Origin of the sequence: Dyadobacter sp. CY326 (assembly GCF_021390515.1) — a bacterium.
Taxonomy (GTDB): Bacteria; Bacteroidota; Bacteroidia; order Cytophagales; family Spirosomataceae; genus Dyadobacter.
The window spans coordinates 461372-517549 of sequence record NZ_JAJUXI010000003.1 but is presented as its reverse complement, the minus strand read 5'-3'; the positions used below and the strand labels follow the sequence as shown (position 1 = coordinate 517549).

Genomic DNA, 56178 nt, shown 5'->3' with positions numbered 1-56178 from the left:
GCACGGAATGTGCGGATGCAGCGTTTTACCTGGACTGCCGCAGGATTGCCCAGTTTTGGCGAGCCGGTTTCGACCGGACAAGCGTTGCCTGTGCCGTCGGGAGAATGAATTGATTTAACTAAAATTTGAGAAATGAGATTTGTATTGCTGGTTATTTTTACGATTGTTATCAACCTGGCCTCCGCGCAGCAGGCCGTTATCCCTGGCGATTTCCCTGATCCGTCAGTCATCAAATTCAAAGGTGCATATTATGCAACGGCAACCAGTTCCAACTGGGCGCCCTCATTCCCCATATTGAAATCCACAGATTTGAAAAAGTGGGAACAAGTGGGATATATTTTTCCAAAACTCACTTCCTGGGCGGATTATTATTATTGGGCGCCCGAGCTCAATGTGGAGAACGGGAAAGTTTACGTGTATTACACCGCGCATAAGAAAGACGGAAATCTATGCGTAGGCGTTGCCAGCGCTGATTCGCCCGAAGGCCCTTACAAAGATCACGGACCATTGGTTTGCGAGGCCGATGGTTCCATCGACGGATTTCCCATGCGTGATGAAAACAATAAGCTGCATTTGATTTGGAAGGAAGACGGCAACAGCATTGGTCAGCCAACGCCCATCTGGATTCAGCCATTGAACGAGGAACGCACAGCGCTCATCGGAGAAAAAAAAGAGCTTTTTAGGAATGACACCAAATGGGAGGGAAATCTTGTGGAAGGCGTTTCCATCGTCAAAAACAATGGTTATTTCTATGCAATATATGCAGCAGCGGGATGTTGTGGCAGTGGCTGCACTTACGCCACCGGCGTGGCCCGTTCGAAGAAGCTGGCCGGTCCCTGGGAAAAATATGAGAACAATCCGATTTTAAATAATCAGGAAAAGTGGGTTTGCCCAGGTCACGGGACAGCCTTGAAATACAATGGGAAAAACTATTTCATGTATCACGCTTACGACAAGGAATCCAATAAATATACTGGTCGTCAAGGACTTATACAGGAGTTTGAATTCACCAAAGACAATTGGATCAAGTTTTCTGATAAATATCTGAGTGCAGACAATATGGCGCCGGTAATTTCTAGCAGCGATGATTTTGAAACCAAGATGCCAAGTCTGCAATGGAACTGGTCCGTGTATCGCAAGCCAGCATTGAAGCAGCAAAACGGGAAATTAAACATTACATTAAGCGATAGCAATGAAATTTATTTAGGAAAAAAAGTGCTTAATGCCGATTATGAAGCCATTGTGGAAGTCATTCCGGCGGCGAATGCAGCGGCAGGCGTGGCATTGATAGGGGACGATAGAAACATGATCTACGCAGCGGCCAGTAAAGACAGCTTATCGATCACGGCGTTGAAAGACGGCATAACAAGCTCCATTGCAAATATTCCATTAAATGGTCAGCAAAAAAATATCAGTGTTAGACTTTCTGTCAAGCATAACACTGACTTGCAATTCGCTTATAGTCTGGATGGTGGCTACACGTATATAGATATGCGTGCAAGCATTCCGGACGTTTCCTATCTGCCTCCCTGGGACCGCGCATTGCGTATAGGGATTGTGGCAAAAGGAACGCCCGGCACGAATGTTGCTATTGAGAGGTTTGATTTAAAATAACTCAAAAAACGGCATTGGTTATTGGATTTACGGAAGGCGCTAATTGATTGTTAATGTTTGTAAATCAATTGATAGTGAAGATAATTTTAATAAATCATTAGCGTTTTCTACAAAAACTTCCGATATTTTATCGTGCTGTTAAACTTCGTTTATTTATGGAGACAAATCTAGACCAAAAGCGGCGTGAACTTTTCGAACTTCATAAGGCCAAGCTAGGCGCCGACGCCCCGCTGATGCGAAAGCCCATCGTTACACCTGTTCTCGAAAGGAGGGTTGCCGAGCCTAAAAAGGCAAAAGGACCCATGTCGAAACGGGACAAAATTAAGTACGGAATTATTGCCATCACTAGTGTCGTGGTTCTCGTTGAGCTAGTATTTTTGGCGAAGGAAGCCGGTTGGTTGGGTTAAGCTTGCCAATCGTGACTTCACTTTTCAAAGAGGGGACTTCCTCTTTGGTTTTTTGATCAAACTGCCTGTGGCATAATAATTTGAGGCCCGCCGAACTCAAATATTTATATCCAAATGGCAACCTTTCACAAATTTTTTTTGCTCATGCTGCCCGCAATTTTGTCTTCCTGCGGAGGCAGCAACACTTCCTCTAATGTGGCCGCGCCCGGCGACGAGAAAACGCCTAAGGAAAAAACCCTTAATGCAGGCGCGGACGTCATGCAGGACAAAACGCCGCTGAAAGGATTCAGCGCTTATCTGGACGGTTTTCATTTTTACAACGGCAACATCAATGCGCAAATGGAGGCGCATCATTATGTAAATCAGTTGAATGAAGATGTATATCAGGCGATCATTTTTGACGGAAACGAAAAAGATGCGAAGATCATGGGCATTGAATACATCATCAGCGAAAAGCTATTCAAAGGGCTTTCAACCGAGGAGAAAAAGTTGTGGCACAGCCATGCACATGAGGTAAGTTCAGGTTCGCTGATTGCGCCGGGAATTCCGCAGGTTGCCGAGCACGAGCTGATGGAAAAACTGATCTCGACTTATGGGAAAACGATTCACACCTGGCATACGGACCAGAAACGGACCTTGCCGCTCGGCTCGCCCATGATCATGATGGGATTTACAAAAGACGGGCAGCTCCATCCCGAACTGCTGGCCGACCGCGACAAACGATTCAAAATCTCAACCAAAGAAAAGAGGGAAAACAGGCGTGACATTCCTATTCCTACGCCCGTTCCGGGTGCTAATGCCTGGGAAAAGGGCGAAATACGTCAGTTCACTATTTCCAGCAAACCAGACTCCGCGACGCAGAAACACCAGCATGAACCTTGATTATGGCTGGAACGGTTTTTATAAGTGGCTAGCGATTTGTCACTTAAACTTATAAAGCAATGATCGATGAACTAGATGATATTAACCCGGAACAAAACGAGGGCAAAGTTGCAAAAGCAATTGAAAACCAAACTGCAAAAATTCCTTCTGACGTATTTTTATGGTCGGCCATCACTGTAATGGGTGTTTCGCTGACGCTGAAAATTCTTAACAGAAAGCATACGGCATTGTTTGTTGGCCAATGGGCAGCGCCGATTTTGCTATTGGGCGTTTATAACAAAATTGTTAAGACGCAGGGTAACGACTAAGGAGTCGGTTTACGAAAAAGGACAGCCTGAATGCAAATTCAGGCTGTCCTTTTTTTGTTTCAATTGTTATTTTATTCCTTCACTTCCTTGACCGCATTCATCACCTCATCCAGTGTTCCGGTCATTTTCATTGCCATTTTGCTATTACTGAGCATTTTGTTTTCCGAGTCAATGTTTCCGCTGAAGAGCGCTTTAAATTGGGTGTCTTTTTTATCGGTGAGCAATTTCCAGCCGCTTTTCAAAACGCTCCCGTCCGTGACTTTGGCGTGCATGGAAACATTCTGCCTGCCTTTTGCTGGAATTGAAATTACTTTTTCCAAAACTCCTTTCATCTGCATTGCATCCTCCAAATCGAATGAAAACGCCGAATTGCTAATTTTTAAAGGAAACTGGTTGGGATTATAGACCTCCACATCAACATCCATTCCTTTGCTTTTCAGCGCCAGCGCATTCAGGTCCACCTGCGTAATCTTTACTTTCGGTAGGCGCAAGGCAGGCAACTTTTTAGCAATATCCATTTTGAACTTCCGCTCTCCCGCAATCGGCACATCTGTTTCAAACGTTGCGGTCATGGCGTAATTGGCGCTGTCGATGTTCTCGTCGTCGAAATGTTTAAGCACTTGCGTCATGGGTTTCAGGAGCAACGCCATCGGCAGTTCAATCGTAACACTGTCAGACGATGGAATGCTTAGCGGCTTTTCATAAGCATCCTCGATCACCTTAATTGAGTCAATGTAAATGACATAATTCAGTTTTCTGGTATTAATGTCAACCGGAAGGGGATTGCTTATAGTGACTTTGCTTGTCATTTTAATCCTGTCCGCATCAATGTTGGTGATGTTCAGGGACGCAACGCTAACCGTGGGCGTTACTTTATCGACTGCCTTTTGCTTCGCCACGTCGGAAGTTGGCGATTTCCACCACCAGATCCCGATTCCCACCAGCACGGCAACCACCAGCAAAACGATCAACCATCTATTGGAACGCATATTTTTTTGATTAAAATGCTTGAAATGATACGGTTAAATTTTTTTGTCTGGCGCTGTAATTTTCGTGCCACTCAGCGGAACGCTTTTTGCTTACGGCCCATCTCTTCGGGAAATGTTCCCGTATAATCAACAAATCTTAATCGACAAATCAATGAAAGCGATCTATTTATTGGCAACGTGCGTGCTCCTTTCGGTTTGCCTGGCCTTTTCAAGCCGGTTTACTGCGGATTCTCCTGACAAAGCATTCATTCTCGCAGCGGCAGCCGGGGGCATGCTTGAAGTAAAACTCGGTGAGCTGGCGCAAAAACAAGCGTCATCGCCAAAGTTCAAGGATTTTTGCAAACAAATGATCACTGATCACACCAAAGTGAACGGAGAACTGAAAGCTTTGGCACAAAAGAAGCAGGTTCAGATTCCGACAGCGCTGCCGGCTGCGAAGCAACAGAAATATGACAGCCTAGCATCGCAAAAAGGGGAGAAATTTGACATGCTTTACATGAACATGATGATCGCTTCCCACGAGGAAACGGTTGGCCTGTTCCAAAGCGAATCCAACAAAGGGAAAGATGCGGACGTTAAAAAATGGGCAGACGCAAAAATTCCGGCATTGAAACACCATCTTGAAATGGCAAAAGGCCTTTTTAAGGGCACACAACACAGCGGAGAGGCACATTGATCCGTTATTCGCAAAGATAAAAATCCCGCTGGTGCGCTATATTTGCACCGGCGGGATTTTTATTTTGTTCTAGTGCCAGATTCAAAACAAAAGCGTTTATGTCAATTACAAGTGAGTTGGAACTCAGCGGAATAAAAAAAGCAAGTGAAGTGGTCGCATTAACATTAAAACAAATGCGGGATTATGCGAAACCAGGCATGACAACCAAAGCGCTGGACGAATATGGCGGTCAGATCCTCGCCGACTATGGAGCACGGTCAGCGCCTAATGCAACATACGGTTTTCCCGGCTGGACTTGCATCAGTGTTAATAACGAATTTTGTCACGGAATGCCGTCAGATAAAAGGGTTTTGCAGGAAGGTGATTTGGTAAATATCGATGTTTCCGCCGAACTGGAAGGTTTTTTCTCTGACAACGGAAGTTCATTCGTGCTGGGAGAAGATATTGGTCAGCATCAAAAACTGATTGATGCATCAAAAGAAATTTTGCTCAAAGCGATTTTTAAGATCAGAAGCGGCGTGCGCATATCGGACGTCGGATTCATCATGGAATCGGAGGCAAAGCGCCGCGGTTACAAGGTGATCAAAAATCTTGCAGGACATGGCATAGGCCGCGCATTGCACGAAGAGCCGAGCGAAATCATGAATTTTCGGGACAGCTCTAATTTCAAGCGCTTTCGGAAAAACTCGGTCGTGGCTATTGAAACATTCATTTCCACAACCTCAAATTTTGCCGTAACCGCCAGCGATGGATGGACAATGGTCGGAAACAAAGGCGGCTTTATGGCGCAGCACGAGCACACCATTATGGTAACCGATGGGGCGCCCCTCATTTTAACAGCTGGCAACGGCGTTTGGAATTAATGCATTCAAAGCTCAGACTGGGGCATACCAAGTTTCTCTTGAATGGCTTGTTTTGTCCCAGCCACAAAATGTTTCTCTTCGTTTTTTAACACAATAAGACAAAATCTGAAATCGGCATCCGGGACGATCTCCGCAACGTCCCGGGCCTGGATTTCAATCTCCTGTGAATCGTCTTCTTTCAATGTAAATGTTGCTGAAACGGCCATTTTGAGTGGTTAATGTGGTTTTTTCTTTTTGTCAGGAAAGCAAGAATCACGCCAGATATCAATAAGCGCCAATGCTGCCTGTTAGGTTTTCACTATTGCAATATTTAATTATAAAACGAAATAAAACCAAGTAATTGACCGGTTACATTTATTGAATTGCGTTTTCACTTGTGATTCCGCGCATCCGGCTCTACATTTAAGTTGTGAAAAGTTTTATCCGAAATATCATTCTGACCATCGTCATACTCGACACCACGTCGCTGTATCAGGTGATGAAAGCGCCCACGCTGGTCAGGCATTTTTTGGAGCATAAATCTTTGGATCAGAAGGTTAGCTTTGTAGATTTCCTTTCTATGCATTATTGGGGAGAAGATCTGGACGATGATGATGATGAAAAGGACATGCAGCTGCCTTTTAAAAAAATCGAGATCCATCACGCCAATTTTCTTTTCTTTTCCCATACTGAAACATTCACCTTCACAGCCCGCACCCAGCCGGAAATCAAGTCACATTACGGACCAGATCAGCCACAGATCGCTTACAGCACCATATTAGGTTCGCTGTTCCGCCCGCCGCGCGTATAAGTATATTGCAAGGATCTCATCCTGAACACCATGCGCGTGCTAAATGCACATGCGTGGCCTCATTTGCTATGTATTTATTTTGATTAATCATGCTGAATAAAATTATCCAGTTCTCTGTGAAGAACAAACTGGTAATTGGGATATTCATGCTGCTGTGGGTGGTCTACGGCGTGTATGAAGTTACCCGGTTGCCCATAGACGCAGTTCCCGATATTACAAATAATCAGGTGCAGGTGATCACAACCGCTCCATCGCTCGGTGCCGAAGATGTTGAACGACTGATCACATTCCCCATCGAGCAGGCGATCAGCAACATTCCTGGCCTCAAAGAAAGCCGCAGCATGTCACGTTTCGGCCTTTCGCTCATCACCATTGTTTTTGACGACGATTCCGATGTTTATTGGGCGCGCCAGCAAGTGACCGAGCGCTTGTCGCAGGTGGATATTACAGCGGACGCCAACACACCGCAGCTCGCACCAGCCACGACCGGCCTGGGTGAAATTTACCAATATGTGCTCAAACCAAAAGACGGTTACGAGAAGCAATTTTCACTGGCCGATTTGCGCACAACGCAGGACTGGATTGTCAGGCGGCAGCTCCTGGGCACACCCGGCGTGGCGGACGTTTCGACTTTTGGCGGTGACCTCAAACAATATGAAGTCGCTGTAATTCCCGCTAATCTAAAAGCGCTCAATCTGTCCATAAGTGACGTTTTTACTGCATTAAGTAGGAATAATCAAAACACCGGCGGCGCTTACATCGAGAAAGGACCCGCAGTGCTGTACATCCGGAGTGTCGGGCTGGCTGGCTCCATGGACGACATTCGCAAGATTGTTGTGAAGAGCAACACCAACGGCACACCCGTGCTGATCAGCCACATTGCGGATGTGCGGCTTGGCTCCGCGATCCGTTATGGCGCATTAACGATGGCCGGAAAAGGGGAGCTGGCGGGAGGAATTGTGATGATGCTGAAAGGCGGGAATTCCTCAGAAGTGATTAAAAATGTCAAAACGCGCGTCGCCGAAGTTCAGAAAACCCTTCCTGAAGGACTTGAAATAGAGCCGTTTCTGGACCGGACCAAGATGGTTAACAATGCCATTGGAACCGTTGAAAAAAACCTGCTCGAAGGCGCGCTCATCGTTGTGCTGATATTGGTGCTGTTCCTGGGCAACCTGCGAGCAGGGCTCATCGTCGCGTCCGTGATTCCGTTGTCCATGCTTTTTGCCATCGCGATGATGAACATTTTTGGCGTCAGCGGCAATTTGATGAGCCTGGGTGCATTGGATTTCGGGTTGATTGTTGATGGTGCGGTGATCATTGTCGAAGCGATTTTACACCACATGCATTTTTCTAAAAGATATGCGGGAGTCGAACGCATTTCGCAGGCAGAAATGGATGAGGAAGTCGCAGGATCAGCCTCGCGCATGATGAATGCGGCCGTTTTCGGGCAGATCATCATTCTGATCGTTTACTTGCCAATTCTTTCCTTATCCGGCATTGAAGGCAAAATGTTCAAGCCTATGGCACAGACGGTTGCGTTTGCCGTTATGGGCGCTTTCATCTTGTCGCTGACTTACATTCCCATGATCAGCTCAATGCTGATCAGCAAGAAAATTGTTCACAAACCCAATTTGTCGGACCGGATCATGGCGCGGTTGGAGAATGGTTATGCGCGCTTGCTGACAAGCGCATTAAGGATCAAGAAAACGCTTGTGGTTGCTGCATTTGCACTTTTTGGCGTTGCATTGGTGCTGTTCATGCGCATGGGCGGCGAGTTTATTCCGCAGCTCGAAGAAGGTGATTTCGCGACCGAGACGCGGCTGCTCGTCGGCACAAACCTGAGCACAACCATCGATGCATTCAACCGCATTTCCGAGAAATTGAAAACCGATTATCCCGAGGTGGAAAAGATCGTTTCCCGCATTGGAAGCGCAGAAATCCCGACTGATCCCATGCCCATTGAGGGTGGTGATATGATCATTGTTTTGAAAGATAAATCAGAATGGACCAGTGCTGCGAACTTCCCTGACCTGGCCAGCAAGATGGCCGCAACAGCCCAGGAAGTGATGCCTGGCGTCACAACGGGCTTTCAATATCCCGTACAAATGCGCTTCAACGAGCTGATGACAGGGGCCAAGCAGGATGTGGTTTGCAAAATTTTCGGTGAAGATCTGGACAAACTTGCCGCTTATGCCGAGCAACTCGGCGCAATTTCCAAAACAGTTGACGGAACAGCCGATTGGTATGTCGAAAAGGTTACGGGGATGCCGCAGGTTGTCATTGATTTCAACCGCGATGAGATTGCCAAATACGGCATGAACATCGACGAGGTCAATCGGACTATTAATGCTGCATTTGCCGGAGCCTCAGCGGGACAAATTTATGAAGGAGAAAAGAAATTTGATCTCGTTGTACGCGTCGGAAGTGAGGGAAGAAGGAGCATTAATGATGTTCAAAACCTGCTTATCGCAACGCCAGGCGGCATTCAGATCCCTTTGTATCAAGTGGCCAACATTCGGGAAGTAGAAGGCCCGAACCAGATCCAGCGCGAAAATACGCGGCGGAGGATCATTGTCGGATTCAATGTGCGCGGACGCGATGTGCAGTCCATTGTGGAGGAACTGCAATCCAAAGTGGACGCGAAAATCAAGTTTGAACCGGGTTACACCATCACTTACGGCGGAGCTTTTGAGAATTTGCAGCAGGCCAAAGCACGGCTTGTCATTGCAGTTCCGGTTGCGCTGTTACTAATTTTTATCATGTTATATTTTGCTTTTTCTTCAATCAAGGATGGCGCGCTGATTTACACAGCCATCCCGCTTTCCGCCATCGGAGGCGTTTTTGGACTTGCTTTACGCGGCATGCCATTCAGCATTTCGGCTGGCGTTGGCTTCATTGCATTGTTCGGCGTGGCCGTTTTAAATGGCATTGTGCTGCTGTCGGAGTTCAATCGCATCAGGAAGGAAGGCCTTATTACGGACGCGCTTCAACTGGTGATGACGGGCACACGCAACCGGCTTCGTCCGGTGTTAATGACCGCAGCAGTTGCCTCTCTTGGATTTTTACCAATGGCATTAAGCAATGGGGCAGGAGCCGAAGTGCAACGCCCGCTGGCGACCGTGGTCATTGGTGGATTAATTAGTGCTACATTGCTCACACTCTTTGTGTTACCTGCGCTTTATCTGCTGTTCGACAAGCGTAATAATGCTGCCGGATTGAAGGCTGCTCTTATCATTTTCGGCTTTCTGGCGACGCATGCCGCTTCTGCGCAGTCACAGCCAACGAACATTCATCTGGACGAAGCATTAAAGATTGCAGTTGACAAAAATTTGCAGATTCAAAGCAACAGAATAACTGAAAAAGCCTCCGAACGCCTGCAATCCAGCTCTTTGGACATTGGCAAAACGGCAATCAGCGCCGATTATGGGAAGGTTAACAGCATCAACAACGACACGAGGATTGGGATCAGCCAGACATTCAGTTTTCCAAGCGTTTATGCCAACCAGCGTAAAGTGCTTGAAGCAAATTTCCTTGCATCCCGGGCAAATACGAAGCGCACTGAACAGGAAGTGCGCGCGAATGTGCGTCAGCTATTTTATGAATACAATTCCCTGATCGAACGGCGCAAGCTGCTGGCATATGCCGACAGCGTTTACAGACTTTTTGAAACAAAATCCAACCTGCGTTTTGAAAAAGGTTCTGCCAATATTTTGGAAAAGACGGCCGCATCGTCGCGCCGTCAGCAAATTACCAATCAACTTAACCTGATCGACAACGATTTGCAAATAGCCGTTAGGCAGTTTAATTTTCTTTTGCAGGATGACAAAGTCTACATTCCGCAGGTTGATCAGCCCAAGATCATGCTGGCTGCATTCGACTCTGTCAGCATTGAGGAACTTCCATTGATTGAGCTTGCAAAGCATCAGCAGGATGCGGCTCAATTTCGCTGGCAAACCGAAAAATCACGTCTGCTGCCCGATTTTACCATTGGTTACAGCAATCAGAGTCTGATTGGGCCGCAGTCTGTGGGTGGGCAGGAAATGGTTTACAATGCAGGCAAGCGCTTCCATTATGTGAGCGCTGGCATCGGAATTCCGATATTTTTCAAAGCGCATAAGGCCCGGATCGCAGCTGCGGAGCTGGATTGGCAAAGCAACAAAAAGCAGACAGCATTGATCGGCTTACAAATGCAGCAGGAATTAGAGAATGCAACGCAACAAGTGCAAAAATTCCAGCAAAGCCTGACTCATTACGAAAATGAAGGCTTAAAAAACGCTGATCTGATCATCGAAACCGCCGATCAGCAATTCCAGGGCGGCGACATTGATTTTCTGCAATGGGCTATTGTGGTGGATCAGGCCATTGCCATCAAAACCGACTACATCCACGTGTTAAGCAGCTATAACCAGGCTGTGATCCAATTACTTAAACTGAATAACCTGTAACAAAATATGAAAAATTACATCATCACTTGCCTGAGCCTGTTGCTCATTGCGTCGTGCGCGCAAGCTCCTGAGGAGAAAACTGCCGAGCTCGAGAGTGCTCAGCCGGACACACACGTGACCGAACAAATGGTCTCCGTAAGCAATGCGCAGCAGCAAAGTGTGGGCATTGAAGTGGGAACGCCGCAAATGGAAAACATTAGTGCGGTGCTGTCATTACAAGGAAAAATCGACGTTCCACCACAGAGCACGATCAGTTTGAGCTTTCCGCTGGGCGGTTATTTGAAGTCGACAAACATGCTTCCCGGCATGCATGTTCGCAAGGGCCAGATTTTGGCAGAATTGGAAGATATGCAGTTTATTCAGCTGCAACAGGATTATCTAACAGCGAAAGAAAAGTTGCTTTTGGCAGAATCAGAGTTTAATCGCCAGAAAGATCTGAATGCGAGCAAGGCTAGCAGCGACCGGGTGTTTCAGCAAGCACGTGCGGAATTGGAGACGCAGCGCATCCTCGCCAGCGCATTGAGTCAGAAGCTTGAAGTGATCGGCATTGATCCCAATAAGTTGAGAGCAGACAAGATTTCCAGGAGCGTTTCAGTTGTTTCTCCGATCAACGGTTTCGTTTCAAAAGTGAATGTGAATGTCGGTAAATATACCGCGCCTACGGACATGCTCTTTGAGTTGGTTAATCCCAGCGACATTCATTTGGTGTTAAATGTTTTTGAAAAAGATCTTTCCGCATTGTCTGTGGGTCAGCGCGTGTATGCATACACCAATGCTGAACCGGATCAGAAATTTCCCGCCGAGATAATCCTCATCACCAAAAGTCTGGATGAAGACCGGATGGCCGAAGTGCATTGTCATTTCGAGAAATACAGCCCTGCGCTTGTGCCCGGCATGTTTATCAATGGCGAAGTTTCTATTAGCAGCAAGAAGGCATTAACAGTTCCCGAAGATGCGCTGGTGCGTTGGGAAAACAAATTTTACGTCTTCACCGATCAGGGCAGCGGGAAGTTTGAGATGGTGAATGTAAAGCCTGGCGTCATCAATGCAGGAAAGCAGCAAATCGAAGCTTCCGGCATTGACGACACCACAAGGCTCGTTGTAAAAAATGCTTATGCGCTGTTAATGAAGATCAAAAACACGGAAAAAGATGGCTAGCGAATCGCCGCATTATTTTCCTGTTTTGGAGTCTGGCGCATCCACGGGTTTCGATTCGGGAGAGCCTTTTTGACGCAGGAAAATGGTGAAAATCACAATGCTCGCAATGGAAAGAAACTCACTTTGCCAGTTTTGAAATGATTCAAACCAGAAATTAGCCTGCAACAAATAGTTCGCCATCGTGTCAGTCGGCTCGCCTTTGACAATGTTTTCCTGATTGTGGTCCACCCAACTGCCGTAAAGGTGCAAATACCAGCAAATGAGGAAGAGGATCAGGAAAACGAGGAACAACGAGTTTTCATAAAGTTTCAGGATCAGTCCGCCTTTTCTGACAGGCCACGGCGCATCCGGGCCGGGTGTTGGCTCTTTGTCCACATCTTCTTCCTCGTCCAGCGCCTTGGATTCCGCCGACCCTTTTTGCCTGAGGCCCACGGTTAGCACCACATAAAGCGCCATTTGCAAAAATTCACTTTCAAAGTTTTCAAAAGTGGAAGAAATAAAATGCCCGCTTTGTAAATAAGTCAGGAATGTCAATGCTGCTGCATGATCCTGTTTCAATTCAGCATTGTGCTGGTGCCAGCCAAAAATGGCCTGCGCGATTAGTGCCAAAATGAAAAGGCTCAGAAAAACAATGCTGAGACTGTTTCGGTGAAAAAAAGAATGTTTTTTTGCGCTCATGGAAATGAAATTCTAATGTTATTTGGCAAGAAGGGTGAGCTGCACCACCGCAGCCTGTGAACCATCCGCATTGCTGCGCTGCCAGCCCACAGAGAGCGGCAGCCTGCGGGAAAGAAAGACTTCAAATCCCAGTGAGAGCTTTCCCTTCTGGTGGTTTCCGGAAATCCAGTCTCCGAGTAAATGAAACTTTTCATTCCATATGCCAGCGTCCACCGCAATCTGAGCACCATAAACGGGGCCTTCACCCAAATATCTGTGGTTGCTGATATAAGGCCCGGCCGCAAATTGATATTGCTCCTCCGAACCAACGGATGCCACCAAATTGGAATAACCATAATAAACAAACCGCTGATGATGGGCAGTCAGATTAGTGCCGGCGACTGCGCCGATCCCGATTGAAAATGTCTTGTTCAGTTCAAAAACTTTTTGGGAATTTGCCAGCACGAGCGGAGCAAACGGCTTTGTCATGGACGTGTCGTTGACTTCAATGTGCCGGTTATTAGGATTAAAATCCAGGTTGATCACATTAATACCGGCTTCCCAGTTACGGCCCAATCCGTAAGTCAATGTTGTGGAAGATTCGATCACATCCTCGATTTCAAATTGTTGCTGTACGCTGATTTTACGTGATTCAGAAATCTCGGACGAGGAGACGTTAAAGACTGTAAGCTGCGCAGAAGCCGTAAACTGAGCCAATGTGCTCGTTACTAGTGCAATACAAAAAAGCAGGCGACGCTTATTCAAGCGCAAACCTGCTTTCAAATCAATTATCTTAAAGTTGTGATCCTGCTGGAACCCGTGGTGTTGAATAGAATTCTCTGCTTGCATATTATGGTGGTAAATTTGAGAAGTGTATCTCAAAAAGTTTGCCACACCACATTACTATACGCAATCACATTAAAAACTATCTGTCCGTGGGACACCGCAGCACCATAATTGAGCGTCCCGCGATGTTCAGTTTTTCGCCCGGCTTCATCTCATATTCATTTTCACCAATGAAATTTTCACTCGTATTGATCACAATATGCCATTTGGAGGCACATTCATCTTTTGGCAAAACGAAATCCACAGGCTTATCTCCCGAATGGAAAATGATGTAGAAGTGATCGTCCGTCAACCTTTTGCCATCCGGCCCAACGCAACGGATTTCCAGACCGTTCAAAAACACGCCGAATGAACGCGCAACTTCCTTTTTCCACTGTTTGTCCTCAATTTGCTTACCCCCAGGCAAATACCACATGATGTCCTTGTATTTTGAGCTCGTCACAGGCAAATCCTGAAACCAGCGACGTCTGCGGAAAGTGGGATGGTCGCAGCAGAATGTGATCAAACTTCTTGTGAAGTTCAGAAGGTCCGCATCTGCGTTTTTCCAATCCAGCCATGAAACTTCGTTGTCCTGGCAATACGCATTGTTATTCCCATGTTGCGTCCGCCCGAATTCGTCGCCCGCCACGAGCATAGGAACGCCTTGTGAAAGGAACATTGTGGTCAGGAAATTTCTTCTTTGTTTTGCACGAAGCGCAATAACCTCTTTTTTATCGGTCTCGCCTTCCACGCCGCAATTCCAGGAGCGGTTGTCGCTTTCGCCATCATTATTGTCCTCGCCGTTGGCTTCATTATGTTTTTTCTCATAACTAACGAGGTCGTTGAGCGTGTAACCGTCGTGGGCTGTGATGAAATTAATGCTTGCTGTCGGACGTCTGTAACCGTTTTGATAAAGGTCAGGGCTGCCCGTGAAGCGATGGGCAAATTCTGTTAAGGAAGTGTTGCCGCCGCGCCAGAAATCACGGATCTGATCTCTGTACATGCCATTCCACTCGCCCCATCCCACCGGGAACTTGCCAACCATGTAACCCGATTCGCCAATGTCCCACGGCTCCGCAATGAGCTTAACCTGCGAAATAACCGGGTCCTGGTGAATAATGTTGAAGAAAGAGCTCAGCGTGTCAGTATCATGCAATGTCCTCGCAAGCGCGGCAGCGAGGTCGAACCGGAAACCATCCACGTGCATTTCGGTGATCCAGTAACGCAGGCTGTCCATAATCAATGCGAGCACATTCGGAAGCTGCACATTCAGCGTGTTTCCTGTGCCCGTGTAATCCATGTAATATCTCATGTCGTCTTTGACAAGCCGATAATAAGCAGCATTGTCAAATCCTTTGAAGGAAAACGTCGGCCCCATGTGGTTTCCTTCGGCGGTGTGGTTGTACACCACGTCCAATATCACTTCAATGCCCGCTTTATGCAGGTCTTTCACCATTTGTTTGAATTCAGCGACCTGCCCGCCGCGGGCTCCGCTGCTGCTGTAACGCGGATCGGGTGCCAGAAAGGCTAGCGTATTGTAGCCCCAGTAATTGGTGAGTCCTTTTTCAATTAAATGCTGGTCTTCGACAAAGTGGTGAACGGGCATCAGCTCGACAGCGGTCACCCCCAGTTTTTTGAAATATTCAATGCTGACCGGATGGGCAATGGCCGCATAAGTTCCCCTAATCTCTTCCGGGATCTGCTCTTGCAACTGGGTGAAACCCTTCACATTCAGCTCATAAATAATGGTGTTGTGATACGGAGTGTCCAGCCTCTCATCGTCCTCCCAATCAAAATGCGGATCAATAACCACGGCTTTTGGAATAAACTGGGCGCTATCCGATTCACTGAAACTCAGGTCCTTTTTCTTATGACCCATTTCATATGCGAAAACAGACTTGTCCCATTTGATTGTGCCGTTGATGGCCTTTGCGTAGGGATCAACCAGCAATTTGTTGTGATTGAAGCGATGTCCTTTGCGCGGCTCATAGGGTCCGTGCATGCGATAGCCATAAAGCTGCCCGGGTTCAAGGCCGGGTATGTACACATGCCAGATGTGGTGCGTGACTTCCTCTACTTTTATCTTGATGTATTCTTCCTTTTCATTATCGGCCTCGAATAGGCACAATTCCACACCCTGCGCATTCAGCGAAAAAACGGCAAAGTTGATGCCTTTTCCATCCCAGGTTGCGCCCAAAGGATAGGGTTTTCCAGGCAAAACGTCGATTTTAACCGATGCTGGTGCTTCTAATAATTCATTTTCAATGTGTCTATCCATGTTCGTTGAAGGTTGTTGTGAAAAGTAGTGTGCGATATCCGCTTCCCGCCATTCCGTTTAAATGGTTGACGGAGTCTTCTCAATGCTGGGTGGCATTTAAATAATATGCCAGCAAACATTCCGGCAAGCGCCCACGGGCAACATTGGGGTTCACATCCGGATATGGTGCGTTTCATCTACATATGGGGAGGAGCGCCTATTTTTTGAAATGGTCAAAAAGCTGCCTACAAAGGCCTTAGACGCGTTTTTGCAAGCGCTTGCCGCCACCTAGCTGCCATGTATTTGTCCTCAAGGAACGGTTTTTAGAAACGCCCCTCATCAAATGCTAAATTTTCATCAACAGTGCTAAAAAAGGAAAAAGTATGTTAGCAATGAATTTCCGCGGGCCCTTCCGCGTCCGGTTGGATCGGGATAAGCCTATGCCCCAAATCGAACATTCGGGAGACGCGATCGTAAGGGTAACCCGCTCATGCATATGCGGTTCCGATCTGCATTTATATCACGGCCTAGTGCCTGACACCCGCATTGGAACCACATTCGGCCACGAGTTCATCGGTGTTGTAGAAGAAATCGGGGACGCTGTGCAAAACCTGAAAGTGGGGGACAATGTGATCGTTCCTTTCAATGTTGCCTGTGGCAAATGCGTGTTTTGCGAACAAGGACTTTTCGGGAACTGCCACGAATCCAACCCGCAAGCCACTGCCGTCGGCGGGATCTTCGGTTATTCGCACACAGCTGGCGGATTTGACGGAGGCCAGGCTGAATATGTCCGTGTTCCTTATGCGGATGTGGGCCCAACTGTTATCCCGGCCGATATGGACCACGATGACGCCGTGCTTTTGACAGACGTTGTTCCTACTGGTTATCAGGCTGCGGAAATGGGCGGCATCAAGCCAGGCGATACAGTTGTCGTTTTTGGCGCCGGACCAGTTGGCATCATGGCTGCGAAGTCGGCCTGGTTGTTCGGTGCAGGCCGTGTGATCGTGATTGATCACCTGGAATACCGACTTGAATTTGTAAAAAATTATGCGCAATGCGAAGCTTATAACTTCCGCTCGCTTGAAGATCCTGTTTTATTTATCAAAAAAACCACAGACTGGATGGGCGCTGACGTGTGCATTGACGCTGTGGGCTGCGAAGCCGCAGGGGATGCACTGCAAACCATTACAGGCAGGAAATTATTGTTACAAGCCGGTTCTGCGACAGCATTGCATTGGGCAATCAACTCAGTAAAAAAGGGCGGAATCGTTTCAATAGTCGGTGTTTATGGTCCAACAGGCAACCTGATCCCGATTGGCAATGTGGTTAACAAAGGCATTACGATTCGTGCCAACCAGGCTTCGGTGAAGCGCTTGTTGCCACGGTTGATCGAGCACGTGCAGGCTGGCCGCCTTAATCCAAAGGGAATAATCACGCACCGGATTCCGCTCGAGGAAGTTTCTGACGCTTACCATATTTTTTCGGCGAAGCTCGATAATTGCATCAAGCCCGTTCTTATTCCACCATCAGCAAGAAAATGATAACGATATGAAAAAGTTAGCAAGTGATTTTAGTCACATTAATGGCTGGGGAGTTGATGCCGATCCGTTGGATGTGCCTAACTATCCAATGAAACATCGGACTGAAAATGACAACAAAGGCATGGTCTGGGAGCGTCCGCCGCAACAACCTGAACTTGTTGAAATTTTACATTCCAATGAGAGACCGAGTGTTTCGGCAGTTTTCGGAACGCCCAATCCACCATCGGGCCTGAGCGGTCAGTTGCGACGGTTCGCATTTAAATACAGTGAATCAGAATGGACGCATTGGCTCTCGTTATTGCTTGCCGATCGAATCAATATGATCGAGGGCATCAGAGACGACATTAAGCGAGGCCATTTTCCCGATTTCTTTACGGAGCTCGGTGGTCACTCTGAATGGAAATATAACAAAATTGGCTTTGCCAAAAAGGTCCTAACCGGGATCGCAGTCACCGGGCTTCTGGTGCTGCTCATCAAAGGTCGGGACGATGATGATAGTGAGAATGATAGCGATGATTGATTAAGAGCAAAGGCTTCCGCTTGGAGGCCTTTGCTTTTGTAAGCCATTCGCATTGCGATCTTGGAACGTGTTTTTTATGATATGCATCATTATCATAAAAATATCGCTATGTCCAAAGACGAACCCCAACCAAATCCGGGACAACAACCGGAAAATGAGAAAACAACTGCCCTTGGCAGAGATAAGGAAGTATCTGCAAATCAGTTTCTTACAACAAATCACGGCGTAAAGATCAATGATGACCAAAATTCATTGACAGCCGGAGAGCGCGGCGCTTCCTTACTGGAAGATTTTATCCTGCGCGAGAAAATAACCCACTTTGATCATGAACGGATTCCGGAGCGTGTTGTACATGCACGCGGCTCTGGCGCACACGGCGTTTTCAAGCTGTATGAATCCATGGCTTCCGTTACAAGGGCTCAGTTCCTGAATGATACGGAAATCGAAACGCCTGTCTTCGTGCGTTTTTCAACGGTTGCAGGCTCCCGCGGAAGCACTGATCTTGCACGTGATGTAAGAGGTTTTGCCGTGAAATTTTACACCCAGGAAGGCAACTTTGATTTGGTGGGCAATAATATGCCCGTCTTCTTTATTCAGGACGCGATCAAGTTCCCTGATCTGATTCACGCCGTAAAGCCTGAACCGGACAATGAGATTCCGCAGGCAGCATCTGCGCATGACACATTCTGGGATTTCATTTCCTTAATGCCCGAATCGGCGCATATGGTGATGTGGGCCATGAGCGACCGCGCATTGCCACGCAGTTACCGCATGATGGAAGGCTTTGGCGTTCATACATTCCGATTTGTAAATGCAGAAGGCGTTTCCAATTTTGTCAAATTCCATTGGAAACCATTGCTTGGCGTTCATGCTGTGGCTTGGGACGAAGCACAGAAAATCTCTGGTAAAGATCCCGATTTCCACCGTCGTGATCTTTGGGAAGCGATCGAAAGCGGCAACTTCCCGGAATGGGAACTGGGCGTTCAGATCATTCCGGAAGCAGATGAGTTTAAATTCGAGTTCGATTTGCTTGATTCGACCAAGCTTGTTCCCGAGGAACTCGTTCCTGTTCAGCGCATTGGCAAGCTTACATTAAACCGTAATCCGGATAATTTCTTTGCAGAAACAGAGCAGGCCGCATTCCACATCGGGCATGTTGTGCCTGGGATTGATTTTACCAATGATCCTTTGCTGCAAGGCAGATTGTTCTCTTACACAGATACGCAGCTGATCAGGTTAGGAGGTCCGAATTTCCACGAAATTCCGATCAACAGGCCGATTGTGCCCGTGCACAACAACCAGCGCGACGGTTTCATGCGTCAAACAATCAATAAAGGGCGTTCGAGTTATAACCCGAATACGATCGGAGCGGGCTATCCCATGCAGGCCAAGATTGCAGAAGGTGGTTTTGCTTCCTACCCGGAACGCATTGACGCCCGCAAAATTCGCGCAAGAAGCAAAAGTTTCTTGGACCATTTCAGTCAGGCGAAGATGTTCTTCAACAGTCAGTCTGTGCCCGAACAAACGCACATCGTTGACGCATTGAGTTTTGAATTGGGAAAAGTGCAGGACCTGGACATTCGTAAAAGAATGCTTGGAATTCTTTCCCTAATTGAGCCAAGTCTGGCCGCACAAGTCGCATTTAACTTGCGTATCCCTGTGCCGTCAGATCCTGCGTTGCCATTGAACCAAAGCATTCCGGCAGACGCTGATCCGGCAGATTATGATTCAACAATGGTTGAAAGTTCACTGAAATCTTCGGGTGCGCTGAGCATGGCCAACACGCCAAAAGACTCGATTAAGACGCGTAAAATTGCATTTTTGGCTGCTGATGGCGTGGATGGGAACGCACTGAAAACTGTTAAAAGCGCGCTTGAAGCCGCAGGAGCAGTTGTGGAAGTGATCGCACCAAGACAGAGCTTTGTGATTGCAGAAGATGATTCCGAGATTCCGGTGAAGCAGAGTTTCCTTACTGCGGCATCTGTTTTATACGATGCAGTTTACGTTGCGGGCGGCGCAGTGAGCGCAGCGACATTGGAAGCGGATGCGGATGCGGTGCATTTCCTAAACGAGGCATTCCGCCATTGCAAAGCCATTGCGGCAGACGCATCGGCCATGCAGGTTTTGGAAGCAACATATTTTGGCAAAAAATTACCGGCCGATCAATCGGACGAGTCGGTGTTGACAGAGGGATTGGTGATCAACAGCGATGCTTCTCAACTTGCTGAGCAATTCATTAAAGCCATTGCGCAGCACCGTTTCTGGGAGCGTGAAAGGCCGAGGAGAATTCCAGCTTGATGCTTGAATGTTAAGTTTTTAGTGAATACAAAGAGCGAGGTTAAAGACATTGTAAACTGCAATCCTTTGACCTCGCTCTTTGTATGTTGTCAGTTTTTAAGAATGATATTAAGCAAAATTGTCGATAAGCTCGACAGCTTCGTCATTGCCTTGCTGGATAGCCAAATCCGTGACCGACAACCCGCGCACATCCACAATTTCCCGGTCAGCTCCGTGCGCAAGTAACAATTTTACAAGCTCATTGCGACCAAACATGGCCGCAAACATCAAAGCAGTTCCGCCATTGCCGTGCTGCATGTTCAGGTCGGCGCCATTGTCAATGAGCAGTTGGGCTATTTCCGGATAACCTTTGAAACTGACGCCCATCAAGGCTGTATTTCCTCCGAAATCAAACGCGTTAACAGCCGCTCCGTTGTCCAGTAATGTTTTTGCGGCTTCAATTTTGTTGTTATAACACGCGATGATCAGCGGCGTGTAACCTTTTTCATCCCGGACATCGACGTGCGTTCCCCGGCTAAGCAGTTCCTGAATAACCTCGACATTGCCCACTCGGGCAGCGTGAATCAGGACGTGGTCATAGTTTTCCATTCAATTAAGTTCGTGTTAATGCTTTCATACGCACCGAAACAATGCGGTTAAGGGGATAAGCTTAAAAATTGTTCCACTATACGCGCGGCACAATCTTTTACAAGCTCCGCCGAACATTCAAATGCTATGACGAAAATACCTAACCTGAGTTTCACAATGCCAGTTATCATGCTGTGCACCAGATCGTTTATGTTGTTAATCACATTCCTGACAGGATTTTCAATGTCTGGTTTGGCTCAGGACAAGCTTGCCAGCGTGGATCTTAAAAATCATTTCTGGTATAAAAACGCGGTCATTTACAATCTTGAAGTCAGTGCTTTCAAAGACAGTGACGGCGACGGGCGGGGCGATTTTACAGGCTTGACCCAAAAGCTGGATTATCTGAGCGCATTGGGTGTGGACGCGATCTGGCTGGCGCCCTTTCAGCCTTCGCCGGGACAGGATGACGGATACGATGTTGCTGATTTTTATGCTGTTGACAAACGACTCGGCACGGGCGGCGACTTTGCGGAATTTGTCAATCAGGCGCAAATTAGAGGCATTCGGGTCATAATGGATCTCGTCATTAACCACACTTCCACACAACACCAGTGGTTTCAGGAGGCACGCAAAAGCAAAACTTCAAAATATCATGACTGGTATATCTGGTCCGATAAATTGCCCAAAGATTACAAGGTCGGGATGGTGTTTCCGGGTTATCAGGAGGCGGTTTGGAGCATGGATTCGGTGAGCGGACAATATTACTATCATCGATTTTATCAATTTCAGCCGGATTTGAATTACGCCAATCCTGAGGTCGTTAGGGAAGCGCAGAAAATCATTGGTTTCTGGCTTAATCAGGGCATTTCAGGTTTCAGGCTCGACGCGGTTCCGTTCATCATTGAAATTCCGAAAGGACCGGGCAATAACCCGAAACTCGACTACAAATTTTTAACTGACATCCGGCAATTTGCGCAGTCGCGCAAGGCTGATGTAGTCATTTTGGGAGAAGCTAATGTGGTTCCCGAAGAAAACCTGAATTACTTTGGCAAGGGCGGCGAGGGGATTCAAATGATGTTTAATTTTTATGTGAATCAATTTCTGTTTTACGCGTTGGCAAGCGGGAAACTGGAACCATTTAAGAAAGCTCTTGTTGAAACACAAATCATTCCGGATGCGTCGCAATGGGCACATTTTCTGCGCAATCACGATGAGGTGGATCTGGGGCGACTGACTGAAAAGCAGCGCAATGAAGTTTTTGAGAAATTTGGCCCGGATAAGAACATGCAGTTGTATGATCGTGGCATTCGCAGGCGGTTGTCGACCATGCTGGGGAATGATCGCAAACACATTGAACTGGCTTACAGTCTTTTGTTTTCGCTTCCCGGAACTGCTGTTATCCGTTATGGCGACGAGCTGGGAATGGGCGACGATCTGAGGTTACAGGAACGCATTTCCGTGCGAACGCCCATGCAATGGACTTCTGATAAAAACGCGGGTTTCACCACGGCCGACACAGCATTTCGCCCGGTGATCGATTTTGGTGAACATGATTATAAAAAGATCAATGTTGCTGCACAGACGCGCGATTCCAGCTCACTGCTCAGCTGGACCACGACGCTGATCCGCATGCGGAAAGCTTGCCCGGAGATTGGTTTGGGTGATTACACAGTGCTAGACACCGGCTCGCCTGATGTGCTGGGGCTTCGATATGAGCACAACGGCAAGTCCGTCGTGATCCTGCACAATTTCAGCGATCAACCGCAGCAGACCAACTTCTCGGTTAAAGGCGCTGACATTTTGTATGATCTGATCAACAATGATGATAAAAAACCCGTGGCTGGAAAATATAACGTTTCATTGAAAGGCTATGGTTACCAATGGTTTCGCGTAAACCAGCTGATTCCAAATTAATGAACTTGAAAACACTATGAAGATCGGGGAAAAGTTATTGAAAAAGCTGAGCAAGAAATATCTTGCGGATCATATGATCACGATGAAATTTGAGCGGTATGACATTAGTTTTAAAACAGATGAAGAAGGAAATCCAATCCTGCTTTTCATCGGAACATTAGGCGAGGATGGCATGATTAAAGGCGAACGCTTTGTCCGAAAAATCGTAAAAGATCAAAAAGGCGTTGTGATTAAAGACCACTGGGACGCAAGGGGGAAGACCTGAGTAAGGTGTGCATGGAAGCCATTACGGCATCAAAATCCTGTGTTTTTGTCCAGTCAACCGTTGTGTGCAGTGACTTATTCAAAGGACCCCAGCGCTCGGGCTCTCCGTCCATGCTAATGACAATGCTGGGCGTGCGCACGGCTGACGCAATGTGGGAAACGCCGGTACAATTGCTGATAAGCAATCCCGCGTCTTTGATAAGTTGCCCGATTTCGCCCAGTCCCGTTTTGCCGGTAAGGTCAATGGCGGGATAATCCATCTGCTCAACAACCTGACTGGTTACGTTGGCTTCGTCCTTAGTTCCCGTCACAATGACCTGGTAACCCAATCCCGCGCATTCATCCGCAAGGCAAGCGAAATGCGAAGGCGGCCACTGGCGCCACGTGCCGCGCGAACCCGGGTGCACGCATATGTAACGACCTTTTTCCAAATAAGGATTGGTTTCATATAAATGGCTGCTTTCCGCAGCTTCGATCGGAAATTCAAGCTCGTTTCCTTCGGGCTTAATGCCCAGGTTGGCCAGCATTAACAAATGCCGGTCGATCTCTGAAATGCCATTGGGATATTCTAAAAACAGCTCATTATCCCTGTAATTGCCCGAACTGTGAAATCCGGCAACGTAACCCGCCCGCAGGTTTTCAAGCATATCATTGACAACGCTGCCATTGCCTTGCATTTGTAAAATCAAATCGAATTGCTCCGAACGCATTTGCTCCCCAAAATTATCCCACGCCTGCTGGTCGAAAGGCTGCTCGGGCAAATCGTAATAACCTGGGAAGTGGATAAAGCGATCGACATATTTTGAAAAGCGTTCTTGAAATGATAAAGCCCACGGCAAGCCAAGCAATGTAATCTCGGCATCCGGATAACTGCTCCTTAATGCGCGCAATGCAGGCACAACGCACAGCATGTCACCAAGTTGCAAAGCCCTGAAAACGGCGATTTTGTGGGTGGTTTCGACCGGGAATTTCATAGGAAGAACACTTTATAACGCAATGCCCCGCGGAGCGTCCAGTAAACAGAAAGATATGGAATAACAAGCGATGTGATAATCATTTCGGCGCGGTGCGAAAATGAGACGTCGGTTCCTTTTAATCTCTTGATAATGAATGAGACAACAGCAATTGCCCAAACCACAAATGCCGCAATCACCAGCGCTTTGGCATGGATAATAAGTCCCACAAAGGCAAGAAGCGTCGCGGCGATAATCGAGTAATAATTCCAGACGGGACCGGATGCGATCTTGCTGCGGTATAAATCCGGGTGTTTTTTAAAAAGCAATGCATTGAACATGCTTTTCTGCTGGTCCCGGATGCTGGTGCCCCAAGACGCGGCGCGCGCGGGGTGGCAGACCAATGCTTCACGCACATGCACGATGGGCAATTGCTCTTTCAATAATTTGAATTGCAGTTCGGAATCTTCCCGCCATGCAATGGGAAAGTCTTCATCAAATCCACCGACAAGTTCCAATGCAGCGCGGGAGCAGGCGCAATTGGCAGTTATAAACTCAGCCGTTGAGAGATGTGCAACATTCTTTTGGTAATCTGTGGGCCTTTCCGGAACGGGCACTTCCACTTTTCCTGTAAAACCAATGAGCAGTTTCCCGCGCAAGTGAAAGGCAGACCAGTAAGCATCCAGCCAGGATGAAGCCGGAATGCAGTCGTCGTCCGTGAAAACGATCAGTTCGCCCGCGGATTTTCTCCAACCCAGATTACGCGCTGCGGCTGGCCCGCGCTTGGCTGGCAATGGATGATATTTTAACGGAAAATCAGGAAAGTTTTGATTGAATTCGAGCATAAGTGACTCCGTTACGGGATCGGGTCCATCGGAAATGACAAGCACTTCAAAGGAGCAATCCGGACAAATTTGCTGTCGGATCGCTTCCAGGCACCGCCGCAGAAGCTCCGGCCGCCGATATGTTGGAATTACTACACTCAATTTCGCTTTATCCATCATTTTTGAAGAATAAAAGAGTTGATAATCAATGCATCAAATGGCGAAGTCCAGAAACATTCAATGGCGTCCCTCGGTGAACATACAATAGGCTCGCCGCGTGTGTTGAATGATGTATTGACCAAGACAGGAACACCGGTAAGCGCTTTAAACTCTTTGATCAGCTCATAATAATGCGGATGTTGTTGTGCATTAATGGTCTGGACGCGTGCCGTGCCGTCGGTGTGGCGCACTGCCGGAATGCGGTCGGCCTTATCATCTTTTACAGGATATACAAAAAGCATAAATGGCGAAACGGTTGCATTCTCAAACCAATCCGCCGCGTCCTCTTCCAGTACAACCGGCGCCACTGGTCTGAAATCCTCCCTATCCTTAATGTCATTCAGCCTTGCCTGCATATCCGGATGGATAGGAGAGGCCAGGATAGACCTGCTTCCTAAGGAGCGTGGTCCGAATTCCATTCTGCCTTGATACCAGGCAATGACTTTGTTTTCGGCTAGGATCGCTGCGGTTTCTTTGGCAACGTCAGTAAGTTTTTTATAAGGGGTTTTTGCCCAAATCATGAATTTTTCAATCTCCTCATCCGTGTACTCCGGCCCCCAGTAAACGTGATCCATCTGTGCGGTGTAACGCGCGTCTGCATGATTGGCATTGAGTTGAACATCAAGCCATTGTGCTGCTCCCAGTGCCGTCCCCGCATCGCCTGCGGCTGGCTGCACCCAGATGTTTTTGAACGGACCTTTATCACGGATTACTGCATTCATGACGCAGTTAAGCGCCACGCCACCTGCCATGCAAAGGTTTTCCGATTGCGTTTCGTGATGCAGCCAGGTCGCCAGTTTCAGAACGGTTTCTTCCAATGCTTTTTGCAATGAATGCGCAATGTCGTGATGCAGCTGATCAAAGGGGTCTTCCTTCGTGCGGCTTGGTCCCCACCATTGTTCCGGATCAAATTCATCAATTGTATATTGTCCGTTGTCCTGCACATGGATTACCGAACGGAAATCTTCCAGGTAAACAGGCTGGCCGTAAGAAGCCAGCGCCATCACTTTGTATTCATCCGATGAGTGCAGGAAACCCAAGTAAGTCGTTATTTTTTCATAAAGCATGCCGAGCGAATGTGGCATGTCAACAGTTGCAAGCTGTTTCAGCGAATTTCCATTTCCCAGAAAGTAACCCGTCGTCGCTTTTTCACCGCGACCGTCCAGTGTCATCACCGCTGCATTGTCATAAGGCGACGGGAAAAATGCGCTGGCGGCGTGGGCAATGTGGTGATTTACAAATTCCCACTTTTCGGTAATGTTTCCGGCATCAGCAAATCGTTTTTGCAAATGATGCGGATAACCGTCACGCAATTGCTCGGGCGCCTTGCGGATGTAGTTTAAAAAAATCGTGTCCCAGCCATTATAAATATCGGAAGCAACAAGCACTTCGGAGTTTGACAACAAATCATCTTCGTAAACAGACCCCTCATTTACACCTTCCGGATCAAAGGAATAAGCAACGCGATCGACATCTTTTAATGTAATGCCCGCAGTTTTGAGACAATAATCAATGGCGTGAAAGGGCAATTCCCATGTTGAAAAAGGAACAGGTCGTTTGCCATGTTTGATGTGTGTAAATCTTTCTTCCTCCGCGGCAGCGATAATTTTTCCGTCTTTAACAAGGGCGGCGGCAGAATCGTGAAATGCTGCGTTGATTCCTAAAATATACATAGGCCGTGAATTGAAGTTTAAAATGCAGCGAGGCCTGTACAAGTATTGTGCCAGTTGGGCGATGTGTATATTCTTCCATGCATGTATTTTTGTGTAAAAAGTCCGTATACGTCTGGTTTAGAGACGGTTGCTTCAAAGTAGAGAAGCGTTTCGTAAATGCCTAATAATCAGGGAAGCGGTTTGTTCGCAATGGCACCGTTTTTTACTAGGGGCCGTCTGGTCCATGCAAAACGCAGCATTATGAATGAAACGATTGATACGAAACAAAGGCTTAGGATTTTCACCTGGCACATCCACGGAAGTTATCTGTATTATCTTTCACAAGGCAATTACGACATCTTCATTCCGACTACGGAAAGCAAAACAGAGGGTTATTACGGTCGCGGGACAACGTTTCCTTTTGGCTTGAATGTAATTGAAGTTCCGGCGCAGGAAGTTCGTAACATGCAGTTTGATTGCATTTTGTTTCAATCCGAGCGAAACTTTCTCATTGACCAACATGAAGTGCTGGCGGATTGGCAAAAATCTTTACCCAGTGTTTATGTCGAGCATAACACACCAGAAAAACATCCGACCAACACCCGCCACGTCCTGAATGACCCGACGGTAACATTGGTCCATGTGACGCATTTTAACAAACTCATGTGGGATAGCACCGGGCTGCCAAATGTCCGTGTGATTGAGCATGGCGTGTGCATTCCGCAGGTGGCTTACCAGGGGGATATTGCTAAGGGAATTGTCGTGATCAACCACATTCAGCAGCGTGGCCGCATTACTGGCTGGGATGTGTTTGAAGAGGTGAGGAAGCACGTGCCGCTGGACCTGGTGGGCATGGGCACATTGGAATCGGGCGGGTTAGGAGAAGTGCTCAATCCGCAGCTGCCCGAATTTATCAGTCATTACCGCTTCTTTTTTAACCCGATCCGTTACACAAGCTTCGGCCTGGCTGTTTGCGAGGCCATGATGACGGGCATGCCGGTGGTTGCCATGGCGACAACGGAATATGTAACAGTGATCAAAAACGGCGAGTCGGGCTTCATCGATACGAACATCAACAAACTAATTGACGATATGAATCTGCTGATCCAAAACCACGATCTGGCGAAGCGAATGGGCGAAAATGCAAAGCAGCTTGCTTTGGACAAATTCGGCATTAACCGCTTTACCGCAGAATGGGAAGGTGTTTTCAGGGAGACTATCCAACTAAATGTCAACAACCATGAAAAAGCAAATAGCATTTATCAGTGAGCACGCATCTCCACTGGCCGTACTGGGTGGGGTTGACAGCGGAGGCCAGAACGTGTATGTGGCCGAAATCTGCAAGTCACTGGCAAAGCTGGGCTATGTAATTGACATTTTCACGAGGAAGGATAATGAAGAACTGCCGCAGATCGTGTCGTGGTTGCCCAATATCCGGGTCATTCATATAGATGCTGGTCCTGCAAAAGCGGTGGCAAAAGAGATGCTGCTGGGTTACATGGACGAGTTTACAAGAAGCATGATCCGTTTTATCAGAAGCAACAATGTTCAATATGACCTTGTCCATGCTAACTTTTTTATGTCCGGACTGGTCGCGTCACGCATTAAAAGCCGCCTCGGCATTCCGTATGTGATCACTTTTCATGCTTTGGGCAAGATCCGAATGATCCATCAGAAAGAGAAGGATGCATTCCCGGCTGCGCGACTGGACATTGAGCAAATGATTGTAGACGATGCAGATTATTTGATCGCAGAATGTCCGCAGGATCGCGAGGATCTGATTGATTATTACCATGCTGATCCGAGTCGCATCAGCATCATTCCGTGCGGTTTCAGTTCAAACGAATTTTACCCGGCTTCAAAGGCTGGGGCAAGGCGCAAACTGGGCTTGCAAAAAGATGAGTTGATATTGCTTCAACTGGGCCGGGTCGTTCCGCGAAAAGGGATCGACAATGTCATCCGGGCCATGCATTATCTGAAAGATATTCCAAAAATAAAGCTCCTCGTGGTTGGCGGATCAACAGACAAGCCAGATTTTGACAATGATCCAGAATTACGAAGATTAAGAGACATCGCGCAGAAAGAAGGCGTTGCGACGGCAGTTGAGTTTGTTGGCAGACGCAACAGGCAGGAGCTGCGACATTATTATCAGGCGGCGGATTTCTTCATTTCTACACCCTGGTACGAGCCCTTCGGCATTACTCCTTTGGAAGCCATGGCATGCGGCACGCCCGTGATCGGCTCTGATGTCGGCGGCATCAAATACACCGTTGAGCACGCAAAAACGGGCTTTCTTGTTCCCCCGCACAATCCGGAAGCGCTTGCTAATGCATTCAAGGAAGGGATATCTTGCCCCGAAAAATATAAGGATCTCTGCGAGAATGCGCTGCGCAGGGTTAATGAGAATTTTACGTGGGATTTTGTGGCTAAAAAAGCGCATCATCTTTACGCACGCGTAACAGGGCGCAGTTATCCCGGACGCGTTTACTTGCTGCACGTGAAGGGTTTGCGCAGGAATGCTTTGAAAAATTACCGGTCAAGCGCCCTCACTTATGCAGTCTCCTGATTTGTCAAAAGCAGTTTTTCTGGACAAAGACGGCACATTGATCATTGATGTGCCGTATAATGCTGATCCGGAAAAGGTGCGGTTTGAAAAGGGAGTTTTCGAAGGATTGGCTGCCTTACAAGCAAATGGTTTTAAGCTGGTTATCATTTCCAATCAACCTGGATTGGCATTAGGAAAATTCACGCAAGCAGCGCTGGATCAACTGATTGTCTTCTTTGAAGAAGTTTTCAGGGAAAATGACCTCGTCCTATCCGGATTTTATTACTGCCCGCATCTGCCAACTGCTGGGGAGGCGTTATGCAATTGCCGCAAGCCCAAACCGGGAATGTTGCTGCAAGCGGCTTATGATCTGCACATCGATTTAAAAAAGTCGTGGATGATCGGTGACATTTTGAATGATGTGGAAGCGGGCAAGCGCGCGGGCTGCCAATCGATTTTGATCAATAATGGGAATGAAACGGAATGGTTGCCAGGAACTTACCGTGAGCCAGATTTTACGTCGACTGACTTTTTCGGAGCAGCTGAGTTTATTTTGGAGAAAGCCAATGTTCGCCATGTCTGAGCCGAGCGGATATAAAAATATCCTGTGCATCCGGGCCGATAACATGGGCGATGTAATCATGGCTTCACCTGCAATGCGCGCATTGAAAAACACATTTCACAGCAACATTACATTGCTGACTTCGAAGGCCGGCGCAATCATTGCACCATATCTTGATTGTGTGGACGAGCTGATGATTTGCAATTTACCTTGGGTGCAAAGCACTGGTTCTCAAAGCGGAGAGCTCCTTTTGCTCGCCGAGGAAATCCGTCAAAGAAAGTTTGATGCGGTGATCATTTTCACTGTTTACAGCCAAAGTTCGCTCCCCGCTGCAATGCTTGCCTACATGGCCGACATACCAGTTCGCGTCGCTTATGCGCGTGAAAATCCATATCAATTGTCAACACACTGGATTCCCGATCCTGAACCTTACGACACAATCCGTCATCAGGTCACGCGCGACCTGGCCTTAGTTGAACATTTGGGAGCTCGGATTTCGGATCAGCAATTTCACTTGAAAAGCAATAATGCAGAACAGAAATCTTGTCAAAAACTACTGAATGATTTGGGAATTAGTTTAAACAAACCTTACATCATGCTGCATCCGGGTGTTTCTGAGCTGAAACGCGAATATCCGGCTGATCAGTGGATTGAGATTGGAAAGGCCATCATTCAAAAATACAATGTGCCCATTCTGGTTTCGGGGGCGACCTCTGAGCATGAACTTGCAGAAATGATTGCGAACGGCATTGGGACCGGCGCCCTTTCTGTTGCAGGCCGTTTTTCAATAGGGGAATTTATCTTTTTGTTAAAAAATGCTCAGGCATTGATTTCGGTCAACACGGGCACGATTCACATTGCGGCTGCAACGCAAACGCCTCAGGTTGTGCTTTATGCGCAGACTAATCCCCAGCATACGCCATGGAATTCACCGCATCGGATCATTGAATATTCCGTCCCGAAATCTTTACGAAGCAAAAACGCGATCATCAGGCACGTGACGGAAAAGCTGTATGCGGAGGAAATCGCATTTCCAGCTCCTGCGGAAGTTTTAATGGCGTTGGATAGTCTTTTGGAAGAGGCCCGGCGGTAAGATAACCGCCGGGCCCACAGCATTTTATTTTTCTTCTGCTGTGTGAATATCAATTTGTTTCAATGCAATTCTAGGCGGTCCTGTAAGCACATTCCCGCTTGTATCAAACCTGCCGCCGTGGCAAGGGCAATCCCAGCTCTTTTCTGAATTATTCCATTGCACGATGCAACCCGTATGCGTGCAAACCGGATCCAGAGCTTTCACATTGCCCGATAAGTCTTTGTAAATGGCCAGTTTCTGATCCTTGTAATCGAAAATCTCACCTGTTCCGTTTGGAATTTGGGAAATTGATTCGATCTCTTCAATGCCGAATCTGTCTGTAATGAAACGGCTTGCGACGTCCGCATTCTCTTTAATGGCTTCTTTGAATCCGGCGATGGGTTTGATGCGCGAAGGCTTGTAAAGATCTTCATAAGCACTTTCACCTTTTGCAATGATATCACTGATTACTATGGCCGAAACTGTTCCCAAAATCATCCCGTTTCCATTGAAGCCTGTGGCTGCGTAAATGCCATTTGCAACGCCTGGCATCTGTCCAATGTAAGGCAATCCATCCGCAGGAACATAATATTGTGACGACCATTTGGTAAGCACACTTTTCACCGAGTAACATTCTTTGGTGTAATTGACAAGGTCTGCAAATGACTGTTCCGGATCTCCGTGGGCGGTTTTGTGATCGTGTCCGCCTGATATCAGGTATTTTTTTCCATCAATAACATGCGTCCGGAAATAGTGATATGGCTCTTGCATGTCGTACACGAGTCCGTCCGGATAATCCTTTTCATCCGTCAGCTCAACGGCGACAACATAGCTGCGGTAAGGCGCATTCCTGAAATGCAGGACATTGACTCCTCCGGGCGGAATGTGGGTTGCATACACAACATTTTTTCCCTTAATCTCTCTGTCTTTGGATTTGGCAATGTGGTAACCGTCCTCAGTTTTGATTTCGTCAATCAATGTTTTTTCGACAACTGCTCCGCCCAACCTCACGAATTCTGCGAGCAATGCATTAATGTATTTTAGAGGATGAAATTGCGCTTGTTTGTCAAAAACGACGGCTTTTTTATAAACAACCGGCGCCGGTGCATGTTCAGTGGTTTTTACGCTGACGCCTACACGAAGCGCGCTTTCATATAAATCGGTGAGCTCCTCCGCCTGAGCATCTGTTTCAGCATACACATAGCCGTTTTTCCACTCAAAATCACAATCAATATTGTAAGTCCTGACAAGTTCTGCGATCAGACTGACCGAATCTGTGATGGAATCTGCGAATTGCTGGGATGCTTTTGGGCTAAAATCCTTTTCAACATCCGCATAAGTGGTGTCCGCAAAAGTGTTGATGTGCGCAGTAGTGCCGCCCGTTGTGCCATAACCGGGATTATGCGCCTCCACGATCACGCAATTTTGTCCGGCACGCTGCAAGAGCAACGCAGTCGTGACCCCGGTGATCCCGGCTCCAACAATGACCGAATCATAAACCGTGTCGGCATTGAAAAATCCGTTATCGGTCTCTTTTTTGGCGTTCAGCTGCCATACGCTCTTGTTTTCGCCATCGCGGTCAATCTGCGCGGCATTCGTATTGTCGTTTGTGATGATTTCCATAATGTTCAAATTTCTTTGCCGTTTGGGGTATAAAATCGTACCAAATGCTGGAACAGGATTTGTATGCTGCCCGCACTTTCCCGAAAGGGATTTCATCAACATTCAAGAAATTAATCCAACGCTTATGAAAAAGTTTCACCCAGTTTCCATGACTGCCGCATTGACGGCTGCATTTTTGTTTACCTCGTCGCTGTTAATCACCAGCTGCAAAGATGGCGACGACGATTTTTGGGATACGTTGATTCCAGAAACAGATGAAGAACCAACGCAGGCGGAGATAGAAAATTTCGTTTTTTATCCTGCCGTACAACCCGCAAATGAAGCGAATGTTGCCCAGTTGAGGGTTCCAGCTGGTTTTACGATTAACAAATTTGCAGAAGGCGTGGGCAGACCAAGAATCCTGGCCGTCAACACCAATGGAAATGTCTACGTATCCGACCGGGAAGCCGGCATCGTGATCATGCTGATTGACGCAAATAAGGATGGAATCGCCGAAGACAAGAAAACCGTGGCGACCATTAAGCAGGTGCATGGCCTTTACATCTATAACAATAAAATGTACATGGTTGCTGTAAACGAAGTGTACGAAGCGGATATGAATGCTGACGGCACTTTGAGCCAACCCCGCATGTTGATTAGCGACCTGCCCGACGGCGGTCAGCATCCCAATCGCACCATTGCTTTTGGTCCCGATAAAAAAATGTATCTGACGGTCGGCAGCACTTGTAATTCATGCCCTGAACCAAATCCTGAAAACGCGACCATCCTGCGTGCAGAAGAAGATGGCTCAAACCGGAAGGTTTTTGCAAAAGGCTTGCGTAACACGATCGGTTTTGGCTGGCATCCCGAAACGAGCGAGCTCTGGGGAATGGACCACGGCATTGACTGGCTGGGCGATGATGAGCAGAAAGAGGAAGTGAACCAGATCAAGCAAAACGCGGATTATGGCTGGCCTTACATTTATGGAGAAGGAAAATACAATCCTGGCGACCGTCCGGAAGGTGACACGACTTACCAGCAATATTTGCAAAAAACAACATTGCCCACGCTCACTTATCAAGCACACGCCGCTCCGATGAGCATGGCTTTTTATACGGCTTCAATGTTTCCGGGAGAGTATAAAAATGATGCGTTTGTGGCCATGCGTGGGTCGTGGAACAGAAGCTCGCCCGTGGGTTACAGGATCGTCCGGATGCACTTTGAAAATGGAAAGCCTGTCCGCTTCGACGACTTCGTGACGGGATTTATTGTCAATAATAACCGCGCCCACTTTGGCCGACTCGTAGGCGTGGCCGTTCATACGGACGGTTCATTGCTGTTCACTGATGACACAAATGGTGTCGTTTACAGGGTTTCATACCAATGATTTGAGTTAGATTGCGCTTTATTTTATATTTTTAGGAGTTTGATCTATGGTGCAAATCCATTTGTCAAACTCCTATTTTTTGAATGTACTTTTAATACTTTTTATATTTTTCAATTTTAATATAAGTATTATTTGTAAAATATGTTTGTTCAAAGCGCCCTCGCCATTTTATGTTCGCATGTATAGCACCATTCGTGTTTTAAGAAATATCATTTATGCAGCTTCCGCGAAGGGCGGCAATGTGTCCAGGCTTTGCAATGCCCTTGGCATTGAGCCATCGGACCTCGCCGATGCCGATAGAAAAGTGGAAGATGTGAACGCCGTGATCAAACTTTGGGAAGAAGTTATTGCTGCAACCGGTGACCACGCATTTGGGTTGCATATGGGACAGGAAAACAATCCGGGCGTGCTGGGACTGCTGGGTTATCTCATGCAAAGCTGTCCAACAATTAAGGATGCTTTTGCTGAGATTGTAAAATATCAGCAGACGATTTCGGGCTGGATTTCCTATGATTTTCATGCTGGAAAAGAATCTGAAATTGTGTTTGGAGTGAGCCCTTTATGGAGCCAGATTTCTCCCGAAACGGCCCGCCACGGACTTGAAACAGCCATTTCCGGCTCATTGGCTTACATTCGGATCTTCACCGGCGAACGCATCTATCCAATTCGTGCGGAACTGGCTTACAGTAGTCCGGTGCCAAAAGCAGATTATGAACGTGTATTGCAATGTCAGATTACGTTTGGTGGCAAGCGTAATGTGCTGTATTTCCCAAAAGAATTTGCGGAATTTCCGCTCGTGAGTTATGATGAATCACTTTATATGTCTTTTGCCGAAATCCTCCGGACCAAACATGCCGTTATCATGCAGCAAGCGCAATTTGCAGAGCAGGTCAGGCAGGCGATTATCAAAGACTTTTATGGGAAAATGCCTCCGTTAGAAGTCATAGCCGCGCATATGAATGTCAGCGAGCGTTCATTTCAGCGCAAGTTGCAACAGGAAGATGAAAGTTACCGGTCTGTCGGCGCTAAAATAAAGCAGGAATTAGCATTCAACTTATTGAAAAACACAAACGCCACCATGCATGCCATTTCCGAAGTGCTTGGCTACACCGAGCCCAGCGCCTTTCACCGCGCATTCAAAAGCTGGACCCAAACGAGTCCTGCGCAGAAAAAACGCAGTTTTGACTGAGACAACGCTGCATAAGTTGGCGCAAACTGCTATTTCATTGGCGTAATGTGTTAGCTTCCCGGCGACGCAATTGTGCTTGTTTTGCTTCCGAATCAAGCACAAATCTTTTAGCCATGAAAAAATTCGTCAGGAGGTTTTCCAAAGTCTTTGGAGCATTAGCAATCGTCATTTCCATATTTTTAATTTATGTGCAAGCCACTTACAAACAGCAATTTGAAGTGCCCGTAACCGGGATCAAAGCCAGCAAAGACTCGGCAGTGATCGCGCGCGGAGAATACATTGTCATGGGTCCCGGACATTGCTGGAATTGCCACGCACCCGACGGCGAGACCAGTTTACAAACGGGAACAAAACTCGGACTTATTGGCGGGCATGAGCTCAAATTGCCTTTTGGAGAACTTTACACGCCGAACCTCACACCCGACACGCTCACGGGAATAGGAGGGTTCAGCGATGAAATGCTGGCACGGGCCATCCGCTATTCCGTAAAGCATGACAATGCTGCGCTTATTCCTTTTATGAGCTATAACACCATGAGCGACAGCGACATCCGTTCCGTTATTTCTTATTTACGAACCATTAAGCCGGTCAGGAACAAGGTGAAGGAAAACAGCCTGAACATTGTCGGCAAAATGGTGCTGCGCTTCATTATCAAGCCAGTTTATCCTGAAACAACACCCAAAACACATCTGGAACCGGACACAAGCGCGGCATATGGGCAATATTTGGCGACTTCGGTCGGGAATTGTGTGGGATGCCACACCAATCGGGATAAAAATACGGGGGATTTTATCGGTGCCAAGTTCGCAGGCGGTTATCAGACCAATGCAAAGGGCGGCACATTTACAACGCCAAACCTGACTCCCGATGAAAAAACCGGCGCCATCGTAAAGTGGAAACCCACCGATTTTACACACAGATTTCGGGCCGGCGCTATCTATTCTGAAACGCCGATGCCGTGGAAAGCTTATCAACGATTCAGTGACAATGATTTGAAAGCGCTTTACTATTTTTTCAATTCACTGGAACCGGTCCAAAACAAGACGGTGACATTTCAAACCGCCCGCGCGGAATAGTGTGAAGCTTGAATTTTCAAGATTTTACAAACAGATCATATTAAGCCGATTAGTCAGGTCGGGCAGGTTATTGGAAAAAGCTGTATTTTAACGGCTTCACTTCTATCATAGCTGTTTTTGAGATGTATGTAAATCGCTATTTGTCCCCGCTTATCGTTTATTTTTATTCTTGGCGAATGGTTCTGTTTTCCATTGCAACAGGTTCCATTGCCATCTTTGTTTACAGTTATCTCGGGTGGACCTGGGTTGCAATTCCCTGGTTGCCAGTGTCGTTAGTCGGAACGGCCACTGCTTTTTTTGTTGGTTTTAAAAACAATCAATCGTACGACCGCAGCTGGGAAGCGCGGAAAATATGGGGAAGCATTACGAATCACAGCCGATCTTTCGGCGCAGCATTGCGGGCTTTCACTGTTAATGATGAGGAGGGGAATGATGACGTGCGGATTATGCTACATCGTCATATTGCATGGCTTTATGCATTAAAAAACGCAATGGCCCAGCGAACCGCCTGGGAACATAAAGACCGGGCCAGTGAACGTCAGCGTGCAGCTTTGCAACGCGCTCAGAATCCTTGTGAACAGGAGATTGAAAAACATCTTGCTGCTAGTGAATTGGCTGCATTGAAGATGAAGAAGAATCTGGCGACCCAGATTCTGGACCGGCAGTCGCAGCATTTGAGCAAGCTGCGGGAAGCGGGCAGGGTGGACCCTTATCAGCATGTTGCGTTACAAGACTTGATATCAAGCCTTTATGACGAGCAGGGAAAGAGTGAAAGGATCAAAAACACGCCATTTCCGCGTCAGTATGCCACGACCTCCAACCTCTTTATTTTTGTATTCATGACGCTGTTGCCATTTGGATTGCTTCCGCAATTTGTCGAGTTGGGCGAGAAATACATGTTGTTGCTAATTCCCTTCAACCTGATCGTTTCCTGGGTTTTTATGTTCATGGAATATGTTGGCGATATCAGTGAAAACCCGTTTGAAGGGCTTCTGAATGATGTTCCAACGGCAACCATTGTCCGCAACATTGAAATTGATCTCATGGATATGCTGAGCGATGAAACTGTTCCCGATCGCTTTCAGCCTACAAGCGGGATTTTGTTTTAAACTTTGACCCGCACATTTTCAGCTGCCTTTTCGACGGTTTGGACAATGCGCTGCGTGCGCGTTTCCGGCCGTTTGGCGGCTGAGATCCAGGTCAGGATCAGTCTTTTGGCAGATGGCGGAAAGGCCTGGAAGTTTTTGAATGCAGTTTCGTTTTTATCAAATAATTCCTGCAAATCGGAGGGGATAATGGTGTTTTCTGCATCATTCAAAGCGTCCCAGGTTCCTGTTTGCATGGCTAGGTCAATGAGTTTTTGGCCCGCTGGCATCATTAATCCGGCAGCGGTCAGGCGTGCGACGCGCTCTTTGTTGACGCCGCTCCATTTGCCCGTTGCTTTTCTCGGCGTGAACATGAGATAGCTGCTTTCTTCATCGCGTTTGAGTGATTTCGAATCAATCCAGCCAAAGCATAATGCTTCTTCGATGGACTCTGCATAGTAAATGCTAGGTGTTTTGCTGGTTTTGTGATAAATGATCAGCCAGACTGCTTTTTCGGTCGCGCCATTTTGTGCAAGCCAGTTGCGCCATGCTGCGCGGGATGCTGCGTAAAAAGCTTTGATATCGTTTTTTGTTTCCATGGTCATCTAAATATCAGCAAGTAAATGCTGCAAGCCAAACAAGCGGCATGATTTGTATATTGCAGTTTATCAATTTGATTATCAACATTTAAAAGAGCTCGATATGCAAGGGAAAAAAGCCATTTTGTTTGGAGCAAGCGGCTTCGTCGGCGCTTATTTGCTCGAAGGTCTGCTGAATGATCCTGATTATGCACAGGTCACAATTGTGGTCAGGAAAAACCTGAATGTGTCTCATCCAAAACTCAAAACGCTGATCGGCGACTATCAATCCTTGCCTGCATTGAAAAATGAAATCGTTGCGGATGAAGTTTTTATAGCGCTTGGAACGACAAAAAAGAATACGCCGGATGAGAAAATGTATTATCAGGTTGATCACGATTATCCTGTTTTAGCTGCGCAAATTGGCAAAGAAAGGGGAGCGAAATCTGTGTTTCTGGTGTCTGCTGTGGGTCCTAATCCTGATTCCAGTATTTTTTATATCCGGACAAAAGGCGAAACGGAACGTGACATTATCGCGCTTGATCTGCCCCACACGCATATTTTCAGGCCATCGATGATCATGGGCAATCGCAAGGAAAGCCGGTCGATGGAAAAGACATTCATCAATATTTTCTCTGTTATCAATCCGCTGCTCCTCGGTGGTTTGAAAAAATACCGGGGCATTGAGGGAAAAGACATTGCCAAGGCAATGATCGCAGCAGCAAAGAAACCGGCTGATAAAGTAAAAATTTACGAATGGGAAGAAATGGTCGCGGAGTTAAGGTGATTCGATAAAGAAAATGTTACCAAATCAAACCCTTAGTGAACCGCGAAAACCTCTTGCGGCATAATAAGAATCGGCTCCATTGTGGTAAATGAACACGCGCCCGAAACGACGATCACCAAAGATCGCACCGCCGGATTTCCTGACATCGGCAGGCGTTTTCAACCAACTGGACGTTTTCAAATCAAAATTTCCAAGTTGCTGCAATTCCTGATATTCGTCTTCGGTCAAGAGCTCAATGCCCATTTCCTCGGCTTTGTGCATTGCGCTGTTTGCAGGCTTGTTGGCTTTTCGCGCTTCTAATGCAGTGTGGTCATAGCAAAAACTTCTGCGGTCTTTTGGGCTTTCGGGTGCACAGTCGAAGAAAATAAATTCATTGCTTTTTGCATCATAACCAACCACATCTGGCTCGCCACCAGTTACTTCCATCTCATCCAAAGTCCATAGTTTGTCTGAATCTGCTTCTAGCTTCGCCTGCACTTTGTCCCATTCCAAACCTTTGTGGCGGCTCATATTTTTCTCAAAGCGTGTTTTCAATGTTTTAAGAAGCTCTTCGCTTTGCTCGGAGGATAGCTTGCCTTTGTTTTTGCTCATGATGTCTTTGTTATTTTCAATGTGTTTAGAAAGAAGTTGTAACATTTAGTTTGCGCGTTTCTGGCCTGAAATACCAGGAAACAATGGTCAGGACGAGCAGCAACGACGGCCCGAAAAGCGCTTTGGCGTCGTCACCAGTGGCCAGATGGGAGAAAATGGCGCCCGTCATGGCGAAGAAAAATCCCGCGTAAGTCCATTCTTTCAGTAAAGCAAATTTGGGGATCAGTATAACGATGACGCCAAGGATTTTCCAGACACCAATGATGGTCAGAAAATAAAGCGGATAGCCTAGCCGCGTCATCATGGCCACTTCTTCGTCCATTTTGATGAGCTGCACAATCCCCGTTGACGTCATTCCCAATGCCAGCCAGATCGTCGCAATCCAATAAATGATTTTGTTTCGCTTTGTCATGATCGTTTATTTTATGTTTCCCAAAATCTCTTGAATGCGGTTGTGTGCCATATTGATTCCTTGTGCGAAAGGCAGTTGCAGCATTTGATCCCGGTCGGAGGGCGATTTATAGATGATTTGCATGGTCAGTTTGCTTGTGTCATCGGTGATTTTTTCAAATTCCAGGAATTCGAGCTGAATAGGAAAAGGGGTGTTTTCCATTTCGAATGTTCGGGTAATCTTCTGGTTTTCAACAAACTCGGCATACACACCATTTGCCAGAAACACAACATTCCCCTGCGGATCGGACGTCTCGAACTGGTAACTGCCGTGCTTTCGGTTTTCGAGTTTCAGCACTTTTGTCCCCATCCATTGCGCAATGATCTCGGGGTCAATGTAAGCCTTGAAAAGCAGCTCCAAGGGCAGGTCAAATTCTCTGGTAATCACCAAGTCCTGCTTGCCATTTTCGGCATCGATTTTGGTTTTTCTCTCCATCGGGTTCTATTTTTCGGGTTTGTATTGCTTCATAATTGCTTCCAATTTATTGAAACGGTCATCCCACATGTTGCGGAACGGCTCGATAAAATCCGCCACCTCTTTCATTTTCTTCGCGTTGATATGGTAATAAATCTCCCTGCCGTTTTGCTGTTGTCCAAGCAGTTCACATTCCGTAAGTATTTGTAAATGTTTGGAAACCGTCGGCCGGGCCGTGTCAAAATTCGCAGCAATAGCGCCCGCCGTCATGGCCTGCGAAGTAACCAGCAAGAGAATCGCCCTCCGCGTAGGGTCCGCAATCGCCTGAAATACATCTCGTCTCAAATTCATCTTTCTCTCAATTTTCTCAACCCGTAGTCATTTGGCTACGAATATATGTGTAGTTATTTAACTACGCAAATTTGTTGAGGGAATTTTCGTGTTGTCAGCCTTGTCACAGGGCTGTGCATGATTTAATTAAGACAACATTCCCTGCACGTTTGGTATGATTATTTATCACGACCATCAAAATCACATATAATTAATACCAATGTTATGAATATGGAACCTACGATCGAAAAAATTAAAGAGAAGGTGCAAGGCGCTACGGATACGGTTATTGAAAACCAGAATGTGGGCAACTCGGAACGAATTATTTCTGGCATTGCCGGCATCGTGCTGACTTTGTACGGATTGAAAAGAAAAGATACAATGCTTGGCAAAGGACTTTCTATCGTTGGCGGAATGCTGATTTCGAGAGCAACGTCTGGCTTTTGCCCGGTTAATAAAGCAGTAGGAAGAAACAGCTTTGCAGGCGCACTTGCTTAAATAAGACAAGCAGTTGTTTGGCAAATTGTTTTTTGCTCAAATAAAAAGGGATTGAAATGCAGCTTCATGCTATTTCAATCCCTTTTTATTTGTCGGCTCGTGCATGTTAACTGACGTCGCACCTGTTAACATTCAGCAATTTCGTTTTCAACAAAGCCTCAAAGCTAAGTCAGTTCGGCTGCGGCCTTGATCATGGAGGTTGACCAAAGGGCGTACAATCTTGTCCAGGCGTCCTCTGTTTCTGCATTCCACGCTTCGTCCAGAATGGTTTTGAGCGTGGTAATCAACACTTTCCCAACCAGTGCATAATGCTCAGGTTCGACTCCATAGTGCACGTGGCGTTTTCCCATTGCCTCTATTTCTGATTGAATGTCATCAATCGTTTGCAAATGCATGACCATATAAGTGATCATGGCGCTGAATTTGGAATGCTGATTTTCCATATCTGATTTGAACATGGGGATCAGATACGGCGCTGTTGTAAAAAGTTGTTTATAAAAAACTTCACCCGGATTATCAGGCTGGGCAATGACCTGACTCCAAGAATTTTTAATGATAAGCATGTCGCGATTGTTCATGGCTGCTGGCGAAAATTGTGAGAGTAAAACATAAGCCAAACTTATGGGCGTTGCGGCTTTCGTCCTATTTTTTTAGGTATACAAAAAGTAACACACCTTCATTTATTTTATTCCAAGGCGCGTTTTTGGACATATTAACGGCCCAACGCGTCTTTTTTAGATCGTCATCAGATAATCTGTCAAATTGCTCTCTTCGGGCAGGTTGAGTTTTTTGCGGAGACGATGTCTTGCCGTTTTAACGCTGTCAGGCGCAATGTTTAGCAAAGTTGCCGACTCTTTCAGGTTCAGGTTAAGGCGGATCAACGCGGCTAAGCGGAGCTCTCCACTGCTCAGGTCCGGATATTCTTTTTTCAGTTTTGTAAAGAAGTCCTTGTGCACGCCTTCGAAATACATTTTGAACTCATCCCAATCCTTATCCAAACTAAAACTGTAATCGATCAGATTGACAAGGCGGCTGAAAAGTGGAGAATGTTCCTCTGCTGTGCGGGTTTTCAATGCAAGTGAAATCGTCTGCCGGATATCTTCCAGGATGCTGTTTTTTTGAATCAAGTTCAATGTGTGCGTCGTCAATGCCTTGTTTCGGAATTCGAGCTCGGTGATCAGCTGCTGCTCTTTTTCGAGGCGATTTTGCAATTCAATTTGCGCCAATGCACGCTGCGCAGCATGCAACTCACGATCTGAACGCACTTTGGAACGCTGCCGGTTAAATGCAAGACCCAAAATTCCCAATCCGCAGACCAGCGCGATTGCCAGCATATTCCTGTGCGCATAACCCAGATCTTTCTCATGTTGAAGCAGTTCAATCTCGTGCTGCTTGTTTTCACTCTCATAATGCACGCGCAGGTTCATGATCTTGGCAGCATTCTCTGCATTAAAAATCGAATCTTTCAGCGTGCTCGCAAGTTGCTGGAAATGATAGGCATTGGCGAAATCCCTGCGGTCGCCGTAAACTGTTGCCAGACCTTGATAAGACTGCTGCAACGCCGGCCTGGTGCCTATTTCGAGTGCAAGCGTTTTTGCTTTTTCAAAATTTTCGATGGCCTTATTCTGCAAATGAAGTTGCGTGTAAACCTGACCCAGGCCGTTATACGAAGTCACCATAAGGCGTTTGCTCTGGAATTGCTCGTTGATGGTCAGTGCTTTTTCGTACCGCAGCTTTGCTTCTTCATAGTTCTGTTTTTGTAAATAAATCTCGCCCAGATTGTTCAGACAAATGATCTGTCCATTGCTGTCCTTGAAACTTTCGAAAATGGCCAGCGCCCGGTTGCCACTGCTGATGGCTGCGTCGTATTTTTTTTGTTTTGTGTAAATGCTGGCAATGTTAATCAATGATCCCGCAGTCGATTTCTGGTCTCCGAGCGCGGTCCAAATGCCCATTGCCTGCTTGTAGGAGGTTAATGCTTCCTCAAAATTCTTTTGATTTTTATGCACATTACCAATGCTGTTAATGTTGTTCGCCATCCGTTTTTTGTCGCCCAACGCTTTGAATATGGCCAGCGATTGCTGATAATTGTCGAGTGCGAGGCCGTAATTTCCCTGTTCGCCATGGATCATTCCAATGTTTGTGAGCGCCCTGCCATATCCCACCTGATCCCCTAATTCTTTGTAAATGCTTTTGCTCTGCTCGTAAAAGGCCTTTGCTTTGGGATATTCGTTTTTTTGCCAATAATAAATCCCGATGCCCTGATAGCTTTTTGCCTCGCCTCGTCTGTATTTGATTTTCTTGGCTAATGCGAGGGCTTGATCGTTGTAAGTCAATGTCTTAGCAGGGTCATTCGACCAGTATTCAATGCCAATGTCCACCATCAGGTTGACTTTTGTTGTGTCTTCCGATGCTTGTTTAAGGGCATTTTCGAGACTGTCAATTTTAGGGGATTGTGCAAATAGGGAGGTTGTAAAAAAAGAAAGCAATGCAATGATACTAATTTTCATACAGGAGGTTGAGAGTGATTTAAGCGTCTTCAAAATTATGGCATTCGTGGTGCTTAGCACTTACCGTTAACTTAGAACGCGCCAAAATTTAATGCAAATTTCCGCCTAGCGATATCTCCGCTGCCAGACTTTATACCAGTTTTTATTCTTGGGGTAATGCCGGTGTGCCGCCCGATTATTCACGACTAACGCAACGAGCAGCAAAATTAAAACACCGCTCAGCACCGGACTCAGCACATAAAAATAGCCAAGCGATGTGATTTTTTCGGAACCAATGTTTGCGATGAGCGCGGTGGCTCCGCCTGGCGGATGAAGTGTTTTGGTAATCTGCATGCACACGATGGAAATGGAAACGGCCAATGCTGACGAGAGCCACAGCTCGCCGGGGAAGAGCTTGTGAATGGTGACGCCCACCAGCGCGCATATCAAATGGCCGCCTATGAGGTTGCGCGGCTGCGCGAGCGGACTGTTAACTATGCCGTAAATCAGGACAGAAGATGCTCCGAATGAGCCGATTAAAAAAACGTTGTCCGATTGTGTAAACCGGGAACTGTTGATAAAACCAATCAATGCAATGCCTAAAAAAGATCCGACGAATGTCCAGAAATGATCGCTGAAATCGATCAGGGTTTCTTTGTAAATCACATAACGCGCCATCCGCGCATGCTTTCTCAGTCGCTTTCTCAATGTATTATTAAATTAACTTTCTTTATAAAGCTGCAAAGATAAGCGGTGAAAATGAGCAATAATTTGATCCAGGCATTTTGTAAATAAAAAAAGCACTGGTCGAAGGTTTGAGCTTCGGCCAGTGCTTGCTATTTGTTTTAAAAAAACCTATTTCGCGACTTCTTTCACAGCTGTGATTGGGAATTCGCCGTCTTGCGAAACAATGGTTCCTTTCAGCGAATCGCCGTCCTGAGCCAAAGTTACATTCAGCAAACCGCCTTGAAAATCCAGCTTGAAAGTGATTTTTCCCTGGTCAACCACCAGTTCTTTCATTTCCATTTTGTCTGTTGATCCAAGCGTTCCGGACCATTTATCGTCTTTTTGTTCAAAAGTCATTACGCCGGTTTCGTATTCAGGCGGAACATTGGAGACGGTGTATTTCCAGCTTCCAGCCAGGTCACCAGCCTTTAAAAAATTGTGCGCCTGCACCGAAAACATGGTCAATGCGAAAATCGCGAGGAAAAAATACTTCACTTTCATTTGAATAAGGATTAGATTGTTTTTACATGACTAACTGCGGAGAAAGCCGCATTCCGTAAATGTAGAAATTCCATCCAGATTCTTTTTCTGCTCAATGTTAAATTTTTGTTCAATATGCCGCAGATCTTAACCCAATGTGTGACCGGCGTAATCAGGCAATTCGTTAAATGCTTCATCGATCAGCGATTGCATCAGATCGGCGGCTTTTCCGGGTTTTATGCAGACCGCGTTTTGCCCAGACCAAAAAATATTCAGATCGGTTCTGCCTTGCGCCTGAGCGGCTTCACGCAATTGTCCCATAAACTGCGATTGCATAGGGAACGGAAAAACCTCGGTTTGGTAACTTATCTCGTCGGCAATGCGGTTGCGGATCATCCGGCCCATGCGGCCGGTTAGAGATTTGGACAGGACGGTGTATCGCGCTTCGTCTGAGAGCAGCATGGCCCGGTGGGCGGGCGTGGCATTCGATTCTTCGGCGATCAGAAACGCCGTCCCAAGTTGCGCGGCATCAGCGCCAAGTGTCAGTGCGGCTTTGATTCCCTGGCCATCGGCAATGCCGCCTGCCGCGATAATGGGCGTTTTGACCTTCGCTTTCAATTGCTGAACAAGGGCAAATGCGCCTATTAAGGATTGATCGGCCGGTTGGAGGAATGAAGGACGGTGCCCGCCTGCTTCGAATCCGGAAGCGACAATGGCGTCAACTCCGGCCGCTTCGAGCGCCAGTCCTTCGTCTAATGTGGTGGCAGCGCCGACTGTTTTAATGCCAAGTCGGCGCGCTTCGTTTAGTATTTCTTTGGATGGTGCGCCAAATATAAAGCTGAAAACCGCCGGGCGAACTTCAAAAACTGCTTCCACCTGTTTCTCAAATTTGGAAGGAATGTTTGTGTTCGGCTCGGGAACGGGAATGCCGAGTTCATCAAAGTAAGGCTTGTAAAGCTGCTTCACCTTTTCCAGTTTTTCGGCGGAATAATTTTTCAGACTTTCATCCACATCCGAAACCCATAGATTAATGTTATAAGGCTTATCCGTTTTCGACCTAAGGTCCTGACCAAGCGCCAGAATTTGCTCGGGAGTGAGTCCATAAGCGCCAAAACTGCCTAATCCGCCTGCATTGGACACCGCAGCAAGCAACTCAGGCGTTGAAAAACCTCCGCCCATCGGACCTTGCAGGATCGGATATTTGATCCCCAGCAGCTCGGTTATTTTTGTTTGATGTCTCATTTTTTCAGCCGTTTTATATTTGCAATTGCTTACCTAAACCAAATGATGTCCCGCAACGTGCCCGCCATCCAGATTGATGATCTCGCCCGTTACAAAGTTACTTCCTGCAAGATAAAGCGCCAGTTCAGCAACGTCACTGGTCTCGCCGATGCGATCCACCAAGTGCAGCGCAGCAAGGCTATCCGCATTCGAAATGCCATTTTTCGCTTGCAATGGACTGCGAATAATTCCTGGCGCAATGCCATTGACGCGAATGTTATTTTTACCAAATTCTGTTGCAAGCTGTTTTGTCAGCGCATGAATGGCTGCTTTGCTCGCAACGGGAGCCGTCGCCGGAAATCCACCAATTGCGTGATCCACGAGCACAGTGCCAATGTTAATGATAGAACCTTCGCCTTGTTTCAGCATTTGCTTCACAGCCGCCTGACTTGTAAAGAAAGTGCCTTTCAAATTAATGTTAAGGAAACGATCCAGATAACTTTCATCGATGTCTGTAAACGGCTTTGGCTCGAAAATTCCAGCATTATTGACCAAAACATCCACTGCTCCAAAGCGCGCCAATGCAGTTTCCACAAGCAACTGACCGGTTTCAGGTTTGCCAATGTCGCCCGTAACTTTGGCCAGCCGGTCGTGGTTACCAAGCTCTTCGAATGTTGCATTTAAATTTACTTCGTTTGCGGCATTAATGACAACATTATAGCCACGTTCCAAAAACAATGCTGCGATGGCTTTGCCTATGCCGGTCGAAGCGCCGGTTACGATAACGGTTTGCGTTTTCATGATTGTTAAATTTTAGTTGTTTTTACTTTTTGTAGCTGTAATTCCTTTTTCACGCAGGACAGAAACCTGTTCGCCCGCTTGGCCCCAGTTGTCCAGGTCTATTTCCTGAATCACGACGACAGTCAGGTTTGGATCTTTGTCCAAAACATCGGAAAGCAGATTGGTAACCCCGGAGATCAGGGCTTGTTTTTGTTCGCGTGTGACGCCTTCCCGGGTCACCTCAATTTTTACGTATGGCATGATCTTGACTGTTTGTGTTATCAATAAATAATCTTTTGATGACACAAAGTAAGTCTGCTCTAATGAGGTCATTACGTGACCTAGATCACATAATGCGAGCGTTATCTGTGATTGTTGTAGAGGCGGCTGAGTGTCTCGCGGGACACGCCTAAATAGGAGGCAATGAGGTGTTTGGGGACAAGATTATAAAGCTGCGGATACAGGGCCAAAAGTTCTTCGTAACGAGCCTTTGTATCATTGTTCATGAATGACAGAAGTCGCTTTTGCGAAGCCACATAACCTCTGTTGGTGCGCCAGCGGAAGAAATGTTCGACCTGGTGTATTTCGTTGCAAAGCTTTTCGCGGTCGGGGCTGGATAAGCACAGCACATCTGCATCTGTTACGCAATCCACTGAAAGTGTGGCGTTTGTGTAGTTATACATCGCTGCATAATCAGACGTCCACCAGGTTGGCATTGCAAATTGCAGAATGTAAGTTTTGATTTCATCATTGACGAAAAAGGCTTTCAGACAGCCGGAAACAACGAAATACTCATAGTCAACTGGCTTTCCGACGTCGATCAATGTGTGGCCTTTTTTGTAGGATTGCGGTTTAAAATGGGAGAAGAAATAGTCAAACTGCTCGTCGGTGAGGCTTGCGGACTGGGCAATATGGGTTTTCAGGATTTCCTTCGCTTGCATCGGGATCAATGTTCTTTTTCGGATCGGCCTTGTATCAAATCAAAAAGTATTTTAGACAAATAAATTGCTTTTTCCAAGCATGCATTCTTTTTAAGCAACATTCGGGAGCGCCGACTTTGAGGTAGAACTTTCCGCCAACTTTCTTTATCTTTTTGTCAAACCAAAAATCAGATCCCATGAATCAAATGGATAGAAAGACATTTCTGAAAGAGTTGTCCCTGCTCACGGGCGCTTCGCTCGTTTACGGACAAGCGGGTGCCGCGGATTTGTCCTGGAAGAAGGCGGATTTCAGGCTGGGGTTTGTCACTTATTTGTGGGGCAAAGATTGGGATTTGCCAACTCTGATCAAAAACTGCTCGGATACGAAGATCAATGGCGTCGAACTGCGTGTTGAGCATGCACACAAAGTAATGCCGGAACTTACTAAGGCAGAACGCATTGAGGTGAAGAAGAAGTTTGCAGACAGTCCGGTGGAGCTAATCGGGCTGGGCACAAATCAGCAATATGATTATCCGGATCAGGCCAAAGTAAAAGCGTCCATTGAACGGACCAAAGAATTCATCCGGTTAAGCGCCGATGTGGGCGGTTCGGGGGTGAAAGTGAAGCCGAATGGACTGCATGCTGATGTTCCGGTGGAGAAAACGCTGGCACAGATCGGTGCTGCATTGAACGAATTGGCTGCTTATGCGAAAGATTTCGGGCAGCTGATCAGGCTGGAAGTGCATGGTGAGAAAACGCAGGAACTGCCTAACATTAAGCAGATTATGGAAGCTGCCAATCATCCGAATGCGAAAATCTGCTGGAATTGCAATAAGGAAGATCTAATTGGAGAAGGTTTTCAGGCCAATTTTGATATGGTCAAAAAGTGGTTCGGCGACACCGTCCACGTCCGTGAGCTGGATCGCACAGATTATCCTTACAAAGAGCTGCTGAGCAACCTTGGCAAAATGAATTACAAAGGCTGGGTTCTGCTCGAATGCCACACGAACCCAGACGATAAAGTTAAATCCATGATGCAGCAGCGCGCCGTTTTCGACCAGATGATAAAGGCTGTTTAAAAAAAATCAAACAGTCGAGCCAGAATCCAGGCAGGGATGCAATGTTAGTAGATTTACGATTGTGTTGACTGTTCGTTTCCTACCGAAATTGATTACGAAAAACGATTGCGCGCGTCGTAAGCAAGGCCCAAGCCTACGCTCGATAATTTGTTTTCCTCTGACCAATCGGCTGCTGGAAATAATGTTCGGAATTGTTGCTGGATCAGAGGGATTTCGGTTGAGCCGCCCGTCATGATCACGAGTCCGATTTCCTCTGCGGATATGCCGGCGACTTGCAGACATTCTTTGGCGGCCAGCACGATCCGTTCTGTTTTTGTTATAATTGCTGCGTTGAAATCTTCGCGAGCGACGTCAATGCGCAAGTCTTCATCGATGAAATCGAGGACGGCCGCATAGTTTTCTTTGGAAGCCAATCCAATCTTGATCTTTTCAGTTTCTGCCAGCACCGCGTGGCCTCTTTCCTGTTCGAGCACGCTGATGAGCCTGCCGTAACGCACAGGATCATGCGTCTCGCGAAGCAATTGTTTAGCTTGAAATAGAATCCTGTTGGTGTAAAGAAAATTGACCTTACTCCATTCCGAAAGATCAAAATAATGATAGGAAGGCACTTCCAGATTTTTATGACCGTATTTTGTGCGAAAACCGAGTTCCGGCATCATTTCCGCGAGGCTCAGGTCTTTATCGAAATCATTTCCACCAAGCCTTACACCCGTGTTGGCCAGAATGTCATTGCTTCTGTCTGCTTTGCGGGCGTTTTGTTTTGACAACCGGATAATCGTGAAATCGGATGTGCCACCGCCCAGATCAACGACCATCGCCAGTTTTTCTCCATTGACTCTTGCCTCATGCGCGAATGCGGCTGCAATGGGCTCGAATTGAAATCCAACGTGCTCAAATCCAAGACTTTTAGCCACGGCCATCAGCTCATTTTCAGCGCGCTGATCGGCAGCGGCATCATTGTCTGTGAAATGAACCGGCCGACCCATGACAACATGTTTGAGTTCGGCCCCGCAATCAGCCTCGGCCTTGCGCTTCATTTGATTTAAAAATGCTGCAATGATCTGGTCAAATTTCATCAGCTCACCGTTCACCATTGTGCCCTGCCGCATGGCCGGGGTGCCGAGCACGCGCTTCAAACTGCGCATTAACCTTCCCGGTTGTCGCGCCAGAAAGCGCTCCATTGCCTGGCGGCCAAAGAAAGCCTCATTGTCCTTCCTGGCAAAAAACATGGCGCTGGGAATTGTGTTTTGGTCGTTTTCAACCGGAATCAGAAATACGTCATCATCATTCGCAACTGCCAGACTGGAATTGGAAGTGCCGAAATCGATGCCGCAAAAAAGGGGATTTGTCATCATTCGAAAAATTGGGGGCGCAATTTCTCATTATTTGCCCTGGAATGCAAACGCGGGTTTGCATTGCAAGAAATAATCGGCTTGTCAGATGTGCCTTTTAGGGAGCGAATGAGATATTATGGACGGCTTGTTGCCAATAGGGGCCGGTTATCCTGTTTTTCCAACCATCCATTTTTACGAATTAAATCGGCCAGCGCATTGCCTATTTTACCATGGCCATTTGCATTGATATGGTCGTCAAGGGTGAAATAATCTCGTTGTCCGAGCAAAGGATGCACATTAACGAAATGGACATTTGCGACTGGCCTGACTGCATGATATGCCTTAAATTCTTTCACAATCGGAAAGTTGTAAACGCCCAGATCGAAGACAACGATTGGGCCTTTATATCGTTCGCGAATTCGGTTCAAATAGGGGAAAAATGCCTCCGCGTGCTCATGCTTCGGCACAGTTGATTTGGCAACAACGGGTTGATTATTAATAGGCTGGCTCGGTTTGACGGCATTTTGAATGCCGATTGTTATCAGCCAGCGCAGACTCAGAAAAATGCCTTTGAATGGGAAGTAAGTCCTATTGATAATATTATGTTTCTCAGCGGCCTCAAAACCCAGTGAATCAATGCCAGACTTCTGTGCCTTGTTCAGGTTGGCTTTGTTTTCGTCCAAATCATTTTCACAATATTGAATGATCAGCAATTTGCAAGAATCCAGATTGGCCTTGCTCAGCAACTTCGTTTCCCGATGCGTCCCATAAGAAGTGATTGCGGTGTTCAAAACTTTCACATCAAGCTGTTTTTCAAGCACTTCTGAAAATCTGTCTGGATGCTCCACGCCCCAGCCCATGCCATGCGAATCTCCCAAAACGACAATGGAGGGATGGTTCAGACTTGCTTCGTCATCGCGCACACCGAGGGAATTTGTCTTGATTTCAACATTAAATTCCGGATTTGCAAAGCTGCCGATAATGTTGGGCCGAAAGCGATAGCCAAGGTAAGGGTCGTAGCGCGACAGATCACTGTCAAAGTTCGTGGTGTTTTTAAAGAAGCCATATTGCCCGCGCACCCAATAATAGTAATTGTCTGACAGCGGTTTATATGTTTGAAAGTGAACCATATACGCAATGCTCCCAACAAGGGCCGCTTCAATGACGACGCACACGCCGACCAAGACTGCCAGGCGGGCCAGCTTTTGTGCAGAAAACGACCAAAGCAGCACAATCAGGCCAATCGGAAAAAGCGCAAAATAAAGCGGCAAAAGGGAGGGATGTTTTACAAAAAAATCTTGACGAAAAAGGGGCATGCATAACAACAGGACGCCAAAAAGAAATGAAATCAGATTCATGTTAGATAATTATTGATAGAGGTTTTGATGGAACGTGATTGCTCACTTCCGCTAATTAAAGCTGAAACGCGTGGCTTAATGCCACTTTATAGGAGTGATGGGACCGATGCGGCAACGCCTTCATCGGGAACTAATTTCTTATTAGGCTTGAAAGGAAGAATGTTACCTCGATTTACTTGTTGAAATACGCGGAGTTATTCTTCGGTAAATTTTTAGGGATGAACGGAATTCGTCGGTGGCTGAGAGGAATAGTTATAAGCGTTTTTATTTTTGGTAAAAATGTTGAAATCTGTTAATTTTAAATAATGACGTTAACACTTAAACCGCTCTGGTTATGGACAAACTTTCGTGGGCAAAATATCATTTCAGCATTTGGATCGTGGCCATATGCGTGGCACTCATGTCCAAATTCGTCACCAGTAACGTCCTCATTCTTATTCCATTTTCCCTCGGACTTTACTATTTTTCGGTAAAAGGATTTTCGAAGGTAAAAGGATATTAGTGCCCCCTCCAAGATGCTGCACCAGGAATTTGAGCCGCCAAAAGGGCTGTCAGGTAAGATAAAGTGCTTTTGGTATGACCGAAAGGATTTCGGCGAAGCTGAAACGACTTTCGAAGTTGTGCCGGACGGGTCCGCTGAAATAATTTTTCACTTTGGAAGCGGATGCAGTGTTCTTCAAAATGAAGGCTTTCAAGCATTGCCGTCACCTTTCTTAATAGGCTTACTTGATAAGCCTGCTGTCTTTTCCTCAAAAAACCGTTTTGAAATCATTGGAATCAGGTGCTTTCCCTGGACCGTTTTCGACTTGCTTGGATTGCAGTCTGGCAAAGACGGCGTGCGCATTTTTGAACATCCAATTGCATCAATGCATTATGCGTTAGACACTTGCATCAATGCTGGCCAGATAACCGAGGCGGTGGCGCTTGTAACGCAATATTTTTCAAGTGAGCGATTGAAGCCTTCGGCCGATCCAATGCTCTCGAAAGCTGGTGCTGCTCTGAGTAAAACGAATGGCACGATGCCGGTCGGTCGGGTTGCAGAAGCGGCGCATGCGACGCTCCGAACGTTGGAAAGAAAGTTCAAAGAAACCTCGGGTCGGACCGTGAAAGACGTGTCGGGATTGATGCGTTTCGAGCAGGTCAGGAATGCGTTGTTACTCAATCCGACTTCCAATCTTGCCGGGCTGGCACATGAGTTTGGCTATACAGACCAGTCTCATTTAAGCAGGGAATTTAAACGTTACAGTGGCACCACGCCAGCTGCATTTGCGCGAAAATCGAAATATCCAAACAGGGTATAGTCGCGATTTTGTCGCATTTGTACAAGCCAGCTCGAAGCGAAATTCAGAGTTTTGTATCACCATAATAAAAGAAAAATGTTGATACAAGATAAACAAATTGCTGTCGTTGGCGGTGGTCCTGCCGGCCTCACATTAACTCGTCTTTTGCAGCTTCAAGGTGCTAACGTTAAAGTTTACGAACGAGACATTGACAAAAATGCGCGCGTGCAAGGCGCGCCGCTCGACATGCACGAAGGCTCGGGATTGAGCGCTTTGCGCGCAGCCCATTTGCTAGAAGAATTTAAGAAGCATTTCCGACCAGGCGCCGACCGGAAAACCATTGTCAATGCGCGCGCAGAGGTTTTTTATAGTGATCATGAAACCGCAACTCGTGCGGATTTTGGCAATGAACATTTTCGTCCGGAGATTGACAGAGGTCAATTGCGGAAGATATTTCTGGAATCTTTACAGCCCGAAACGGTTATTTGGGACAGCCAATTTGTGTCAATGCAAGCACAAAATGAAGGCTGGTTGCTCCATTTTAAAAATGGCTCTTCCGCCTATGCCGACATTGTGATCGCAGCAGACGGCGCGCGTTCTAAAATCCGCTCATATATCACCGATGTGAAGCCTTTTTACACGGGCATAACCATGCTCGAAGGCAATGTTCAATATGCTGAAAAAGCGGTGCCGGAAATCTGTAAGCTCCTCAATAGCGGAGCATTATTGGCTTTTGGAAAAGGCAGAAACCTGCTCATGGGGCTGAAAGGCGATGGAAATCTTACCTTTTATGCCAGCTTCAAAACTGACGAAAGTTGGGCGGTAACGAATGGTTTAGATTACGCTGACAATTTGGAAGTGCTTGGCTGGTTCAGAAAAGCCTATCCCGAATGGAGCAGCATTTGGTTCAAACTCTTCGAAAATGCTATGACGGCTTTCATCCCGCGTCCGCTGTATTGCATGCCGCCAGATCAAAGCTGGAAGGCACAATCCAACCTGACCATGCTGGGCGACGCTGCCCATGTAATGCCACCGTCAGCCGGTGAAGGCGCCAATATGGCGATGGTTGATGCATTGGAACTAAGCCAATGTCTATGCAGCGCGCATTTCCTTGACATACAATCTGCCATCGCCGCGTACGAAAGACAAATGCAGGAAAGAGCTGCGGAAGCGGCAAAGATTTCTTTGCAAAACGGCGAGTGGATGCATAGTGAAGATGCACTTGAAAGAATGGTCAGGCTGCTTCAACCTAGCTGATTGAGGCTGATTGTGGGGATGCTAAAAAAATCACCTTTTACAGCGATTTCTGATTCTGATTCTGATTTTCGATTCGTGCATTACCGCAGTTCATCGCTTTGTGTAATGCAATGTTACGACGCCCGAACCAAGGGTTTTTGATTCAAGCAATTGCAAGTTGCTCATTGGTGCATCACTATCAAATAGGCTGATCTCTTGTCCTTAGATCACGGGATGCAAGGTGAGTTTGAACTCGTCTATCAGTCCAAGATTCATCAAACTTTTCGCAAGGCCAGGACTTCCGAAGATCACCAGATCTTTGCCAGGTTGCTGTTTCAGTTTGTTAATCTCCTCCGCAATGTTGTCTTTGATCAATGTGGTGTTGTTCCAATCGGCGCTGGTCAATGTCGTTGAAAAAACCCTTTTCGGAATCTCCTGCACCCAACGTGCATGTTCAAGCAATTGCCCGCTTGCATTGGGATCATTTAATACGGTGGGCCAGTAATCTTCCATCAAGTGGTAAGTGTTTTTACCATACAAAGGCGACCCCACTGTATTGACAAGTTCATCCGCAAAGCGTTGCAGCTCACCATCATAAGATAAAAAACCAAGATGACCATTGATGTCACCAGCAAAACCATCGAGGGAGATATGCGCAAATAAAACCAGCTTTCTCATTTTGACTAAATTTTGTTTTCCGAAGGATAATTATTTTCCCGCACAAAATTATGATCAATGAATAAGAAAGAATGCGGGGTTAAGTGACAATGATGGGGGGAGATCTGGCCAAATGTGGGAGATAGAACATTTGGGGTAACTCAGAAAACAAAAAATCCTGCTAATCTATTGATTAGCAGGATTTTGATGCTTTTTAATATTTCTTCAAGTGATCCCGCTGGGATCATACTTTTTTAGATAACAAATTGCTTATCAAGTGGTTGTGCCCTGCGAAATCCTATACTCACCGCGTCACTCACCAATTTGTGGTGATCGGCTTGCAATTAGCATAAATATAGGAAAACTATGAGATTCATTTGTCAGCAACCCTTTAGGCGAATTGTTCAGCAGCTTACATCCGACCGATTGCGGCTGACATAAAACCGCTGAATTGAAAGCACTTATTTTATAAGACTGGATTAACCTCTTGTTTGTTAGGCTACAAACAAGGTCGCAATTATGTCACAGATAGATTTTTCCCGCACCAAGGGCAAAAATCGATTTTGATATAGGAATTCCCTCCATCATGAATGGGAAGACCAAAATCAATTCTTTTATGTGTGATTACTGAATCATAATTTATTGGATTTTCTAGCGTGGCCTTCTTGTCCTCAATAAGATGATATGCCATTTTCAGGCAGCAATATTTCTTGTAGTTAATACCAGCATCTTTGATTTTTGCTTGAAATACCAATCGCCACAATCTTTGTTTAGCTCTATCGCCTCTACATAGGCCTCATATTCAGCAGTTTGCCATACGTCTTTGGGCAGAGGCAAGTCATTGAAAGTCTTGAAGTATTTTTTGAACAACGTTAGCTTCATTGGTAAACTTAGGACAGAACATGGATTTGTCGACTCGACATTACAAAGATAGAATCTTGCCCTGCAAATGTTACTTCGGTCAAAAGTGTGAATGTGAGAAATATTATTAGCGGGCAGAGGGGGGTGAACAGCTGCATTAAATCTTTCACGTTTAGCTAAACCTGACTATTCTTACACATCTTGTTACAGAGTAATCTCGGGTGGAGTCTGGTTGCGACATTAAAATATTTATAAATTCCCCCGGCAGCGACTCCGGAGCGTTTGGCCGGGCCAGATTAGTTTGTAACACAAACTGACATCTGGCCGATTGCGGTTAAGAGGTAATCCTTTTTTTCTTCGATTGGAAAATTGATACAAGTATATCCTGAAATTATGATATTTGATTAGCTGTATTGGTGACGGTAGCTGGTGCTTCGGATCTGCGGATATTCTTTTCACTCAGGCCCCCCACGTTGGATCTAATCGATTTGCCATCAGACAAATTCCATCCGGTGCCTTTACTGTAATCAGAAATAAATTGTCATTCAAGGCGCTGCGTTGGGTGGCATGGTTCGAAATTGAAATAAAATTATACAATAGGATTCATGCTAACGTCTGCTCATCAAGGTTACATATATCAAGATATTCTAGGTGCATATTTCATCGCAAATGAGCTCTGGGCTGGAAGAGGTTCCACACAGCTTCTTTTCGATCAGAAGAAGACTAGTAAGGGGATACCTGACAGGTTTGATGATATTACTATTTACAATGAAGAGAACGTAATCTGCATGCAGGTTAAGTATAGCAATGAAATCAGTCACCATAGACTTACCAAGCAGGACTTCTCCGCTGGGAATTCTTACGACTTGGCGCTGTTTGATTTATTCGATACTTGGAAGGCTTTACGACATGTGACTTATCGCTGGCGAATTCTTCTAGCATGGGACCTACCTAATAACGATGATCC

At 46.6% G+C, this 56178-nt stretch carries 58 protein-coding genes (2 of these 58 only partly in view); 30 read left to right on the top strand and 28 right to left on the bottom strand.

What is annotated here, in order from left to right; all coding sequences use genetic code 11:
* The 5 genes from LZG73_RS06630 to LZG73_RS06610 all read left to right on the top strand — a co-directional run.
* A protein-coding gene (locus LZG73_RS06630; RefSeq protein WP_233847042.1) for a family 43 glycosylhydrolase crosses the window boundary here: on the top strand, nt 1-108 show its 3' end. Its footprint begins 966 nt before the window's first position; 108 of the gene's 1074 nt are visible here — the last part of the coding sequence; the start codon falls outside the window, past its left edge; its stop codon occupies nt 106-108.
* A gap of 24 nt (nt 109-132) precedes the next feature.
* Nucleotides 133-1614 carry a family 43 glycosylhydrolase gene (locus LZG73_RS06625; protein ID WP_233847040.1) on the top strand — a complete coding sequence of 494 codons (1482 nt, stop codon included), beginning with the start codon at nt 133-135 and terminating at the stop codon, nt 1612-1614.
* A gap of 155 nt (nt 1615-1769) precedes the next feature.
* A complete protein-coding gene (locus tag LZG73_RS06620) occupies nt 1770-2021 on the top strand; it encodes a hypothetical protein (protein WP_233847038.1) in 252 nt (83 codons plus the stop codon).
* Between the two features lie 144 nt (nt 2022-2165).
* Complete coding sequence (locus LZG73_RS06615) at nt 2166-2903, top strand: OBAP family protein (RefSeq protein WP_233847036.1); 738 nt, start codon at nt 2166-2168, stop codon at nt 2901-2903.
* Nucleotides 2904-2962: 59 nt separating this feature from the next.
* Nucleotides 2963-3211: a hypothetical protein gene (locus LZG73_RS06610; RefSeq protein WP_233847034.1), complete on the top strand. Its 249-nt coding sequence runs from the start codon at nt 2963-2965 to the stop codon at nt 3209-3211.
* Nucleotides 3212-3282: 71 nt separating this feature from the next.
* Here the strand turns inward: LZG73_RS06610 and LZG73_RS06605 are convergent, their stop codons facing one another.
* Nucleotides 3283-4200 (bottom strand): LEA type 2 family protein, encoded by a 918-nt coding sequence (locus LZG73_RS06605; RefSeq protein WP_233847033.1) that lies wholly within the window; start codon nt 4198-4200, stop codon nt 3283-3285.
* A 151-nt stretch (nt 4201-4351) separates the two neighbouring features.
* Between LZG73_RS06605 and LZG73_RS06600 the strand changes: the two genes are divergently transcribed.
* A complete protein-coding gene (locus tag LZG73_RS06600) occupies nt 4352-4876 on the top strand; it encodes a DUF4142 domain-containing protein (RefSeq protein WP_233847032.1) in 525 nt (174 codons plus the stop codon).
* 98 nt (nt 4877-4974) lie between these two features.
* Nucleotides 4975-5739, top strand: coding sequence for a type I methionyl aminopeptidase (map, locus tag LZG73_RS06595; protein ID WP_233847031.1), 765 nt, complete (start codon nt 4975-4977; stop codon nt 5737-5739).
* A gap of 5 nt (nt 5740-5744) precedes the next feature.
* Here the strand turns inward: map and LZG73_RS06590 are convergent, their stop codons facing one another.
* A complete protein-coding gene (locus tag LZG73_RS06590) occupies nt 5745-5945 on the bottom strand; it encodes a hypothetical protein (RefSeq protein ID WP_233847030.1) in 201 nt (66 codons plus the stop codon).
* Between the two features lie 203 nt (nt 5946-6148).
* Here LZG73_RS06590 and LZG73_RS06585 point away from each other — a divergent pair, with 203 nt between their 5' ends.
* The 3 genes from LZG73_RS06585 (at nt 6149) to LZG73_RS06575 (ending at nt 12132) form a co-directional block, all read left to right on the top strand.
* Nucleotides 6149-6529 (top strand): hypothetical protein, encoded by a 381-nt coding sequence (locus LZG73_RS06585; RefSeq protein ID WP_233847029.1) that lies wholly within the window; start codon nt 6149-6151, stop codon nt 6527-6529.
* Between the two features lie 89 nt (nt 6530-6618).
* The gene (locus LZG73_RS06580) at nt 6619-10974 is read left to right on the top strand and encodes a CusA/CzcA family heavy metal efflux RND transporter (protein WP_233847028.1); all 4356 of its coding nucleotides are present in this window, start codon (nt 6619-6621) and stop codon (nt 10972-10974) included.
* A 6-nt stretch (nt 10975-10980) separates the two neighbouring features.
* Nucleotides 10981-12132: an efflux RND transporter periplasmic adaptor subunit gene (locus LZG73_RS06575; RefSeq protein WP_233847027.1), complete on the top strand. Its 1152-nt coding sequence runs from the start codon at nt 10981-10983 to the stop codon at nt 12130-12132.
* 12 nt (nt 12133-12144) lie between these two features.
* On the opposite strand, the gene LZG73_RS06570 is transcribed toward LZG73_RS06575, so the two are convergent.
* From LZG73_RS06570 to glgX, 3 genes are all read right to left on the bottom strand, one after another.
* Nucleotides 12145-12810: a DUF6766 family protein gene (locus LZG73_RS06570; protein WP_233847025.1), complete on the bottom strand. Its 666-nt coding sequence runs from the start codon at nt 12808-12810 to the stop codon at nt 12145-12147.
* Nucleotides 12811-12828: 18 nt separating this feature from the next.
* Entirely contained in the window at nt 12829-13638 is an 810-nt protein-coding gene (locus LZG73_RS06565; protein ID WP_233847023.1) for a hypothetical protein, read from the bottom strand.
* 76 nt (nt 13639-13714) lie between these two features.
* Nucleotides 13715-15892, bottom strand: a complete 2178-nt coding sequence (glgX, locus tag LZG73_RS06560; RefSeq protein WP_233847021.1) for a glycogen debranching protein GlgX — start codon at nt 15890-15892, stop codon at nt 13715-13717.
* 362 nt (nt 15893-16254) lie between these two features.
* On the opposite strand from glgX, the gene LZG73_RS06555 reads away from it, so the two are divergent.
* The 3 genes from LZG73_RS06555 to LZG73_RS06545 all read left to right on the top strand — a co-directional run bounded on the left by LZG73_RS06555 (nt 16255) and on the right by LZG73_RS06545 (nt 20230).
* A complete protein-coding gene (locus LZG73_RS06555) occupies nt 16255-17412 on the top strand; it encodes a zinc-dependent alcohol dehydrogenase (protein WP_233847020.1) in 1158 nt (385 codons plus the stop codon).
* Between the two features lie 7 nt (nt 17413-17419).
* Complete coding sequence (locus LZG73_RS06550; protein ID WP_233847019.1) at nt 17420-17932, top strand: hypothetical protein; 513 nt, start codon at nt 17420-17422, stop codon at nt 17930-17932.
* A gap of 108 nt (nt 17933-18040) precedes the next feature.
* Nucleotides 18041-20230, top strand: a complete 2190-nt coding sequence (locus tag LZG73_RS06545; protein WP_233847018.1) for a catalase — start codon at nt 18041-18043, stop codon at nt 20228-20230.
* 108 nt (nt 20231-20338) lie between these two features.
* Here LZG73_RS06545 and LZG73_RS06540 read toward each other — a convergent pair whose 3' ends face one another.
* Nucleotides 20339-20818, bottom strand: coding sequence for an ankyrin repeat domain-containing protein (locus tag LZG73_RS06540; protein ID WP_233847017.1), 480 nt, complete (start codon nt 20816-20818; stop codon nt 20339-20341).
* Nucleotides 20819-20944: 126 nt separating this feature from the next.
* On the opposite strand from LZG73_RS06540, the gene LZG73_RS06535 reads away from it, so the two are divergent.
* Together LZG73_RS06535 and LZG73_RS06530 are read left to right on the top strand one after the other, a co-directional pair.
* A complete protein-coding gene (locus LZG73_RS06535; RefSeq protein WP_233847016.1) occupies nt 20945-22711 on the top strand; it encodes an alpha-amylase family protein in 1767 nt (588 codons plus the stop codon).
* Between the two features lie 16 nt (nt 22712-22727).
* Nucleotides 22728-22976 (top strand): hypothetical protein, encoded by a 249-nt coding sequence (locus LZG73_RS06530; RefSeq protein WP_233847015.1) that lies wholly within the window; start codon nt 22728-22730, stop codon nt 22974-22976.
* Here the strand turns inward: LZG73_RS06530 and LZG73_RS06525 are convergent.
* From LZG73_RS06525 to LZG73_RS06515, 3 genes are read right to left on the bottom strand one after another with little or no spacing between them, the layout of a single operon-like run.
* Complete coding sequence (locus LZG73_RS06525) at nt 22942-23949, bottom strand: glycosyltransferase family 9 protein (RefSeq protein ID WP_233847014.1); 1008 nt, start codon at nt 23947-23949, stop codon at nt 22942-22944. The two genes, LZG73_RS06530 and LZG73_RS06525, sit on opposite strands and share 35 nt — an antisense overlap.
* Nucleotides 23946-24932 (bottom strand): glycosyltransferase family 2 protein, encoded by a 987-nt coding sequence (locus LZG73_RS06520; RefSeq protein ID WP_233847013.1) that lies wholly within the window; start codon nt 24930-24932, stop codon nt 23946-23948. The genes LZG73_RS06525 and LZG73_RS06520 overlap by 4 nt, the downstream gene beginning before the upstream one ends.
* Nucleotides 24929-26644 (bottom strand): carbamoyltransferase C-terminal domain-containing protein, encoded by a 1716-nt coding sequence (locus tag LZG73_RS06515; protein WP_233847012.1) that lies wholly within the window; start codon nt 26642-26644, stop codon nt 24929-24931. Before LZG73_RS06515 ends, LZG73_RS06520 begins: the two co-directional genes overlap by 4 nt.
* Nucleotides 26645-26800: 156 nt before the next feature.
* Between LZG73_RS06515 and LZG73_RS06510 the strand changes: the two genes are divergently transcribed.
* From LZG73_RS06510 to LZG73_RS06495, 4 genes are read left to right on the top strand one after another with little or no spacing between them, the layout of a single operon-like run.
* The gene (locus tag LZG73_RS06510; RefSeq protein ID WP_233847011.1) at nt 26801-27892 is read left to right on the top strand and encodes a glycosyltransferase family 4 protein; all 1092 of its coding nucleotides are present in this window, start codon (nt 26801-26803) and stop codon (nt 27890-27892) included.
* Nucleotides 27864-29189 carry a glycosyltransferase family 1 protein gene (locus tag LZG73_RS06505; protein WP_233847010.1) on the top strand — a complete coding sequence of 442 codons (1326 nt, stop codon included), beginning with the start codon at nt 27864-27866 and terminating at the stop codon, nt 29187-29189. Before LZG73_RS06510 ends, LZG73_RS06505 begins: the two co-directional genes overlap by 29 nt.
* Entirely contained in the window at nt 29176-29751 is a 576-nt protein-coding gene (locus LZG73_RS06500) for an HAD-IIIA family hydrolase (RefSeq protein ID WP_233847009.1), read from the top strand. The genes LZG73_RS06505 and LZG73_RS06500 overlap by 14 nt, the downstream gene beginning before the upstream one ends.
* On the top strand, nt 29744-30823 hold the full coding sequence (locus LZG73_RS06495; RefSeq protein WP_233847008.1) for a glycosyltransferase family 9 protein: 1080 nt from the start codon (nt 29744-29746) through the stop codon (nt 30821-30823). The genes LZG73_RS06500 and LZG73_RS06495 overlap by 8 nt, the downstream gene beginning before the upstream one ends.
* 24 nt (nt 30824-30847) lie before the next feature.
* Here the strand turns inward: LZG73_RS06495 and LZG73_RS06490 are convergent, their stop codons facing one another.
* Nucleotides 30848-32425 carry an FAD-dependent oxidoreductase gene (locus LZG73_RS06490; protein ID WP_233847006.1) on the bottom strand — a complete coding sequence of 526 codons (1578 nt, stop codon included), beginning with the start codon at nt 32423-32425 and terminating at the stop codon, nt 30848-30850.
* Between the two features lie 124 nt (nt 32426-32549).
* On the opposite strand from LZG73_RS06490, the gene LZG73_RS06485 reads away from it, so the two are divergent.
* The 4 genes from LZG73_RS06485 (at nt 32550) to LZG73_RS06470 (ending at nt 37165) form a co-directional block, all read left to right on the top strand.
* Nucleotides 32550-33791: a sorbosone dehydrogenase family protein gene (locus LZG73_RS06485; RefSeq protein WP_233847004.1), complete on the top strand. Its 1242-nt coding sequence runs from the start codon at nt 32550-32552 to the stop codon at nt 33789-33791.
* 178 nt (nt 33792-33969) lie between these two features.
* Complete coding sequence (locus LZG73_RS06480) at nt 33970-34980, top strand: AraC family transcriptional regulator (RefSeq protein WP_233847002.1); 1011 nt, start codon at nt 33970-33972, stop codon at nt 34978-34980.
* Between the two features lie 113 nt (nt 34981-35093).
* Nucleotides 35094-36056 carry a c-type cytochrome gene (locus tag LZG73_RS06475; RefSeq protein WP_233847001.1) on the top strand — a complete coding sequence of 321 codons (963 nt, stop codon included), beginning with the start codon at nt 35094-35096 and terminating at the stop codon, nt 36054-36056.
* 176 nt (nt 36057-36232) lie between these two features.
* Nucleotides 36233-37165: a bestrophin family protein gene (locus LZG73_RS06470; protein ID WP_233846999.1), complete on the top strand. Its 933-nt coding sequence runs from the start codon at nt 36233-36235 to the stop codon at nt 37163-37165.
* Here the strand turns inward: LZG73_RS06470 and LZG73_RS06465 are convergent.
* The gene (locus LZG73_RS06465; protein ID WP_233846997.1) at nt 37162-37740 is read right to left on the bottom strand and encodes a YdeI family protein; all 579 of its coding nucleotides are present in this window, start codon (nt 37738-37740) and stop codon (nt 37162-37164) included. The two genes, LZG73_RS06470 and LZG73_RS06465, sit on opposite strands and share 4 nt — an antisense overlap.
* 103 nt (nt 37741-37843) lie before the next feature.
* Here LZG73_RS06465 and LZG73_RS06460 point away from each other — a divergent pair, with 103 nt between their 5' ends.
* Nucleotides 37844-38506 carry an NAD(P)H-binding protein gene (locus LZG73_RS06460; RefSeq protein ID WP_233846995.1) on the top strand — a complete coding sequence of 221 codons (663 nt, stop codon included), beginning with the start codon at nt 37844-37846 and terminating at the stop codon, nt 38504-38506.
* 24 nt (nt 38507-38530) lie between these two features.
* On the opposite strand, the gene LZG73_RS06455 is transcribed toward LZG73_RS06460, so the two are convergent.
* Genes LZG73_RS06455 through LZG73_RS06440 form a run of 4 tightly spaced genes read right to left on the bottom strand, consistent with a single transcriptional unit; the run spans nt 38531 to nt 40313 of the window.
* A complete protein-coding gene (locus LZG73_RS06455; RefSeq protein WP_233847550.1) occupies nt 38531-39097 on the bottom strand; it encodes a DUF4256 domain-containing protein in 567 nt (188 codons plus the stop codon).
* Between the two features lie 25 nt (nt 39098-39122).
* Nucleotides 39123-39509, bottom strand: coding sequence for a DoxX family protein (locus LZG73_RS06450; RefSeq protein ID WP_233846993.1), 387 nt, complete (start codon nt 39507-39509; stop codon nt 39123-39125).
* Nucleotides 39510-39515: 6 nt separating this feature from the next.
* Nucleotides 39516-39983: an SRPBCC domain-containing protein gene (locus LZG73_RS06445; RefSeq protein WP_233846991.1), complete on the bottom strand. Its 468-nt coding sequence runs from the start codon at nt 39981-39983 to the stop codon at nt 39516-39518.
* Nucleotides 39984-39989: 6 nt separating this feature from the next.
* On the bottom strand, nt 39990-40313 hold the full coding sequence (locus LZG73_RS06440) for a helix-turn-helix transcriptional regulator (protein ID WP_233846989.1): 324 nt from the start codon (nt 40311-40313) through the stop codon (nt 39990-39992).
* A 204-nt stretch (nt 40314-40517) separates the two neighbouring features.
* Here LZG73_RS06440 and LZG73_RS06435 point away from each other — a divergent pair, with 204 nt between their 5' ends.
* Nucleotides 40518-40790 (top strand): DUF2892 domain-containing protein, encoded by a 273-nt coding sequence (locus LZG73_RS06435; protein WP_233846988.1) that lies wholly within the window; start codon nt 40518-40520, stop codon nt 40788-40790.
* Between the two features lie 164 nt (nt 40791-40954).
* On the opposite strand, the gene LZG73_RS06430 is transcribed toward LZG73_RS06435, so the two are convergent.
* The 8 genes from LZG73_RS06430 to LZG73_RS06395 form a co-directional block, all read right to left on the bottom strand.
* Nucleotides 40955-41368 (bottom strand): globin domain-containing protein, encoded by a 414-nt coding sequence (locus tag LZG73_RS06430; protein ID WP_233846986.1) that lies wholly within the window; start codon nt 41366-41368, stop codon nt 40955-40957.
* Nucleotides 41369-41524: 156 nt separating this feature from the next.
* On the bottom strand, nt 41525-43300 hold the full coding sequence (locus LZG73_RS06425) for a tetratricopeptide repeat protein (protein WP_233846985.1): 1776 nt from the start codon (nt 43298-43300) through the stop codon (nt 41525-41527).
* Nucleotides 43301-43405: 105 nt separating this feature from the next.
* The gene (locus tag LZG73_RS06420; RefSeq protein ID WP_233847548.1) at nt 43406-43957 is read right to left on the bottom strand and encodes an HPP family protein; all 552 of its coding nucleotides are present in this window, start codon (nt 43955-43957) and stop codon (nt 43406-43408) included.
* Between the two features lie 177 nt (nt 43958-44134).
* Complete coding sequence (locus LZG73_RS06415) at nt 44135-44506, bottom strand: hypothetical protein (RefSeq protein WP_233846984.1); 372 nt, start codon at nt 44504-44506, stop codon at nt 44135-44137.
* Between the two features lie 126 nt (nt 44507-44632).
* Nucleotides 44633-45727, bottom strand: a complete 1095-nt coding sequence (locus LZG73_RS06410) for a nitronate monooxygenase family protein (protein ID WP_233846983.1) — start codon at nt 45725-45727, stop codon at nt 44633-44635.
* A gap of 33 nt (nt 45728-45760) precedes the next feature.
* Entirely contained in the window at nt 45761-46507 is a 747-nt protein-coding gene (locus LZG73_RS06405; RefSeq protein WP_233846982.1) for an SDR family NAD(P)-dependent oxidoreductase, read from the bottom strand.
* Nucleotides 46508-46519: 12 nt separating this feature from the next.
* Nucleotides 46520-46747, bottom strand: coding sequence for a tautomerase family protein (locus LZG73_RS06400; RefSeq protein WP_409014312.1), 228 nt, complete (start codon nt 46745-46747; stop codon nt 46520-46522).
* Nucleotides 46748-46848: 101 nt separating this feature from the next.
* Nucleotides 46849-47427 carry a Crp/Fnr family transcriptional regulator gene (locus tag LZG73_RS06395; RefSeq protein WP_233846980.1) on the bottom strand — a complete coding sequence of 193 codons (579 nt, stop codon included), beginning with the start codon at nt 47425-47427 and terminating at the stop codon, nt 46849-46851.
* A 176-nt stretch (nt 47428-47603) separates the two neighbouring features.
* On the opposite strand from LZG73_RS06395, the gene LZG73_RS06390 reads away from it, so the two are divergent.
* Nucleotides 47604-48485 (top strand): sugar phosphate isomerase/epimerase, encoded by an 882-nt coding sequence (locus LZG73_RS06390; RefSeq protein ID WP_233846978.1) that lies wholly within the window; start codon nt 47604-47606, stop codon nt 48483-48485.
* A 92-nt stretch (nt 48486-48577) separates the two neighbouring features.
* Here LZG73_RS06390 and LZG73_RS06385 read toward each other — a convergent pair whose 3' ends face one another.
* Nucleotides 48578-49837, bottom strand: a complete 1260-nt coding sequence (locus LZG73_RS06385; RefSeq protein ID WP_233847546.1) for an Hsp70 family protein — start codon at nt 49835-49837, stop codon at nt 48578-48580.
* 116 nt (nt 49838-49953) lie between these two features.
* Nucleotides 49954-51177 (bottom strand): hypothetical protein, encoded by a 1224-nt coding sequence (locus LZG73_RS06380; RefSeq protein WP_233846977.1) that lies wholly within the window; start codon nt 51175-51177, stop codon nt 49954-49956.
* 334 nt (nt 51178-51511) lie between these two features.
* On the opposite strand from LZG73_RS06380, the gene LZG73_RS06375 reads away from it, so the two are divergent.
* The 3 genes from LZG73_RS06375 (at nt 51512) to LZG73_RS06365 (ending at nt 53714) form a co-directional block, all read left to right on the top strand.
* Complete coding sequence (locus LZG73_RS06375) at nt 51512-51679, top strand: hypothetical protein (protein ID WP_233846976.1); 168 nt, start codon at nt 51512-51514, stop codon at nt 51677-51679.
* Nucleotides 51680-51692: 13 nt separating this feature from the next.
* Nucleotides 51693-52478, top strand: coding sequence for a helix-turn-helix domain-containing protein (locus LZG73_RS06370; protein WP_233846975.1), 786 nt, complete (start codon nt 51693-51695; stop codon nt 52476-52478).
* Nucleotides 52479-52553: 75 nt separating this feature from the next.
* Nucleotides 52554-53714 (top strand): NAD(P)/FAD-dependent oxidoreductase, encoded by a 1161-nt coding sequence (locus tag LZG73_RS06365; RefSeq protein WP_233846974.1) that lies wholly within the window; start codon nt 52554-52556, stop codon nt 53712-53714.
* A 201-nt stretch (nt 53715-53915) separates the two neighbouring features.
* Here LZG73_RS06365 and LZG73_RS06360 read toward each other — a convergent pair whose 3' ends face one another.
* The 3 genes from LZG73_RS06360 to LZG73_RS06355 all read right to left on the bottom strand — a co-directional run bounded on the left by LZG73_RS06360 (nt 53916) and on the right by LZG73_RS06355 (nt 55232).
* Nucleotides 53916-54371, bottom strand: coding sequence for a dihydrofolate reductase family protein (locus LZG73_RS06360; RefSeq protein ID WP_233846973.1), 456 nt, complete (start codon nt 54369-54371; stop codon nt 53916-53918).
* Between the two features lie 496 nt (nt 54372-54867).
* On the bottom strand, nt 54868-55041 hold the full coding sequence (locus LZG73_RS25620) for a DUF6980 family protein (protein ID WP_409014320.1): 174 nt from the start codon (nt 55039-55041) through the stop codon (nt 54868-54870).
* A 2-nt stretch (nt 55042-55043) separates the two neighbouring features.
* Nucleotides 55044-55232: a hypothetical protein gene (locus LZG73_RS06355; RefSeq protein WP_233846972.1), complete on the bottom strand. Its 189-nt coding sequence runs from the start codon at nt 55230-55232 to the stop codon at nt 55044-55046.
* 584 nt (nt 55233-55816) lie between these two features.
* Between LZG73_RS06355 and LZG73_RS06350 the strand changes: the two genes are divergently transcribed.
* On the top strand, nt 55817-56178 hold the 5' end (the start) of the coding sequence (locus LZG73_RS06350; RefSeq protein WP_233846970.1) for an ATP-binding protein. 2785 nt of this gene lie beyond the right edge of the window; only the first 362 of its 3147 coding nucleotides appear in the window; the start codon lies at nt 55817-55819; its stop codon lies beyond the right edge, outside the window.

Excerpts from the sequence above, each read along its gene's own strand:
- LZG73_RS06625 (WP_233847040.1), top strand. The coding sequence starts at position 133 with ATGAGATTTGTATTGCTGGTTATTTTTACGATTGTTATCAACCTGGCC.
- LZG73_RS06620 (WP_233847038.1), top strand. The coding sequence starts at position 1,770 with ATGGAGACAAATCTAGACCAAAAGCGGCGTGAACTTTTCGAACTTCAT.
- LZG73_RS06615 (WP_233847036.1), top strand. The coding sequence starts at position 2,166 with ATGCTGCCCGCAATTTTGTCTTCCTGCGGAGGCAGCAACACTTCCTCT.
- LZG73_RS06610 (WP_233847034.1), top strand. The coding sequence starts at position 2,963 with ATGATCGATGAACTAGATGATATTAACCCGGAACAAAACGAGGGCAAA.
- LZG73_RS06605 (WP_233847033.1), bottom strand. The coding sequence starts at position 4,200 with ATGCGTTCCAATAGATGGTTGATCGTTTTGCTGGTGGTTGCCGTGCTG.
- LZG73_RS06600 (WP_233847032.1), top strand. The coding sequence starts at position 4,352 with ATGAAAGCGATCTATTTATTGGCAACGTGCGTGCTCCTTTCGGTTTGC.
- map (WP_233847031.1), top strand. The coding sequence starts at position 4,975 with ATGTCAATTACAAGTGAGTTGGAACTCAGCGGAATAAAAAAAGCAAGT.
- LZG73_RS06590 (WP_233847030.1), bottom strand. The coding sequence starts at position 5,945 with ATGGCCGTTTCAGCAACATTTACATTGAAAGAAGACGATTCACAGGAG.
- LZG73_RS06580 (WP_233847028.1), top strand. The coding sequence starts at position 6,619 with ATGCTGAATAAAATTATCCAGTTCTCTGTGAAGAACAAACTGGTAATT.
- LZG73_RS06575 (WP_233847027.1), top strand. The coding sequence starts at position 10,981 with ATGAAAAATTACATCATCACTTGCCTGAGCCTGTTGCTCATTGCGTCG.
- LZG73_RS06570 (WP_233847025.1), bottom strand. The coding sequence starts at position 12,810 with ATGAGCGCAAAAAAACATTCTTTTTTTCACCGAAACAGTCTCAGCATT.
- LZG73_RS06565 (WP_233847023.1), bottom strand. The coding sequence starts at position 13,638 with ATGCAAGCAGAGAATTCTATTCAACACCACGGGTTCCAGCAGGATCAC.
- glgX (WP_233847021.1), bottom strand. The coding sequence starts at position 15,892 with ATGGATAGACACATTGAAAATGAATTATTAGAAGCACCAGCATCGGTT.
- LZG73_RS06555 (WP_233847020.1), top strand. The coding sequence starts at position 16,255 with ATGTTAGCAATGAATTTCCGCGGGCCCTTCCGCGTCCGGTTGGATCGG.
- LZG73_RS06550 (WP_233847019.1), top strand. The coding sequence starts at position 17,420 with ATGAAAAAGTTAGCAAGTGATTTTAGTCACATTAATGGCTGGGGAGTT.
- LZG73_RS06545 (WP_233847018.1), top strand. The coding sequence starts at position 18,041 with ATGTCCAAAGACGAACCCCAACCAAATCCGGGACAACAACCGGAAAAT.
- LZG73_RS06540 (WP_233847017.1), bottom strand. The coding sequence starts at position 20,818 with ATGGAAAACTATGACCACGTCCTGATTCACGCTGCCCGAGTGGGCAAT.
- LZG73_RS06535 (WP_233847016.1), top strand. The coding sequence starts at position 20,945 with ATGACGAAAATACCTAACCTGAGTTTCACAATGCCAGTTATCATGCTG.
- LZG73_RS06530 (WP_233847015.1), top strand. The coding sequence starts at position 22,728 with ATGAAGATCGGGGAAAAGTTATTGAAAAAGCTGAGCAAGAAATATCTT.
- LZG73_RS06525 (WP_233847014.1), bottom strand. The coding sequence starts at position 23,949 with ATGAAATTCCCGGTCGAAACCACCCACAAAATCGCCGTTTTCAGGGCT.
- LZG73_RS06520 (WP_233847013.1), bottom strand. The coding sequence starts at position 24,932 with ATGATGGATAAAGCGAAATTGAGTGTAGTAATTCCAACATATCGGCGG.
- LZG73_RS06515 (WP_233847012.1), bottom strand. The coding sequence starts at position 26,644 with ATGTATATTTTAGGAATCAACGCAGCATTTCACGATTCTGCCGCCGCC.
- LZG73_RS06510 (WP_233847011.1), top strand. The coding sequence starts at position 26,801 with ATGCCTAATAATCAGGGAAGCGGTTTGTTCGCAATGGCACCGTTTTTT.
- LZG73_RS06505 (WP_233847010.1), top strand. The coding sequence starts at position 27,864 with ATGAAAAAGCAAATAGCATTTATCAGTGAGCACGCATCTCCACTGGCC.
- LZG73_RS06500 (WP_233847009.1), top strand. The coding sequence starts at position 29,176 with ATGCAGTCTCCTGATTTGTCAAAAGCAGTTTTTCTGGACAAAGACGGC.
- LZG73_RS06495 (WP_233847008.1), top strand. The coding sequence starts at position 29,744 with ATGTCTGAGCCGAGCGGATATAAAAATATCCTGTGCATCCGGGCCGAT.
- LZG73_RS06490 (WP_233847006.1), bottom strand. The coding sequence starts at position 32,425 with ATGGAAATCATCACAAACGACAATACGAATGCCGCGCAGATTGACCGC.
- LZG73_RS06485 (WP_233847004.1), top strand. The coding sequence starts at position 32,550 with ATGAAAAAGTTTCACCCAGTTTCCATGACTGCCGCATTGACGGCTGCA.
- LZG73_RS06480 (WP_233847002.1), top strand. The coding sequence starts at position 33,970 with ATGTATAGCACCATTCGTGTTTTAAGAAATATCATTTATGCAGCTTCC.
- LZG73_RS06475 (WP_233847001.1), top strand. The coding sequence starts at position 35,094 with ATGAAAAAATTCGTCAGGAGGTTTTCCAAAGTCTTTGGAGCATTAGCA.
- LZG73_RS06470 (WP_233846999.1), top strand. The coding sequence starts at position 36,233 with ATGGTTCTGTTTTCCATTGCAACAGGTTCCATTGCCATCTTTGTTTAC.
- LZG73_RS06465 (WP_233846997.1), bottom strand. The coding sequence starts at position 37,740 with ATGGAAACAAAAAACGATATCAAAGCTTTTTACGCAGCATCCCGCGCA.
- LZG73_RS06460 (WP_233846995.1), top strand. The coding sequence starts at position 37,844 with ATGCAAGGGAAAAAAGCCATTTTGTTTGGAGCAAGCGGCTTCGTCGGC.
- LZG73_RS06455 (WP_233847550.1), bottom strand. The coding sequence starts at position 39,097 with ATGAGCAAAAACAAAGGCAAGCTATCCTCCGAGCAAAGCGAAGAGCTT.
- LZG73_RS06450 (WP_233846993.1), bottom strand. The coding sequence starts at position 39,509 with ATGACAAAGCGAAACAAAATCATTTATTGGATTGCGACGATCTGGCTG.
- LZG73_RS06445 (WP_233846991.1), bottom strand. The coding sequence starts at position 39,983 with ATGGAGAGAAAAACCAAAATCGATGCCGAAAATGGCAAGCAGGACTTG.
- LZG73_RS06440 (WP_233846989.1), bottom strand. The coding sequence starts at position 40,313 with ATGAATTTGAGACGAGATGTATTTCAGGCGATTGCGGACCCTACGCGG.
- LZG73_RS06435 (WP_233846988.1), top strand. The coding sequence starts at position 40,518 with ATGAATATGGAACCTACGATCGAAAAAATTAAAGAGAAGGTGCAAGGC.
- LZG73_RS06430 (WP_233846986.1), bottom strand. The coding sequence starts at position 41,368 with ATGAACAATCGCGACATGCTTATCATTAAAAATTCTTGGAGTCAGGTC.
- LZG73_RS06425 (WP_233846985.1), bottom strand. The coding sequence starts at position 43,300 with ATGAAAATTAGTATCATTGCATTGCTTTCTTTTTTTACAACCTCCCTA.
- LZG73_RS06420 (WP_233847548.1), bottom strand. The coding sequence starts at position 43,957 with ATGGCGCGTTATGTGATTTACAAAGAAACCCTGATCGATTTCAGCGAT.
- LZG73_RS06415 (WP_233846984.1), bottom strand. The coding sequence starts at position 44,506 with ATGAAAGTGAAGTATTTTTTCCTCGCGATTTTCGCATTGACCATGTTT.
- LZG73_RS06410 (WP_233846983.1), bottom strand. The coding sequence starts at position 45,727 with ATGAGACATCAAACAAAAATAACCGAGCTGCTGGGGATCAAATATCCG.
- LZG73_RS06405 (WP_233846982.1), bottom strand. The coding sequence starts at position 46,507 with ATGAAAACGCAAACCGTTATCGTAACCGGCGCTTCGACCGGCATAGGC.
- LZG73_RS06400 (WP_409014312.1), bottom strand. The coding sequence starts at position 46,747 with ATGCCATACGTAAAAATTGAGGTGACCCGGGAAGGCGTCACACGCGAA.
- LZG73_RS06395 (WP_233846980.1), bottom strand. The coding sequence starts at position 47,427 with ATGCAAGCGAAGGAAATCCTGAAAACCCATATTGCCCAGTCCGCAAGC.
- LZG73_RS06390 (WP_233846978.1), top strand. The coding sequence starts at position 47,604 with ATGAATCAAATGGATAGAAAGACATTTCTGAAAGAGTTGTCCCTGCTC.
- LZG73_RS06385 (WP_233847546.1), bottom strand. The coding sequence starts at position 49,837 with ATGACAAATCCCCTTTTTTGCGGCATCGATTTCGGCACTTCCAATTCC.
- LZG73_RS06380 (WP_233846977.1), bottom strand. The coding sequence starts at position 51,177 with ATGAATCTGATTTCATTTCTTTTTGGCGTCCTGTTGTTATGCATGCCC.
- LZG73_RS06375 (WP_233846976.1), top strand. The coding sequence starts at position 51,512 with ATGGACAAACTTTCGTGGGCAAAATATCATTTCAGCATTTGGATCGTG.
- LZG73_RS06370 (WP_233846975.1), top strand. The coding sequence starts at position 51,693 with ATGCTGCACCAGGAATTTGAGCCGCCAAAAGGGCTGTCAGGTAAGATA.
- LZG73_RS06365 (WP_233846974.1), top strand. The coding sequence starts at position 52,554 with ATGTTGATACAAGATAAACAAATTGCTGTCGTTGGCGGTGGTCCTGCC.
- LZG73_RS06360 (WP_233846973.1), bottom strand. The coding sequence starts at position 54,371 with ATGAGAAAGCTGGTTTTATTTGCGCATATCTCCCTCGATGGTTTTGCT.
- LZG73_RS25620 (WP_409014320.1), bottom strand. The coding sequence starts at position 55,041 with ATGGCATATCATCTTATTGAGGACAAGAAGGCCACGCTAGAAAATCCA.
- LZG73_RS06355 (WP_233846972.1), bottom strand. The coding sequence starts at position 55,232 with ATGAAGCTAACGTTGTTCAAAAAATACTTCAAGACTTTCAATGACTTG.